Below are 42,648 nucleotides of genomic sequence, written 5' to 3' on the forward strand. Positions count from 1 at the left end.
GGACACCGCTTGGCTGTGCCGCACCGCTGGATTTCACATCCAGTCCATCCCAATGCCCACTGCACATTCGTCGCATGATGGTTCTGAGGTTCCGCCTCTGGAAAGCGCATCGCGGGGGCGATTGGATGTGATGCAAAAGTGGGCAAGCGGGCTGTCATTCCATGGCGCCTCTTTGCGGCGCGTGGCGGGCGGCGGGGCCCGATCGGCGGGCATATATGCTTCTTCGGTTTTGTGTGATGCGCGACACACTGGGGCGGTACCGATCTCTGATAGAGTTCAGCCATTGTGATTGAGTGGGCTATTCAACGTCCTCAAAGACGAAATCGGGTGTAGCCCCCAGGAAACAACAAACGCTGCTTGTGACCCGCTGTTTGGCAGCATAAGGCTGCTGACTTGCATACGCTGCGAGGAGCCTGTGTGCCACGGTCCAGGGTGCTGGCAGGAAAGGAAGCCCTGAACTGTGCCAGAATGCGGCACAACTGGAATCGTGTCTGCCGTTTTTAGATACAGCAGCATCGTGATCGCGATCATGCTCATGGCAAGCGTCCCGGCCGGCGCCCAGCTTTCTCCCGGTGTGCTGTCGCAGGCCCACAGCTCCCTCGACGGCGCGGCCCACTGCATCGACTGCCACGAAATAGGCCAGCGGTCTCTGGTGTTCAAATGCCTGGACTGCCACCGCGAAATCCGGCAGCGACTAGACGAGGGGCGAGGGCTGCACTCCACTCTGGTCGGCCAGGAGAGAAGCGGTCTGGCTTGCATCAAATGCCATTCCGAGCACAACGGCAGGAATTTTGGCGTGATTCACTGGGATCCCCCTCAGCGGAACTTCGATCATCGAAAAACCGGGTACATCCTGGCAGAGCGGCATGCCGCTCTCCCGTGCCGGGACTGTCACCAATCCTCCCACATTCCTGCCCAGGCTGCTTCGGATATCCTGGTAAAGGATCGGAGCCGCACTCTACTTGGCCTGAGCCGGGAATGCACATCATGCCACCTCGACCAGCACCACGGCCAACTTTCCGCAAAGTGCAACACCTGCCACAATTTCTCCCGTTGGCGCGACGCCCTCAGCTTCGACCATCAAAAGTCCCGCTTTCCGCTCGAAGGGCCTCATGAGAAGGTCGAATGCCAGAAGTGCCACCAGCAAGTGGCCGACGTGAAACCTTATCTCAAGTACCAAGGCCTGGTGTTTGAAGATTGCACCCCCTGTCACAGCGATCCTCATCGGGGTGCGTTTCAAGCCACCTGCAAGACGTGCCATTCCCAGCCAAGCTGGAAGCCCGTTGTCGTTTCCAGCGTGTTCGACCACGCACGCACCAAATATCCGCTACAGGGAAAGCACGCCGCGCTGCCTTGCAAGTCTTGCCACAAGAAGAGCGATTTCAAACAACCAGTCGCCCATGACCGGTGCGCGGATTGCCACCGGCCGAGTCCGCATAAGGATCAGTTCGCCAACCGAGCTGACGGCGGCGAGTGCTCTGCGTGCCACAGGGTCGAAGGATTCAAACCGTCCACCTTCAACGCCGCGCAGCATCGCAAGAGCCGATATCCGTTGGACGGCCGACACGCCGCGGTGCGTTGCGATCAGTGTCACAAGCCACAGGCCGCAGCAACGGTCTACCGGATCACGGACACCCGCTGCGCCGCTTGCCATACGGACACCCATGCCGGCCAGTTCTACCAACCTCCTTACGCCGGCCAGTGCGAGTCATGCCACACCGTCAAGGCGTTTTCTCCCTCCACATTCGCACTCGCGCGGCATCAGTCGACGCGATTTCCTCTCACCAACGCTCACGGAGCCGTTGTTTGCAGCGAGTGCCACAGGAAAGCGCAGGGTAAGGATGCCCTCCCGGCCAAGTATCATTTTGAAAACCGGGCCTGTTCAGCGTGCCATGCGGATATCCATCGGGGTCAGTTCTCGGAACGCATGGCGCAGCCTGGACCGGATGGCGCAGCCGGGGACTGCGCAACCTGCCACAGCACTGCCACATGGCAGAAACTGCCGGATTTCAACCACAGTAAGACAGATTACGCGCTGGTGGGCGCGCACGAACGGGTTCCTTGCGACCGATGCCACCAGCGCGGCGAACCGAAGCCCGACATAGACCGGGTCATTTTCAAGGCGACTCCAAGACAGTGTGCTGCCTGTCATGAGGATCGGCATGGGGGGCAGTTCGCTGCAGAGGGCTCCACCGAATGCTCTCGCTGCCACACGCCGCGGGCGTGGAAGCCATCCACCTTCAATCACGACACCGGTTCAAGCTACGCGCTCAAGGGGGCGCACAGTTCGACGCCATGTGCGGGTTGCCACACCGCAACCACGTCAGCAGACGGCAAAAAGGTGATCTCCTACCGGGGCCTGCCGCACGCCTGTTCCGCATGTCATCGCAGCAAGGAACCCACAAATGCCCGTGATTCAGAAGCCGGGCCGCGCCGGCAGGGAGAGTCGGGATCGGAAATGCCATCCGGAGCCGCCACCGTTCTGCGCGGCGCCGGGGTAGCGACCCCGCCGGTCGTGCGCGGCTTCGAACGCGGCGCCGAGGGGCGAAATCCACTTCATGCCCTGCTGGCGTTTGACTACCCGTCTGGAAAACATGGAGTCTTAACAACACGAATGGGAGCGGCCCAGTGATGTCAAACGGCCATGGAGAAAAGAACTTTATCAGGATCGGGGGCCTGGGGATGTTGACGTCGCTAGTCCTGCTTTGGATTTGGTGCGGGACATCGCCGGGCGCAGCTCAGTCACCCCAGCGAGGACCGGCGCGCAGCCCGCATGGTCCCCTTCAGCTCGCTTGCGAAAACTGTCATACATCCACAAACTGGGCGCCCCTCCGCCCTGCTCCCGACTTCGATCACCAGCAGACTGGATATCCGTTGCGTGGTCTGCATCAGCGTGTGAACTGCCGCAACTGCCACACCACCCTGGTCTTCAAGGATGCCGGCGCAAACTGTGCCGATTGTCACGCCGATATCCACATGCGCAGCCTTGGGACGGGATGCGAAACATGCCACTCGCCGCGCGGATGGCGCGTCCAGGTGCAAGCCGTTAAGGATCACCAGAACAGGTTTCCGCTCATGGGTGCGCACTCAGCTACCGAGTGCGAGTCCTGCCATCTCGGCGCTGCGGTCGGGCGTTATAAGGGCTTGGACACCCAGTGCGACTCTTGCCACCTCAAGGATTATCAGTCCAACAAGACGTTTGATCATGTAGCCGCAAAGATTCCCACGACCTGCGAGAGCTGCCATCAGATGAACTCCTGGACCGGGGCGAGATTCGACCATAGCAGCGCCAGGTTCCCACTCACCGGAGCACATGCGACGGTGGCTTGTGAACTCTGCCACACGAACAGGGATTACGCGAGCACATCTACGGCCTGTGCTTCATGCCATGTGGCTGACTTCAACAAGACGAGCAATCCGAATCACAATGCCGCCGGTTTCCCACAGGATTGCGCCGCATGTCACGTGACCGCCGAGTGGAAGGGCGCCAAATACGACCATAACATGACCAGATTCCCACTCACTGGAGGGCATGCGGCGGCGGAGTGCCGCGCCTGCCACGCTAACGGCAACTATGCGAACACCTCCACGGCCTGCGCCTCGTGCCATATGACGGACTTCAATGGCACGAACAATCCCAATCATGTCGCGGCCGGTTTCAGTCAGGATTGCTCCCTCTGTCACACATTCGCCCAGTGGACAGGCGCTAAGTTCGACCACAACACAACCAAATTCCCCCTTACTGGAGGGCACGTGTCTCTGGGGTGCTCGACTTGCCACACCACCGGCAGCTACGCTAGCACTTCCACAGCCTGCGCCTCATGCCACAGGGCGGATTTCAATAGCACGAGCAATCCCAATCACACCGCCGCCGGCTTCAGTCAGGATTGCACAAGCTGTCATGTGACCGCCCAGTGGAAGGGCGCTAAATTCGACCATAACACAACCAAATTCCCCCTCACAGGAGGGCATGTCCTGGCCGACTGCTCGCGATGCCACACCAGCGCCAATTATGCGACTACGTCCACGGTTTGCGCTTCCTGTCACATGACCGACTATAACAACACTAGCAACCCCAACCACACGGCTGCCGGATTCGTGCAGGATTGCACGATGTGTCACACGACTGTTCAATGGAAGGGCGGCAAGTTCGACCACAACGCCACCAGGTTTTCACTGACGGGCGCGCACGTTTCAGTCACATGTCAGACCTGCCATACCACACCGAATTATGCGAGCACCTCCACTGCCTGCGCTTCGTGCCACTTGGCGGACTTTAACAAGACAACCAATCCCAACCATACCACCGCCGGATTCCCGCAGGATTGCACGGCCTGTCACACGACTGTCCAGTGGCTGGGGGCCACGTTCAACCACGGCAACACCAAGTTCCCCCTCACCGGCGCCCACGTTCCGGTCGCATGCCAGACCTGTCATACCACGCCGAATTATGCGAGCATGTCCACTGCCTGCGCTTCGTGCCACCTCGCGGACTTCAACAAGACAGCCAATCCCAACCACACCGCGGCCGGATTCCCGCAGGATTGCACCGTCTGTCACACGACCGTCCAGTGGCTGGGGGCCACGTTCAACCACGGCGACACCAAGTTCCCTCTCACCGGCGCCCACGTTCCGGTCGCATGCCAGACCTGTCATACCACGCCGAATTACGCGAGCACGTCCACTGCCTGCGCTTCGTGCCACCTCGCGGACTTCAACAAGACAGCCAATCCCAACCACACCGCGGCCGGATTCCCGCAGGATTGCACGGCCTGTCACACGACCGTCCAGTGGCTGGGGGCCACGTTCAACCACGGCAACACCAAGTTCCCCCTCACCGGCGCCCACGTTCCGGTCGCATGCCAGACCTGTCATACCACGCCGAATTACGCGAGCACGTCCACTGCCTGCGCTTCGTGCCACCTGACGAACTTTAACAGTACGACCAATCCCAACCACGTCCTGGCAGGCTTTGGTCAGGATTGTTCCCCTTGCCATACAACCGTCCAGTGGACAGGAGCTACGTTCAACCACGGCAACACCAAGTTCCCCCTCACCGGCACACATGTTACGGTCACATGCCAGACCTGCCATACCAGCGGCAGCTATGCGAGCACTCCCACTACCTGTGTTTCTTGTCATCTGACTGACTTCAACGGTGCGAACAGTCCTAATCACACTACAGCCGGCTTTCCACAGGATTGCTCGACCTGTCATACTACCGTCCAGTGGATGGGAGCCGTATTCGATCACAGCAAGACCGGCTTCGTTCTCACAGGGGTTCATCTACAAACAGCCTGCGCACTTTGTCATCCAAATGGCCGATTTGTCGGAACTCCCACAACTTGCTCCTCCTGTCATCTGGCCGACTTCCAAGGGACAAACAATCCCAATCATACAGCGGCTGGATTCCCGCAGGACTGCTCGCTGTGCCATTCCGCAGCCGGCTGGCCGGGAGCCCAATACACTCACCCGAGCGCCAAGTTCACACTCACGGGGTTTCATATCACTCTGAACTGCAGCGCTTGTCATGCAAACGGCCAATATGCCACGCTGAGCACCACGTGCGTCACCTGCCATTTGAGCGACTACAACGGCACGACGAGTCCCACACATGCAACATACGGTTTTCCTCAGGATTGTACCGTGTGCCATGCAACCACTGCCTGGACTCCGGCCTCCTTCAGTCATGCCACGACCAACTTCGCCCTCACCGGAGCGCACGTGAGTGTCACGTGTGTGAGCTGTCACATCGGGGGTGTCTTCAAAGGCACGCCGACAACCTGTTACGCTTGCCACAAGACGGACTACACCGGCATCACCAACCCAAACCATGTGGCGGCGGGGTTTCCTACGACCTGTTCCACTTGTCACACAACCACCGTCTGGACCGGTGCGACCTTCACGCACAGCCAGTTCCCCATTAATTCCGGACACCACGCCAGAGCATGGACCTCCTGCGCCGACTGCCACACCAACGCGAACGATTACAAGGTCTTCTCCTGCACCGGCTGCCATCAGCACGACAAAGCCAGCGTGGATTCGCATCACAGGTCGGTGCGCAACTATGTCTACAACAGCGCGAATTGCTATTCGTGTCATCCGAATGGAAGTGCGGGATAGTCTTATGTCACGAGTGCGGGTACTACTGGTTTTTGCAAGCCTGTTGGCGGCGTCTCTGGTTGCCTTCGGGCAGCAACAGACTGAAGTTCGTACGCGTTTTACAGTGAAATACGTCGTTGAAGGCGCGGTCTATCTGGAAGGGGGCCGTACCGCGGGTCTGGCTGAGGGACAGAAATTGACGGTCAGGAGAATCGATCCCGCCCACCCTGAGGGCCGAACCATCGCGCAGATCGAGGTCGCTTCGGTTGCTTCGACATCGGCCGCCTGTTCGGTCGGGTCCGCCGATGAGGAGATCCGAGTCGGGGATGAGGTCTGGATGTCTCAAGAGGACGCGGAAGCGCTGCGCAAGAGTCGAGCGGCCGATGAGTCGGCGAAATACCCGCAGGTCGTGAGTTTCACTGCCGGCGATCCGATTGAGGACGAAGCGCGTGCGGCGGTACCGCGTCCTCCGCTGACCGAAATCAACCGCATGCGCGGACGCATCGGATTCGATTACAGCTCGATCAGGGATCTCACCACATCTAACAGTACCTCAGCGCTGGGTTTTGTGGTCAGAGCGGATGCCACCCGTCTGGGAGGCACCCATTGGAACCTGAGCGGCTATTACCGAGGCCGCTTTACGCGTCAAAAGCAGAGCGCTGTGCAGGAGACTCTCACCGACTTGATCCAGCGGACCTATCACCTGAGCCTCACTTACAGCAATCCTGAATCACCTTGGGTCGCGGGCATGGGGCGGTTTTACCTCCCCTGGGCCACCAGCCTGGGCACAATAGACGGGGGTTATTTCGGTTACCGCACTGGCAAGAGGGTCACTCTCGGCCTGTTTGCAGGCAGTTCGCCCGATCCGACTTCGTGGCGCTACGATCGCAACCGGCAGCTGGTCGGGGCTTCGGTAAATCTCGAGGGCGGCAGCTATGAATCGTTCCGTTACACGAGCACTTTTGGAGCGTCGGTGACCAGGATAAGCTGGAAGCCGGACCGCCAGTTCGGGTTCGTCGAAACCAGCCTGCAATACAAGCGGGCCCTGTCCCTTTATTACAACCTCGAAGCGGATCTATTGCGAGCCACAGGCACAAACCAACAGCGGGAGATCGCCATGAGCCGGAGCTATCTCACGGTTCGCCTGCAGCCTCATCGGTTCATCTCCTTCGACCTCAGCCACAATTTCTTGAGAGAGATGCCCACGTTCGATCCCAGGCTGGTGGCTACAGGATTGGTCGACAAGCTCCTGTTCCATGGCCTCAGCGCCGGCGTGCGCCTGGAACTCCCGCTTCACATCAGCCCGTATGCCAGTTTCGGCCGCAGTTCCAAGACGGGCGACACTCAAAGTTCCTGGAACCAGATGTACGGCCTCGCAATCGGCAACATCGCCCATACGGGGATTCGTGGAGATGCGCGATACTCGAAGTTTGACAGCTCGTTCGGTCGTGGAATCTATCGCTCGGTCTCAATTTCACGCTCGGCAGGTGAAAGCCTCAGGTTCGAGTTGCAGGCCGGTCAGCAAAACTATGTCTCATCCTTCTCGTTGCAGAATCGGGCCCGCTGGGTAAACGCAAACGCAGATTGGATCATGCTCAGACACTATTTTGTCGGGGTAGGCTGTACGCTCTATCGCAGCCCCGGCCAAGGCTATAACCAATGGTATCTGAACGTGGGCTACGGCTTTTAGCATTTCAGATGAAAAATATATATCGGCGCAGGTATGGCGGGCGGTTCAGGGTGCTGCCGCTCTGCATCCTGATGGGGTTCATATTTCCGGCCATCATTCAGGCACAGTCAAGTTCGCCGCCGCTTGCCACGCTGCTCGAAAAACTGGGGAAACAGGTCGAGTCCTTCCGGCAGCAGTATCCGGCAGTAACCTGCAGTGAAGCGGTATCGCAGGTAAAGCTCGCCAAGGGGGGAGGGGTTGTTCGACGGCTGGAGTCCCAGTTTGACTACCTGATCCTGATAAGCCCTGGCGAGAACTATCTTGCGGTGGAAGAATCACGCCTTATAAAGAAACCGTCAGCCAAGCGCAACGACGTGCCCCTCCTGGTCACAGGAGGCTTTTCCACCATGATTCTGGTTTTCCATCCCCTGTACCAAAACTGTTTCGAGTACCTGCAATTGCCGGAGGAATCCATCGGCGGCAAAAGGGTTGTGTGCATTCAGTTCCAGCATGTCCCGGGAACACGATCTACCGCATGTCTGCGCCTGAATGGCAGAGATGTCCCCCTGGAGCTGAAAGGAAAAGCATGGATCGATCCCGAAACAATGGCTTTCATCAGAATCACCGCTGAGCTGGCGAGTCCCCTCACCGATCTGGGGCTGCAGACCCTTACCGCCGATGTGCAGTATGCCCCGGTGCGCTTTGACGGCGCCGAGAGCGCGTATTGGCTGCCCACGTCGGCCTTGATCGAAGTCGCCACTGCCCAGCAGCACTGGCGCAACATCCACCGGTTCACCGACTACCGCCGTTTCTCGGTCACCACTCAGAGCAGCGTGAAACGATGAGCACTGCAATTCCGCAAGTCCAGGTCCGGGCTATCGGGCGCTTAGACGCCAAGCCACGACTTCATCGCAATCTGGTGGCGTTTTTAATACTTGTGCTCCTCAGCCTTGCTGTCATTCTCTGCCTGTACGGCCGCGACTACTACCTGCTCGACCAGGCGCACCGCCCCTTCTCGCCCATGCATCCCTACCTCAAGCCAAGCGGCGTGATCGGGCTGCGGCTGGGCATGCTGGGATTCTTCCTGTTCGTGCTTGTCTATCTCTATCCGTTGCGAAAACACTGGGGATGGCTGGGGCGGCGGGGAAAGACGGCACACTGGATTGACTTCCATATCTTGATGGGAGTGGGAGCTCCGGTCCTTATCAGTTTCCACTCCTGCTTCAAGACCCATGGCTTTGCTGGGATCGCCTATTGGACCATGGCCGCCCTGGTCGTCAGCGGGATCACCGGACGCTACCTCTACGCGCAGATCCCGCGCAGCCTGGACGCTGCCATGATGTCACTGCGCGAGATGGAGGATCTCCAGAACCAACTGGCAATGCAGTTGGCCGCACAGAGTATCCTGCCGCCTGAAGAACTCGAGCGCTGCCTGCGCCTGCCGAATGTGCAGGAGGTGGAACTCATGCCGGTTCTGTATGCCACATTCCGGATGTTAAAGGCCGACCTGGTTCGCCCACCCAGGATCTGGAGGCTGCGGCGCAGAGCCTCAGGAAAACGGGCGGCCTTGTTCTCTTTCGGGGGCGTGCTGCCCACGAACAACATCAATCTTGAAAAAGCTGTTGCCACGGCGCGCAGGCAGGCGGCACTCTCGAAGAAGATACTGTTCCTATCCAAAACCCAACGTGTCTTCTATTTCTGGCACGTGGTCCACCGCCCTTTCAGCTACACCTTCGCCGTCCTCGTCCTCATTCACGTTACCGTCGCACTGCTTCTCGGCTATTTCTAAAAATGGCAGGGCGAGGCCCAGGAAATTGCTAATGGACACACTGTTCTCTTTTCTGATCGCGGCGGTGCTCACATTCTATTTTGTCCGCCGCTATCTCAAGCGCATAGCCGGGGAGGCTGCAAAAACGAAGAGCAGCGGCTCCGCGCAGATTTCCGGCAGTCCCTGCCCCCGCTGCGGAGCACCCTTGCTGAGCGGCTCTTCCTTCTGCTCTCGCTGCGGCGCGGCCCTTGCGTTGTGGAATGTCCATCGCGCGCAGGTAAAGGTGACGACCGGAGACGGGGCCCGGCAGGAAAAGCCCAGGCCGGTGATTGACGCCGCCGTCTGTATGGGCTGCCACAGCTGCGTCGACAGCTGCCCGGAAAAGGGTGCCCTGGAGCTGGTGGGCGGCAAGTCCAATCTGGTTCATCCCGAGTTATGCACCGGGCAGGCCCTCTGCGCGAAAGCATGTCCGACGGGCGCGCTCTCGCTCGCCTTCGGCGGCCTGGTAACTCAGACGCTCAAAGTGCCGCTTGTAAATGAGAATTTTGAGACCAACGTGTCGGGAGTCTACATCGTGGGTGAGTTGGGCGGCATGGGCATGATCAAGACGGCGATCAACGAAGGGAAACTGGTCATCGATCACGTGAGGCAGCGGTTGGCAGAAGAAAAACAGGCCGCGCCTGCACCACCCGCGGCGTCGGACGGGAATGCAGTCTATGACGTGCTCATCGTGGGTTCGGGGCCAGCCGGCCTGAGCGCTTCCCTCACCGCGCATCAGCACGGCCTGCAATACCTGACCCTCGAACAAGGAGAAATCGCTTCCACAATCCGGCAATACCCGCGCCACAAGTTCCTCATGGCTGAACCGATCCAGATGCCGCTGTACGGAACGCTTTATATCGCCGACGGTGCCAAGGAGTCGCTGCTGACGGTATGGGAGACCATCATCACCAATACAGGAGTCCACATCCAGACCAACGAGCGCGTGACCAGGGTCAAGATGAACGGCGGAAACTTCGAGGTGGAGACCAATAAGAGCCGGTACCACGCCCGACGCGTGGTGCTGGCCATGGGGAAAAGAGGCACCCCGCGGCGTCTGGGAGTGCCGGGTGAGGAACTCGGCAAAGTCGCCTACCGATTGATCGAGGCTGCGAGCTATCAGGACCGCAACATCCTGGTGGTCGGTGGCGGTGACTCCGCGCTCGAAGCAGCCATGGCCCTGGCTGCCCAGGACAGGAACCGGGTGACACTCTCCTATCGTGGCGACAACTTCCCCCGGACGCGCGAGCGCAATCGGACTCGCTTGGAAGCAGAAGAAAAGGAAGGCAAACTGCGTGTGTTGCGCAGCTCCCAGGTCTGCAAGATCACCGAGGACTCCGTAGTCCTCAGCGTTCAGGGAGAGCAGATCGAAATCCCCAACGATTTCGTTTTCATCCTCATCGGAGGTGATTCCCCTGAGGAGTTCCTGGAAAAAACCGGAATCCGGATAGTGGAGAAATTGCTCGCAGCCTCGGCCGGTCCCCAGTAACCGGGCCGGCACGCCGGTGAGTCTTCGCGTCCAGGGGCCGGCAATCAACAAGACTCGACGCCAAGACGCGAGGACGCCTGCGCGAACCCATCCCGCTAAGATTGGGCCAGCAGTTGACGCAGCACATAGGGGAGGATGCCGCCATGCGCGTAATAGTCGACCTCCACGGGCGTATCGAGCCGCAACGTCACCGGAACGGATTCGGTCTTTCCACCAGGCCTGTGAACCACCAGGGTAGCTTCCTGGCGCGGCTTGATGCCATCGGTGAGCCCGAGGATGTCAAACGACTCGGAGCCGTCGAGGCCGAGCGTCATGACGGAAATGCCCTCCTTGAATTGGCAGGGGAGCACGCCCATGCCGACAAGGTTGCTGCGGTGGATGCGCTCGAAGCTCCGGGCAATGACCGCGCGCACCCCGAGCAGGGCCGTCCCTTTTGCCGCCCAGTCGCGCGAACTGCCCGTGCCATACTCCTGGCCGGCGATCACAACGAGCGGAACCCGGGCGCTCTGGTAACGCATGGCGGCATCATAGATGCTCATCTTTTCGCGTTCCGGCTGATAAAGGGTCACACCCCCCTCGATTCCGGGGACCATCAGATTCTTGATGCGCACGTTGGCGAAGGTTCCTCGCATCATCACCTGGTGGTTGCCACGGCGCGCGCCATAGCTGTTGAAGTCCTCCACCGTCACACCCCGGTCCTGTAGGTAAAGCCCCGCCGGGGAGCTGGCTTTGATGGACGCGGCCGGGCTGATGTGATCCGTGGTCACCGAATCCCCGAGAATCGCAAGCGGCCGGGCACCATGAATTTCCTCGATGCGGCCCGGCTGCATGTCAAACTGCTGGAAGAAAGGCGGCTCCTGGATATAGGTCGATTCCTTGTCCCAATGGTAGACCTCGCCGGCAGGCGCGGGGATATCGTTCCACATGGGGCTCTGATCGGCGAAGCTGCGGTAGAGCCTGCGATAAGTGTCCGGATCAAGAGCGGCGTTCATCAAATCGCGCACCTCCGCAAGCGTCGGCCAGATGTCGCGGAGATACACGTCCGCACCGTCACTCCCCTTGCCGAGCGGCTCTCGCGTCATATCGATGTCGATGCGCCCGGCCAGGGCGAAAGCGACCACAAGAGGGGGGCTCATCAGGAAGTTCGCCTTGATCGACTGGTGAACCCGCGCCTCGAAGTTACGGTTGCCACTCAGAACGGCAGCCGTGATCAGATCGTTTCCACGCACCACATCTTCGAGCTGCGCATCAAGCGGGCCGGAATTGCCGATGCAAGTCATGCAGCCGTAGCCGACCAGGTTGAATCCCAACTGATCGAGAAAAGGCTGCAGCCGGGTCTTCTGGAGGTATTCACTTACGACACGGGATCCCGGCGCCAGCGAAGCCTTGACCGCCGGCGGCGTGGCCAGGCCGCGCTCGACGGCCTTCCTCGCCAGCAGGCCGGCCGCCAGCATCACACTGGGATTCGAGGTGTTCGTGCAGGATGTAATCGAGGCGATCAGCACATCGCCATGGCCTACTCCGGTTCCATTCCGGCCGGCAATCTTCACGGGAAATCGTTTGCCGATTTCCTGTGCGGGCTTGCCGTAGCCGTTTTCGGCGGCCGGCTTCCGCAGAATTTCCTGGAAGGTCCGCTTGAGCTCGCCGAGGTTGATTCGATCCTGAGGCCGTTTGGGTCCCGCCACCCCCGGCTGCACATGTGCAAGATCGAGTTCCAGTACGGAGCTGTAATCGCACTCGCCTCGCCGCGGAATTCCAAACATGCCCTGGGCGTTGAAATAGTTGCGTACCAGCGCTACCTGTTCCTCATTTCGCCCCGTGGCGCGCAGATACGCACAGGTCTCCTCGTCGACCGGGAAAAAGCCCATGGTGGCGCCGTATTCGGGGGCCATATTGGCGATCGTCGCCCGGTCGGTTACAGGAAGCGACGCAGCCCCCTCGCCGTGGTACTCGACGAACTTTCCGACCACCATGGCCTTGCGCAACATCTGGGTCACGTGCAATACCAGGTCGGTCGCTGTGACACCCTCGCCCAGACGTCCTGTCATGTGCACACCCACCACATCGGGGGTCAGGAAATAGACCGGCTGACCGAGCATTCCAGCCTCCGCCTCGATGCCTCCCACTCCCCAGGCGACGATGCCCAGCCCGTTGATCATGGTGGTGTGTGAATCGGTCCCCACTAATGTGTCTGGATAGCAGACGTCGTCATTCCGGAGCACAACCTTGCTCAGATACTCCAAATTCACTTGATGACATATTCCGATACCGGGAGGGACCACCTTGAACCCGTCAAACGCCTGCATGCCCCACTTCAGGAATTGATAGCGGGCGTGATTACGCTGAAACTCCACTTCCATGTTGCGCCGCAGCGCGTCGCCTGTGCCCGCGAAGTCAACCTGCACCGAATGGTCGATAACCAGGTCCACAGGGACCAGCGGTTCGATCATCTTTGCATCGCGCCCGAGCCGGGCAACCGCAGAGCGCATTGCCGCCAGATCGACCAGCAGCGGAACCCCCGTGAAATCCTGCAGCAGGATACGCGCGACTATGAATGGAATCTCCTGCGTCCGCTCTGCAGTTGGCCCCCAGTTTGCCAGACCACGGACATCTCTCTCGGTGATCTTCTTCCCGTCATAATTGCGCAGGACCGATTCGAGAACAATGCGAATGCTGACAGGCAGCCTGGAGATTGGTCCAACTCCTTCTCTTTCCAGTCGAGGCAGGGAATAGAACCGGCCCGAGCGGCCGGACCCGGTTTCAAACGATTGCAGTGAATGAAACAAGTTGTGCGCCATGGTTTTTCCATCCAATACTTATGATTTGCTAAAAGCAGGAAGATCGAGGGTTAAGTGTAAGTTCCCTGACCGAAAACGTCAAGCCTGGCGAACCACGAAACGCGCGAAAAAATCTTTTTTGTATTTCGCCTATTTCGTGGTTTTTAACCAAGCGATGCTACAAACTCGAGGGGGAGGAGCTGAGTGCCCGTGAAAGACCTGTTGCACGTTGCGCTGTTCAAGCCGGAGATCCACCCGAATACCGGCAACATCGCGCGGCTCTGCGCCGCCAATGGTTTGCCGCTGCACCTGGTGGGCACAATCGGCTTTCGCATCGACGACAGATCGGTCCGGCGGGCCGGCCTCGATTACTGGCCTTTCGTAGACTTGCGCCGCGAGGAAAGTCTCGAGGATTTGTATGCCGAGCTGACCGGCACACGCTTTTTCTACTTCAGCGCCCGCGCGCAACGTCTTTACACCGAGGTCGCCTATCGGGCGGGAGATTGCCTGCTCTTCGGACCCGAATCGACGGGCTTTCCGGAAGATCTGCTGCGCGGCCACTGGGACCAGGCCCTCAGGATTCCGATGCGTTCCGCCGATGTGCGCAGCCTGAATCTGTCGACCGCCGTTGGAATCGCGGTGTACGAAGCTCTGCGGCAGCTTCTGTAAAGCGGTGGGACGCGGATTCCCGCATGCGCAGCGTGTAGAGCGTAAATCCGCATCCCAGGGAGTCATTCGGCCCGGCTGCTTGCTTCCTTGCCGGCGGGGAAACTCCAGCAGGCGGCGTCGTATTCTTTCCACCAACTCACCAGGAAATTCATGTCCGTGGCGCGTGGCTCGTCACCTCCCCCGGCGATCCGCAAGTAGTCCCGCAGAAGCGGTTTGAAGTGCGGATGGGCGCACTTTTCGATAATGTCTTCGGCGCGGCGCCGGGCCGATCTAATCTCGGTGTTGATGGCGTAGCCTTGTTCCGTGCACAGGCACTTGATGTCGTGTTCGGTATGATCGATGTGGCGCACGTAAGGCATGACACAGCTGACGGTCCTGCCGTCCTTGAGGCGGCGGATCGACGGCGTGTGGGCGATGCTTATGTAGGCGTTGCGGAAAAAATCGCCGCTGCCGCCCAAGCCGTTGATTACTTTGGATCCGTCGACGTGAGTTGAGTTCACGTGGCCATAGATGTCGAACTCCAGGGGCGTGTTCATGGCAATCACAAACAGGCGCGTGATGATCTCGGCACTGTTGGAAAGCCACATCGGTCTGAGCACCAGCTTGTCGCGGCAGCGCGTGAAGAGGCGCTCAAAATCCTTCCTCGCCTGGGTCGAAAATGAAACAGCAGTTGCCGAAGCGCTGTCGAACTTCTCGTCGTCCTCGACGTAACGCATCATGCCGTCCTGAAAAACCTCGGTCCAGAAGCGGATCTTCTGAAATGGAGATTTGTAGAGCTCGCCGACAATGGCATTGGCGACATTCCCAACCCCTGACTGGATAGGGGGCAGGCGCTTCTGCCAAGACAGCCACTTGCGGCAATGCATCAGAAAATCAACGACATTTTCGGCGATCTTGGTTTCGATCTGCTGAGTTTGCTTGAACTCCACCGGATAATCCGACTGACGGGATTCGACAATCGCCACAACCTTGTGCTTGTCGATCTCCACGTACGGCGTGCCCACGCGATCTTTGACGTTGATGACGGGAATCGGCCAGCACACTCTTGGATGCACAGCCGGAAGCACAATGTCATGGAAACCGGTATAGTCGGGAATCGCGGTGTTGACCTCGAGAATGATCTTCTTGGCCATGGAGAGGGCTTCGGTCGAAATTCCGACCGATGACGACAGCACGACGCTGCCGTCGGGACGGATGCGCGAAGCTTCTACCACCGCCACATCCAGGCCCCCGTAAAAACCGTAAAGCAGGTTGCGGGCAAACATGGATAGATGCACATCGGTAAAGTCCATCTTTCCGGCATGAATGAGTTTACGCGATGCCGACGATGACATGTAGGGCCCACGCCTGCCAAGAAATGGGGCAATGGGATTCTCCACCTCGTCCGAAAGCGACGCTCCGCTGAAGAGGCCGATTTTGGCATGAGGCGCATGCTGCGCGAAGTGCCTGGCCAATGCAGGCATGAAAACCTTTGGTTCGCCCGACTTTGTGAATCCGCTGATTCCGATAGTGCCGTGAACTGAAACGTGTTTGACTGCCTCTTCGACGGGTACCACTTTGCTCAACAGTTCCTTACACTCAATCCGATCTTCTAAAGATGCCATATGAATTCCTTCCGCCCATCCTGGGAGGACGACGGGTAAGTAGTTAATTTTGCGCGTAAATAATGGTTGAGAGCAGGGGCGAAAGCAATCGAAATCTACGCTGTCCCACATGCCGCGTAACGGTCAAGATACGCATAGACTCATTTCGCGTATCTCATGTGTTTTGAAGTATTAACTGCAGTTTTCGAACAGGCCCGCAGCACCCTGGCCCCCACCAATGCACATCGTCACGACCCCGTAGCGGACCCGGCGCCGCAGCATCTCGTTTGCCATGGTTCCCACCAGGCGGGAGCCGGTCATGCCGTAGGGGTGTCCGATGGAAATCGAACCACCATTGACGTTCAACCGGTCCGGGTCGATGCCGAGCCGATCGCGGCAGTAGACGACCTGCACGGCGAAGGCCTCGTTCAGTTCCCAAAGATCGATGTCTGCAATCTTGAGTCCATGACGCTTCAGCAGCCTGGGCACCGCAAAAACCGGCCCGATGCCCATCTCGTCGGGCTCGCAGCCGACCACGGCAAAGCCGCGAAAGACCAACTTGGGTTTGATGCTGAGCGCCTCGGCACGCTGCCGGGACATTAGAAGAGTAGCGGAAGCGCCATCGGAAAGCTGGGAGGAGTTGCCGGCAGTGACCGTCCCCAGGCCGCTGTGGGGATCAAAGTAGGGCGGCAGGGCGGCAAGACCGTCGAGGGTGGTGTCAGGCCGGTTGCATTCGTCCTTTTGAAAGAGGTGTTCCTTCCGCTCCACGATCTCCCCCGTTTTTTTATCCAAGACTCCGTAGACCACATTCATGGGAGCGATCTCTTCATCAAAAAACCCCCTGGCCTGCGCGCGCGCCGTCCGCTGCTGGCTCAGTAGAGCATACGCGTCCTGCGACTCGCGCGAAATGCGATAGCGCTTGGCCACCACTTCGGCTGTCTCACCCATCACCATGTACGCGCCTGGCTTAGTTTGCTGAATCCGCGGATTCTGGTCGGTCCGCGAGTGCGCGGTCATCGTGATGCTCTCGACACCACCACCGATGGCGATTTCTACGCCTTCGTTGATGATGGAGTGCGCCGCCATGACGATTGCCTGCAGACCCGAGGAGCAAAAGCGGTTGACCGTAGTGCCGGGAACCGTGGCCGGCAAGCCCGCCAGGAGTGCTCCGATGCGGGCCACGTTGTACCCTTGCGGCCCCTGAGGGAATCCGCACCCCAGGGTGACATCCTCGATCTCTTCAGGCGCTACCTGCGGCACCTTGCCCAGCACGTCTCTAATGCAATGGGCGGCGAAATCATCGGGGCGTGTCAGGTTCAAGGATCCCCGGAACGATTTCGCAAGCGGCGTACGCGAACTCGCCACGACAACAGCTTCTCTCATCTCCTCCCCCTCAAGCCTTCCGGCACCGCGGAGCAGCGCCCAGCAGTGCAAATAAGTGGAGCTTGACAGCTCCACGGTCAGCATAGCCGTTATTCGTCATCGTCACTCCTGTGCCGGCCGGCCTCCCGGCCGTCGAAGTCGGCGAAACTCTTTCCCGCTTCCGCCAGCCTGCCCAACAGCGGAGCCGGAGCCCAGCGGGCGCCTTGAACCTGTTCGAACTCGCAGACGCGCCGATGGACCTTAGCGAGGCCGAGACGGTCGGCAAACCACATGGGCCCGCCCCGATGCGCGGGAAATCCGTATCCGTTGACATAAATGACGTCGATGTCTGCGGCACGCGCTGCGATTCCCTCTGCGAGAATGCGGGCGCCTTCATTGATGAGTGCGTACACGGTGCGTTCGACAATTTCCCCGGCAGCTATCGTTCGTCTTGTGATTCCTGCCGCACATGCGCAAGCTTCGATGATTTTCTCGACTTCCGGATCGGGAACCGGCGTGCGATCCCCCGGCTGGTATTGATACCAACCCGCTCCCGTCTTTTGCCCGAAACGGCCCAACTCGCATAGGCGGTCGGCAACGAGAGATTGATTCGGCCAGTCTCCCTCCTGCGGATGTGCGCGCCTGATTTTCCAGCCCACGTCCAATCCGGACAGGTCCGCCGTGGCCAGCGGACCCATGGCCATGCCGAAATCGTATAAGGCCCGGTCCACTTCCGGCACCGCGGCACCTTCTTCGAGGAGCAACTGGGCTTCTCGCTGGTACTGGTGATACATGCGATTGCCGACAAATCCCCGGCAATTCCCCACCACCACTCCGACTTTTCCCAGCTTGCGGGCGAGCGCCAGGGAAGCATCAATGACATCGGCAGAGCTGGCTCTGCCGCGCGCGATTTCGAGCAGCCGCATGATGTGAGCCGGTGCGAAAAAATGATGGCCGACGACACGGTCCGGGCGGGAAGTGGCGCGGGCGATCTCGTCAATGTCGAGCGTGGAGGTATTGCTTGCAAGAATCACCCCAGGACGGCATATGCGGTCGAGCTCGGCCATTATCCGTTTCTTGAGCTCGATCTCTTCGAAGACCGCCTCGATCGCGATATCGACGTTGGAGAACGCTTCGTAGGTCTGTGTCGGCTGGATTCGACGGAAGCAGGCATCCGCGGCTTCCCGGCTCAGACGCCCCCCCTGGACGGATTTGTCGTAGTTGCGCAGGATGGCAGTCATGCTCCTCTCGATCACTTCCGAGGAGATTTCCTTGAGCAATACCGGAATACCTGCGCCGGCATAGGCCATGGCAATGCCGCTCCCCATCGTTCCCCCACCGATGACGGCTGCGCGGCGCACCTCGGGGGCGGGTGTCCTTCCTGCAGCGTTGGGGATTCTGCCCGGCCGCTCGCTGAGAAACATGTGGATCAGGGACCCGGCCTGGCTGGAGAGCAGGCATTCCTGGAAAAGCTGGTGCTCCTTTCGGCAGCCTTCCTCGAATGGCAGGATCGTGGCTGCTTCCACGGCCTCGATCGCCTTGAGAGGCGCCAGGCGCCCGCGCATTCTTGTGTTCGCCCGGGCGCGCGCCGAGGCAAGCACGGAGGCGCGGATGTCCGGTGTCTCCGGTTTCCGCCAGCATTCCCGCGTCCGGCGCGGCCCCAATCCTTGCACAACGAGTTCATGCGCATAGGCCAGCGCGCCCTTCAGCAGATCGCCGGCGACGATGCGGTCCAGGATCCCAGAGGCGAGCGCCTCGGCCGCTGGGATCGGCTCGCCCCGAGCGCACATGTCGACTGCTTTGGCGACGCCGGCCAGCCGCGGAAGTCGCTGCGTGCCTCCGGCGTTCGGAATCAGCCCCAGCTTGACTTCGGGCTCGCCGACCCGCGCCTCAGGGACGGCAATCCGATAGTGGCAGGCCAGAGCGATCTGCAGGCCGCCACCGAGGGCTTCCCCGTGGATGGCACACACGATCGGCTTCGGGCAATCTTCCAGTGTCCGAAGCAGCGGATGGAAGTCGATGCCCGCTTGACAACGACCCGACGCCATGCGGTCGATGAGCCCGATGTCTCCGCCAGCGCTGAAGATCCGGCCGTTGCCAATCAGCACCAGTGCTTTGATGTCGTCGTCATTCTCTGCGCCATGGATGCACGCAATCAGGCTCTCGAGCAAGTCGGGGCGGAGGGCGTTCACGGGAGGATTATTGATCGTGACAATGCCGATATCGCCGCTTTTGCCAAGCGTTACGAGTTCGCCCATTCTCTTCCCTTCCGTGAGTGTTGCCTGTCGGAGGGCGCCGAGTCGGGCCCTCTGCTCCCTCTTGGTGCTGCGCGCTGAAGATAGCCTTCGGCAGCATGGCATGTACCCCTTCGTTCGTCTAACAGCCGGGGGACATCGACTTCGGCGGCAATGATGGAGAGCATGCAAGCATCTTCCCGGGTCAGATGTGGTTCCAGATTTGCACAGCCTGAGGCCGTATCACCGCGCAGAGCTCGGTTCATTGCCCGGCTTCCACTTGATATTGCAGCCGAGGCTAGGCTTCTGATCTGCAGGCACCGCCTTCCCGGCCAGGACTGCGTCGAGCGCGCTGCGCAGATCGCGACCGTTCACGGGGGTTTCGTTGCCGGGCCGGCTGCCATCCAGCTGCCCACGATACACAAGCTTGCGCCTGGCGTCGAACAGGAAAAAATCGGGCGTACAGGCAGCCGAGTAGGCGCGGGCCGTCGCCTGACTCTCGTCATAGCAGAACGGGAAATTGAAACCTGTCTGCTCCGCCATCTCCCTGAGACGTTCCGGCGCGTCGTCAGGGTAGCCGGAAACATCATTGGCAGAAATGGCGGCGATTCCTATGCCTTTTCCGCCATAGTCTCGGCCTATGCGTGCAAGCTCTTCCTTGACATGTTGAACGTAGGGGCAATGCCGGGAAAGGAACATGACCAGCAATCCCTTTTTCCCCGCAAACGTAGAAAGGGAAATCGTCTTCCCCGAAATCACGTCGGACAGATGGAATTCCGGCGCGGGCGTACCCAGTGCCAGCATTGTCGATGGTGTCGCTACCATGGAACTGCCTCCTTTTGTGATACCGTGCTCGTTGGGCGAACCCCCTCCTCAAGAATACCACCATGGATCCCACGAATAGATGGTCTGCTGATTTTGCTCATCGAATGCCCCGATGGAAAGCGCCTGCGGGACAGGTCTGTTTTCCGCTTGCGGGAAGCAGGGCCGAACTCCTATCCTCTGCCCATGGATGCGGCGAATTCCGAGAAATTGATCCTGGCGGTATTGTTTGATTTCGACGGCACACTTACCGAGCCCGGCTCGCTGGACTTCGGCGTCATCAGAGATGCCATCGGCTGTCCACGGGGACGTCCGGTGCTCGAGTTCATCAATGGCCTGCGGTCACAGGTAGAACGCGCGGAGGCCTTGAAAATCCTCGATGAATTCGAAGGCGTAGCCGCGCGCCAATCGCGCCCCAATGCAGGTGCGGAAGAGGTGCTCGAATTCCTGCGGGCGCGGGGCCTGAAGGTCGGAATCATCAGCCGCAACAGCCTGACCTCGATCCAGACTGCTTTGGCAAATTTCAAGCGCATCCACCCCTCTGATTTCGCAGTGATCCTCTCGCGGGACGACCCTTACAGTCCCAAACCGAGCCCGGAAGGAATTCTGGCGGCAGCCCGAGCCCTGGGGGTCCCCGCCGCTCAGGTTCTGGTCGTCGGCGATTTTGTCTTCGATGTCGAGGCGGGACAAAAGGCGGGGGCGGCCACAGCCTTTCTGACCAATCGCGGTTCCTCGCATCCTTGTGCTTGTCCGGCGGACTTCACCTTGGAACACCTGGGAGAGTTGAAGGTGATCATCAACCTCCATGCGCCGTTGCCGCCCGGCAAATTGCCCAACGATCTCCTCCGACAGTTCCTGGCGGAGCTCGGCGCAGGCGATCCTTCCATGCTGTTGCCGCCAGGCGTGGGGGAGGATGTCGCCGCCCTCCTTCTCGCGGGAGAGGAAGTCCTGGTTCTCAAGTCCGATCCGATTACATTCGCCACTGATGACGCCGGCTACTACGCGGCCGCCGTCAACGTCAACGACATCGTTACCTCGGGCGCCACGCCCCGCTGGCTTCTCGCCTCGCTGCTGTTTCCCCTCGGGACCAACGCAGCCCGGATTCGCGGCACCATGCAGGAACTTGAGCACGCGGCGCGCGCGCAGGGCCTGATCCTGTGCGGCGGCCACACGGAGATCACCGATGCGGTCACGCGCCCGCTGATTGCGGCCCAGGCTGCGGGAACAGCTGCCAGGCGGGATCTGATCGACAAGAAAAAGATGGCCGAAGGAGATGGAATCATCCTGACCAAAAGGCTGGCTGTCGAAGGTACATGTATTATCGCCCGCGAATTCCCGGACCGGTTGCGGGAATTCGGAATGGATGAGGACGAGATACAGCGATGCCGCCAGTTCCTCTTCGATCCGGGCATCAGCGTGACGAAAGAAGCTCAGATAGCGGCCGGCACCGGCAGGGTTTCTGCCATGCACGACATCACCGAAGGGGGCTTGGCAACCGCCCTTCAAGAGCTGAGCATTGCCGGAGGCCATCGCCTCCGCGTCAACCTTGACCGCATTCCGGTCTACCAGGAGACAAGCAAGATCTGTCGCCTCCTGGGTCTCTCGCCGCTCGGATTGATCGGTTCCGGCAGTCTGCTGATCACATGCGAGCCCGCGGCAGTGGAGGGTTTGGTCGAGACACTGCGCGCGGCACGAATCGATGCCGCCCGCCTGGGAGAGGTGCTCGAACAAGGCATTGGGGTCGAGGCTGTGGATGCCAAGGGCAGTCCTCAATCCTGGCCCCAGTTCGATATCGACGAAATCGCCCGACTCAGCTCAAACCTCCGGTCAAAATCAAGCAGTGGAGATCGTGCGGGATGCCGTGAGAGCGACTGAAATCAGACGCGCGCGGCCGGACGCAGACAAACGCGGAGAAGCGCCCGGCGGCATCGGCCGTTTCACAATGGAAAGAGCTTTCGGATCTGTCCCGGCAGCCGGGCAGGGCGGAATTCTCGGTCGGTCACCACATGCTTGCTCTCGCCCGTCGCGAGCAATTGTCCCGTCCGCGCGTTCCGGATCTCATAAACGAAGCGCACCACTTTGTCGGTAGCGGAGCCGGCCGCCGTTCGGATCAGGATGTCGTCGTCAAAGCGCGCCGGAGCCTTGTAGCGGCAGCTCGCCTCCGCGACCACCATCATGCGGCCATGCACAGCCTCCAGGTCGCGATAATGGAAGCCACGGGCGCGACACCACGCCACCCTGCCGACCTCGAACCAGACCAGGTAATTCGCGTAGTAGACGACGCCCATTTGATCGGTTTCGGCATAGCGCACATTGACAACGGAATCCACGAAATCCGGCTCATTTGAGTTTTTGCGCATCCCTAGACTCTAGCGGCAATTCCATCCGGAAGCAAACGCTCACAAGCCGGAGCAGCCACAAGTGGCACTAACTTCACGAATGCTCCATGCATGAAACTCGTGTCATCTGTGGCTGCCTTGGTCTTTTTATTCTATTTCCTTTTGTTTCGAATCGTGTGCAACTCGAGGAGGTGCGAGGGCATGTACTGCTGTTTGGACCACTCATAGCCGGGATCGAACTTGACACCTAGGAAGTAGCCCGTGTGCTGGAAAACGCAATACCGGATGCGCCCATGATATCGGCCGTCCGGATAGAGAATGGAGATAGGGGTATCCACGGGTATGGGACGCTCGACCTGGAGGCAGGCACCACCGGGCGAAATGTCTTCCAGCGCAGCCAGCGCCTTCTGTTTGCTGCCTGACTCATCGGTCCAGACGATCTTGATCAGATCGGCGCAAAGGCTGCGGTCATTGTTTCGCTGCGTTTTTCCGCTCACGGCTATCCTATCGACATTTCCGGCGCGCAGGTTTAACCCGATGAGCGTGACACGGATCACACGGCCGGCCACTACGACTTGGTGTAATCCAGCTCTGAACCCAGCACGCTGTGAGGAATCATGTAAACCAAGAACAGAATTATCGAAGCGGCAACCGCCCACCAGGTCGCATCCGGCCGCTTGCGGATGCGCCAGAGTGCCAGCGCCCAGAACACGAAAGCCGCGACCGTTTTGTTGTCTGTCAGGTCTTTGCCCACGGGCCAGCCAGTCCAGTAAGCGCCGAACGCGAGTTTCTGAACTACCGGGCCGAGGGCCAGCCCTCCGATTGCCAGGATCACGGTGGTCCAGAGGGCCAGCATGGGTACCTGCGGGCGTTTCAGCAAAGCCTCGAATCCCGCGCGGGTCGAAAACAGCATGGCGAGAAACATCATGATAATATGAGGAACCATGATGACCGCCGGAACATCGCCCTTGAAACGAAGGACTACCGGCTCAGAGGTTATCCAGTTAGGGGCGGCGCCGCCGTAAAGGTAGATTCGGTACGCCATCTTTCCCGCAGGCGGCTGATGAGGAACATATCCCACCAGATCGTCCCCTTGCCGCACAAGGTCGCGGCGCACCCAGCTTTCGCTAGTGGGAAACCGGCGTGTCTCTATGATCCCACCGATTCTGACATCCGGAGCCGCCAACCGAACCTCGGCATCACTCTCTCCACCCGAGCTGCGGGGCAGACTGAAACGGATCATATCCTCCCCGATCTTGATGCTTCCGTGCACGGGGTAGGTGGGACCGGTTACCCTCTGATAGATTGCCGCTAGCGCCACCAGTAGGAAAGCCAGAACCCACAGATATCTGGATTGCATTCTCATGCTGTTGTTTGTGCTCCCGAATTGTAACGCTGGTGACTTGTCCTCACGGCTTGTTGCTGCTCAGCCGCACACCCGATACGAGGGCAAAGTATACTGCAGAGTGTCTGCAGCCGCCAGTCGAAGTGGTCACTATGTGCGCCAACCTGAACCGTGAAGCGCCCCTGCCGGCGCCTAGTGGAACCCGACCTTGGCCCGGGCGGGAGTGGGGAAAACGGAGGCTTCGGAAATTCGGTAGTTGCATCCCTCAGGCGAGAAGGGGGCACCTCCCTCCGCCTGGGCCGGTTGTCCGGCAGCCGTTTCCTGGCCTGCGGATTCCCCGGCGCGGCCGCGCCAGCTGGCGTATAATTGAGGGTTTACGGGAAAGACTTTTATGCACGAGCTGTCGATTGCCCAGGGAATCGTGGATATCATCGGGCAGTATGTGCCCGAAGACCAGGCGCCGGAAGTCAGGCTCGTGAAAGTCAGAGTCGGCCGGCTGGCAGGGGTTGTCCCGGACTCTCTCGATTTCTGCTTCGGCGCGATCGTAAGCGGCACCTCGCTGGGTCTGGCGCGCCTGGCGATCGAGGAGACGCCGATCCAATCTCGGTGTACCGGCTGCGGTGAGATTTTCGCCGTGGAGGGGGCTGCCTTTCTGTGTCCCGGTTGTGGCAGCGCCGAGATCAAGATAATCTCAGGGACGGAGTTGCAGGTCGTCGAGATCGAGTTGTTGGACCGGCAGGCGGAAACGGTATGAGAGTCATTACGATTGAACGCAAGGTGCTGGAAAAGAACGATGAAATTGCGGGCCAGAACCGGCTGCTTCTCGGGCAACACGGCATTCTGGTTCTGAACCTTGTCAGCTCCCCTGGGGCCGGAAAAACCAGCATCGTCGAGCGTACCCTGGAGCATCTAGGGAGGGACCTTAAGGTCGGCGTAATTGAAGGCGATGTTCAAACGGACCTGGACGCCCAGCGTGTGGCCCGCTATCAGGTGCCGGTGATCCAGATCGTCACCAACGGAGGTTGTCATCTGGAGGCACGGCTGGTCCAGGAGGCGCTTGCACAGATGGATCTACGCGGCCTGGAGATCCTCATCATCGAGAATGTAGGCAATCTGGTCTGTCCGGCGAACTACGATCTCGGTGAGACCATGAAGGTGGTCGTCCTGAGTACCACCGAAGGGGATGACAAACCCCTCAAGTACCCCGGCATGGTCCGCAATGCCTCCGTCCTGCTCATCAACAAAGTCGACCTGATCCCCTATGTAAACTGCAATCTGGCCGCCTTGAAAAACAACGCACTTCAGATCAATCCCCATTTGCAGGTCTTCGAAACCTCCTGCACCACGGGCGCAGGAATCGCCGAGTGGTGCCGCTGGCTCAAGGAGAGGGGCGCGCGCAGATTGTGATTCAAAGAGCTCACATTGCCATCCGGGGAGCCGTACAGGGAGTCGGCTTCCGGCCATTCGTCTATCGCCTTGCAGTCGAACTGAACCTGCAGGGCTGGGTATTGAACTCCGGCGAAGGCGTATTCATTGAAGTGCAGGGCGAGAGGGGATTGCTGGAGACCTTCCTGCTCCGGCTGGAAACCGAAAAGCCTGCACGCTCCTTCATCCAAAGCCTCGAGTTTTCCTACCTTGATCCTGCGGTGTTCGACGGCTTCGAGATCCGTCGCAGCAGCTCTGACGGCGCCCGGAATGCACTTGTGATGCCGGATATCGCTACGTGCCCGGACTGCCTTGCCGACATCCTCGATCCGACAAACCGCCGCTACCGCTACCCTTTTACCAACTGCACCCACTGCGGCCCGCGCTTCACTATCATCGAGTCGCTCCCCTACGATCGCGGCAACACTTCGATGAAGTGCTTCGAAATGTGCCCGGCATGCCGGCGGGAGTACGAGGACCCGTTGGATCGTCGTTTTCACGCCCAACCGACCGCCTGTCCTGGCTGCGGGCCGAGACTCGAGCTATGGGATGCATCGGGACAAGTCCTGGCAGAGAGCGACGAGGCTCTCCTCCAGGCAGCGGCGGCGCTGCGGTCGGGCCGGATTGCAGCCGTCAAAGGCTTGGGCGGTTTCCACCTGGTCGTTGACGCCCGCAACGACGAGGCGGTACTGTGTTTGCGCACCCGCAAGCGGCGGGAGGAAAAGCCGCTGGCGCTGATGTACCCTGCAGTCAGTACTGTCCGTAGTCACTGCGAGGTATCGCGCCTGGAAGAACGCCTGCTGCTCTCGGCGGAATCTCCCATCGTCCTGCTCCGACGCGTGCGCACTGCCGCGCCACCAGCCGATGCTATTGCACCCGCGGTTGCTCCGGATAACCCCTATCTGGGCGTGATGCTTCCTTACACCCCCTTGCACCATCTCTTGATGCGCGAACTGGCTTTCCCTGTGGTCGCAACCAGCGGCAACCTGGCGGATGAGCCCATTTGCATCGATGAGCGCGAGGCCCTCGAGAGGCTGAGCGGCATCGCGGATGTTTTCCTGGTACACGATCGCCCCATCGTGCGTCATGTGGACGACTCGATCGTGCGGGTCATGCTCGGCCGGGAACTCGTGCTGCGCCGGGCGCGCGGCTATGCACCCCTGCCGCTGAACCTGAAGCTGCGCGCACCCACGATGCTGGCTGTCGGGGGGCACCTGAAGAACACCATCGCCCTCTCCCTGGGGAACAATGTCTTCATCAGCCAGCACATTGGGGACCTCGAGACTCCGGAAGCAGCGGAGGCACTTCGCAAGGTGATCGTCAGTTTCGAGGGGCTTTATGAGGCCCGGCCAGAAAGAGTGGTCGCAGACATGCATCCTGACTACCTCTCGACCCGGTTTGCCCGATCTTGCGGCCGGCCGCTGACGGTTGTGCAGCACCACTACGCGCACATCGCAGCCTGCATGGCAGAGAATGAGCTGGACGGTCCGGTGCTAGGTGTATCCTGGGACGGCACAGGCTACGGGCTCGACGGCACCATCTGGGGCGGGGAGTTTCTGGCGGTTGGAGGGGAATCCTCGTTCCGTCGTGTCGCTTCCCTGCGCAGTTTCCGGCTGCCCGGCGGTGCCAGCGCAATCAAGGAGCCAAGGCGGGCGGCGCTTGGGGTATTATATGAGATCTTCGGCAATGCCCTCTTCGAGCGTAGCGACCTGATGCCGGTGCGCGCGTTCAGCCACGCAGAGGCGCCGGTCCTGGCCCGGATGCTGGAAAGGGCGGTGAACTCGCCGCTGACGTCGAGCGCAGGCCGGCTCTTCGATGCCGTGGCGGCTATCGCCGGATTGCGGCAGCGGGTCAGCTTCGAAGGTCAGGCGGCGATGGAGCTCGAATTTGCGGCCACGGGAAATGATGCCGACGGTGAATATCCGTTCAAGCTGAGCAATCGGCGCACGGAAACCGGAAATCCGGAGCTGATCGTCGCAGACTGGGAGCCGGCAATTCTCGCGATGATCCAGGATCTGAAAAGAGATGTGCCGGTCGGGACCGTAGCTGCCCGGTTTCACCGGACACTTGTGGAGGTTATTGTCGCAGTCGCTCGACGCGTCGCGCTGGAGCGCGTCGCTTTGTCGGGCGGCTGTTTTCAAAACAGGATTTTGACTGAACGCGCGGTCCGGAGGCTCGAAACGGAGGGCTTCCGGCCTTACTGGCACCAGCGCATTCCCCCGAACGACGGTGGAATCGCGCTGGGGCAGATCGTGGCGGTCCTGCGTTCCCGGCAAGGGGGTGAGTAAAATGTGCCTGGCGGTTCCCGGAAAAATCATAAGCATCGAAGGCGACGACCCCTTACTTCGGAGCGGTCGCGTCGATTTCAGCGGGGTGATCAAGCAAGTCAACCTCGCCTATGTCCCGGAAGCCAAGGTTGGTGATTACGTGCTGGTTCATGTGGGCTTCGCCATCAACATCATCGACGAAGCCGAAGCCAATCAGGTTTTCGAATATCTGCGCGAGATGGGTGAGTTGGCCGAACTGGAAGGCCACGAGGCAAAATGAAGTTCATCGACGAGTATCGAGACCCCAGGGCAGCCGAAGGCTACGCTCGCGCCATCCGGCATATTACCACCAAGCCTTGGACCATCATGGAGGTTTGCGGCGGCCAGACCCATGCCATAGTGAGATTCGGAGTTGATGAGTTGTTGCCCGGAGAAGTGACGCTCGTGCACGGTCCCGGTTGCCCCGTGTGCGTCACGCCCGTGGAACTGATCGAGAAGGCGATCGAGATCGCCGCCACTCCCGGTGTGGTGTTCTGTTCCTTCGGCGACATGCTGCGCGTGCCGGGCACGTCCAAGGATCTGCTCTCGGTCAAGGCGCAAGGTGGCGACGTCCGCATCGTCTATTCCCCACTCGATGCTTTGAAGATTGCGCGCGAGAACCCCACGTGCCAGGTGGTCTTTTTTGCGGTAGGCTTCGAGACGACCGCTCCGGCCAACGCTATGGCGGTATACCAGGCATCCCGACAGGAAATACCGAACTTCTCCCTTCTGGTATCGCACGTGCTTGTTCCGCCCGCCATCGAAGCCATACTCTCATCACCCTCAAACCTCGTGCGGGGATTCCTGGCAGCCGGACATGTGTGCACAGTCATGGGCTATGCAGAGTACGAACCGATCGCGCGCAAATACCATGTTCCGATCGTGGTGACCGGATTTGAACCTCTTGACATCCTGCAGGGCATCTACATGACCATCCGACAGCTCGAGGAAGGACGCGCGGAGGTGGAGAACCAATACACGCGCGCGGTCGCAAGGGATGGGAACCGGCCGGCAATGGAGCTGATCCGGGATGTGTTCGAGGTGGTGCCGCGCAAGTGGCGGGGTGTGGGAGAGATCCCTGCCAGCGGGCTGGGACTGAAGCCGAAGTATGCAGCTTTCGATGCGGAGAAACGCTTCGGACTGGCCCATCGTGTCGTTGAAGAATCGTCGGTGTGCATCAGCGGTTCCGTGTTGCAGGGGGTCAAGAAACCCCACGAGTGCCCGGCATTCGGTGTCGCATGCACACCCGAACACCCTCTGGGAGCGACGATGGTCTCGACCGAGGGAACCTGCGCCGCCTACTACCGGTATCGCAGGGTCCGGCTGCAGGGTCTTCCGTTGCCCCGTCTGGAGACTGGATCATGAAGCCTGAGGACGCGCCTGAGTTCTATTGCCCGATGCCGATCGACGCTTACTCTGATGTGATGCTGGCCCATGGGGGCGGGGGCAAACTGACGCAGCAACTGATTGAGCGCCTGTTCCTCCCGCTCTTCGACAATCCGTCGCTCGCATCGCGTCACGACGGAGCCGTGATCGAGTTCGGCGCGCGCAAGCTCGCCTTCTCCACCGACTCTTATGTGGTGCGCCCGATCTTCTTCCCCGGAGGCGACATCGGCTCACTTGCCGTCAACGGCACCATTAATGATCTCGCGATGTGCGGGGCCCGGCCGCTCTACCTGAGCGCCGGGTTCATCCTGGAGGAGGGATTCCCGATGGAATCGTTGCGGCGCGTGGCGCAGTCCATGAGCCAGGCGGCGAAGGAGGGCGGCGTCCAGCTGGTAACCGGAGACACCAAGGTCGTGGACCGCGGCAAGGGCGACGGAGTGTACATCAACACTGCCGGCATCGGCATCGTCCAGGCCGACCGCCCCATCGCACCGGCCAGCGTCAAGCCCGGCGACGCCGTGCTTCTGAGCGGCGACATCGGCCGGCACGGCATTGCGATCATGGCCGTGCGCGAGGGGCTGGCATTCGAAAGCACCATAGAAAGCGACTGTGCTTCCGTTGCAGGTCTGGTGCTGGCGCTGATGGAGAGCGGCATCGAGATTCACTGCCTGCGCGACCTGACGCGAGGCGGCCTGGCGAGTGCGCTGGTGGAGATTGCTGAGGCGGCCCGGCTGCATGTGGGCATCCATGAAACGGCCATTCCGGTGCGGGAGGATGTCAGAGGAGCCTGTGAGATTCTCGGTTTCGATCCTCTGTATGTGGCCAATGAAGGTCGCTTTGTTGCTTTCATCGCGCCCCGCGATGCTGAGCGCGCGCTGGCACTGATGCGCTCCCATCCATTGGGATTGGGCGCAAGCTTGATCGGCACCGTCACCAGCGTCCCTGCAGGACTCGTCACCATGCGGAGCAGCATCGGCGCCGGCCGCATCGTGGATATGCTCAGCGGCGAGCAGTTGCCCCGCATCTGCTGAATCGCGGATGCAAATCTCAACGCAGAGGGTGCTGAGAACAGGTCATTCTCTGTGTTCTCTGCGCCCTCTGGGTTGGGATTTGTCGTTGCTGGTTACTGTTCCCCGCCCGGGACGGGCAGGAAAGCGGCGGCTGTGAAGCATGCAAGCGGCATGAGCGCTGCAATCCACAGAACAACCAGCAGCCCGCAGTGGTCGGCGATCCAGCCGAGCAAGGTCACTGCCAGCCCGCCGGTTCCGATGGCGAAACCCACGATCAGCCCGGAGGCCAGACCTGCGTTGCCGGGAAGGTAGTACTGGCCGAGCACGACCGAAATAGTGAAGGTCGAAATCAGCACCCCGCCGAAGAGCCCAAGCAATACCAGAGCCAATGCTCCTCTGGTGACCAGGAACAGCGCGCCCAACGGTGCTGCCGCCAGGAAGCCCCAGAGCATGAAGCGCCGCGCGCCCCAGCGGTCCGCCAGCGGCCCGCCGATCACCGTTCCCAGAGCGCCCACCCCGAGGAAGACGAACAAGGGGATTCCCACGCTGTGCGGGTCGGCCTTCAGGTAGTCGACATAATAGAACGGAATGAAGGTAGTGAAGCCGAGCTGTGCCCAGGAACGCAGCGCCACAACCAGGATCAGCAGGGCGATCGCACCCGGCATGTTCCGGCGCGGCGAGTGCGCTGCCACTTGCGCTGCCACCCTGACGGGTGGAACGGAGAGGTGGGGCAAAACCAGCAAGAGCAATCCCGACACCACCAGGGCGGGAATCAGCAGCCCCAGGCTTCCTCTCAACCCATAGCCGGCGATCAAGGCGATGAGGATGGGCGGTCCGAACGAAGTTCCCGCATTGCCCCCGACCGAAAACCACGATATGGCGGTCGCCCGCTTCTCGCCCGCAACACTCGCAGCCGTCCGATACCCTTCAGGGTGAAACGAGGCTACGCCGAGGCCCATAATGACCAGAAGCCCGAGCAGTACCCCGTAGGAGGGCGCAATACCCGCCAGTGACAATCCCAACCCGGCCACCAGCACCGACAGCGGAAGCATCCATCTCCGCGCCTGCCGGTCCGACAAATAGCCGAAAATCGGCTGGATTACCGAAGAGGTCAGATTGGTTACGAGCACCAGGACCCCGACCGCAGTGTAAGACAGCCCGTGTGCCGTCTTCAGAAAAGGCAGAAGCGCAGGGAGCCCCCCCTGATTAATGTCGACCACCATGTGACCGAGGCTCAGAAACGCGAGCAGCCGGATGTCGGGCCGGTCGGCGATTCGCGCGAGTCTGGCTCCTGCTTCAGGCATGCTCATCCTTTAAAAATGAAACCACGGAACACACGAGATGCACGAAACCGGATTCGTGTATTTCGCATGTTTCGTGGTTTATGAACTACAGCAGGGATTGCAGGTATCGGCGGCTGTCCTCATTCGCCTGCCAACTTCAGCAACTCGTCCTCCGTAAGCTGCGCCACACCCAATTCCTTGGCTTTCGCCAGCTTTGAACCCGGATCGGCCCCAACAACCAGATAGCTGGTTTTTGAGGAGATGGATGTTACGACCTTGCCGCCGTGCTTTCCAATGATTTCGGCCGCTTCCTTCCGGCTCAGGGACGGCAGGGTACCGGTAAGGACGAAAGTCATGCCAACGAGCGGCCCGCCGTGCGGGGCTTCATCGCCAGTGCGCACAAACTGCAGACCCGCATTCTTAAGCCTTTGGATCAGATCCCGATTCTCTTCCACGTCGAAGTAACTGCGGACGCTGCGTGCGATTTCCGGACCGATCCCTTGAACCGATGAAACCTGCTCCTCCGCTGCCGCGACGATCGCGTCTATGCTGCCGAACGACGAGGCCAGCAGATCGGCAATACTTTCACCCACATGGCGGATTCCCAGGGAGAACAGGACGCGGCTGAAAGGCCGGGATTTGCTCCGCTGGATGCTTGCCAGAAGATTGGCGATCGATTTCTCTTTGAAATTCGGCAGGCGCGCGATCTGTTCGCCCTTCAGGGAGTACAGATCCGCGGCGTCGGAGATCAGGTTGAGGTCGAGCAACTTCTCGATGGTCTGTGGACCGAGGCCTCGGATATCCATAGCCCCCTGACTGACAAAGTGAATGAGAGACTCCAAACGCTGGGCAGGACAGCGCCGGTTCCTGCAGTAAGCCATCGCCTCGCCTTCCCCGCGCGTGACGGGCTGGTGACAGGCGGGGCACCTGTCCGGGTAATGGAACTCCCGCTCCGCTCCCATCCGCTTCTCGCGCACCGGCCCGACGACCTGAGGTATGACGTCCCCCGCACGCTTGACGATGACGACGTCACCTTCGCGGATGTCTTTGCGGCGGATGTCATCCTCGTTGTGCAACGTCGCGGTGTGGATCGTCACCCCGGCCAGCTGCACCGGCTCGAGGATCGCATAAGGATTCAAGGCGCCGGTGCGCCCGACGTTTATGTCGATCTTGAGCAGGCGCGTGGTCGCGAGTTTCCCCGGGAATTTGTAGGCTACGGCCCAGCGCGGGTCGCGGCTGACGACACCCAGACGCTCCTGATACTCGAGGCTGTTTACTTTCACCACGACACCGTCGATTTCGTAATCGAGCGTGTCGCGTTTTTCCTGCCATTCGCGGCAGAATCGGATTACGTCTTCGATCGCGGCGTGGTGCCGGTAGTTCGCGTTGACCGGGAAACCCCATGAGCGTAACTGTTCTAGAACTTCCAGCTGACCGTGGAGCCCGATCCCCTCGATGTATCCGATGGCATAGGCAAAAAAAGCCAGCGGGCGCGAAGCCGTGATGCGCGGATCGAGCTGACGCAGCGCGCCGGCCGCGGCGTTGCGCGGATTGGCAAAGATGTTCTCGCCCGCGGCCTCCCGCTCCTCGTTGATTCGATTGAACGCGGAAATGGGCAAATAGGCCTCTCCTCGGATTTCCAACCGCGCCGGGCGCGGACCTGGCGCGCGCAGCCGGAGAGGGACAGCGCGGATGGTCTTGAGGTTGGCGGTTACGTCCTCCCCCACCAGGCCGTTGCCGCGGGTGGCGCCGCGCACCAACACGCCATCCTCGTAGGTCAGCGCCACGGCATTCCCATCGATTTTCAGCTCACTCACGAAGTCGACCGCATCCGTTTGGAGGAGATTGCGAATGCGCCGCCCAAAGGCATGCAACTCCTCCTCATCGAAGGCATTGGCAAGGCTCAGCATCGGTCTGAGATGCTCGACTTTCTGGAAACGCTCTTGCGGTTCCGCGCCTACGCGCTGGGTCGGAGAGTCGGGCGAAGACAGTTCGGGATGCTCCCGCTCCAGTTCACGGAGTTCGCGGAACAACCGGTCATACTCCTCATCGCTGATGATCGGATCGTTCTCGACGTAGTAGCGATAGTTGTGGTACTCGACGTCTTTTCGCAATTCGGCGATTCGCGCAGCCACCTGGTCAATGTCTGTCTTCACGATACCAACTTTGCCCCTCAGCGCGGCGGTGGGGATTATTTTTTCGTGGCCTTTCTCTCAACGTCACGCCAGACGCGCAGCAGGTTGCCGCCCCAGATTTTGTCGATGTCTCTTTCCGAGTAGCCGCGCTTCACCAGCTCCAGCGTCACGTTCGGCGCATCGGTGTCGTCGTTGAAACCGGGAACCCCGCCGCCGCCGTCGAAGTCGGTACCGATGCCGACATGATCGACTCCGACGATTTTCACTGCATGATCGATGTGGTTCACGAAGTCCGTGATATTGGTCGGTGGATACCTGGCATCGACCTCCTTCAGGCGTTCCTGATAAATCTGGTTGAGCTTGGTGTACTCGGCGCGCTGGGCCTCAGTCATATTCTGCCTGTTGAACTGGGTCAGCCCGACATCGGCGCGCAGCTTCACAATCGCCTGCGTGCGCTCGGGAGAATCCGTTTTGAGATAGCTGCCGAGCGCGACGATCTGGATGACTCCGCCGTTTTTCTTGAGGGCCTGCAGTTGTGCATCGCTGAGATTCCGCGGACTATCGCACAGGGCGCGGCAGCCGCTGTGCGACGCGATAATGGGCGCCTTGGTAGCTTGGATCACGTCCCAGAACGATTTCTCGGCAATGTGCGAAACGTCGACCATGATCCCGAGCCGGTTCATCTCGGCGACAACCTGTTTGCCCAAAGGGGAGAGTCCGTTGTTCAGCGCCCTGCTGTTGGTCGCCGAATCGCAGATCTGGTTATCGCCGCTGTGGCTCAGGGTAATGTAACGCGCGCCGAGGTCGTAGTATTTCTTGATCAGCGACAGATCTGTGCCGATCACAAAACCGTTCTCGATGCCGATCATGAGAACGCGTTTCCCGGTCTTGGCGATGCGTTCCACATCGGCGGGTGAGGTTGCCAGTGCGCACCGGTCCGGATACATCTTCTCCGCTACTCTGTGGGCCGCAGTAAACTTCCCCATGGCCTGGTCATATGCAGTCTTGTAACTCTGTTCGTTGAGCTGAGCGCTCTGTCCGACGTAAACAGCCAGGAACACTCCCTTCAGGCCCCCCTTTTCCATCTTCGGCAGGTTGCATTTCGTTCGCGGGTTATCCACGCCCGGATCGTAATTGGAGCCGGGGATGTCGACATGGGTATCGATGGTGATTGCCCGCTCGTGGATAGCCTTGGCCTTCCTTGCCAGCTGCTCGTCGGCGGCACTCGGCGCCTGCTGCGAAAAGGCAACTAACGCGAGCAGCAGCGCAACGGCGAGAGCGGCACATGCGGTTCGAAACTTCATCGTGGACTCCTTCCTGGGATCGGTGACGCGACGGGGCTCGATTATAAACCCAGTCAACAAATATCGACAAACATTCTGAACCGCCGACTGCGATTCAAACGGTGGGGCGAGAACTCAGCTGCGAAGAATACGGCGCGGCAGGGCTGCATTCGGAAAATCTCAACGCGGAGTGCGCTGAGGTCGCAGAGCATGGATGGGTCTTCACGCGTCGAATTTCAGGAGTCGACCAGGCATTTCACCAACAACCGCGCCGTCCCGCAGGACCAATGGTCGCGCATCCCGAAGAGGTGAACTTGGTGTTGAGGGCACTCCGCCGAATATTGAAAACTTCTTAAGGAGGATGAAAGGAGCTGACGATGAAGGATTTGGGAGATGCGGAGTGCCGGGAAACCGGCGGGAGGCAGCTGGTGAGGGGGTATTCAGCCTCGCCCGCATCTCCCTCTGGTGCTTTCTCCGATGCGGGATGGTTTTGCCCCGGGCGGCTCTGTTTGCCGCCCGGGATTGCGCACAACCTACACGAGACTGAGCCACCCAATCCAGGCACCCAGCCGACCGCCGATATCGGCGCCAAAACCTACTTCTGGTTCTTGATCGCGGCCATTCCCTGACCCTGTGCTTCGCCCGCCGCCAAGCCTTTGCTGGTCAGAATCTTCACTTCAACCCGCCGGTTTTCCTGACGTCCCACGCGGGTCGCGTTGTCGGCCACGGGCATTTTGATGCCGAAGCCAAATGGCGTGACAATGCGCCGCAGGGGAATCATGCTGTCGGCAAGGTACTGCACAACGGCATCAGCGCGATGCTGGCTCAGAGTCCTGTTGTAGGCGGCGTCGCCTTCCGCCGAGGCAAAGCCGGTCACCTCGACGACATATCCCCTCTGTGCCTGCGCTTCCTTCACCAGTTGGTCCAATTGCGTTTTGGCCTCGGGAGAGAGAACTGCACTGCCCACCTTGAAATGAACATCGACGGTGTTCTTGACCTCGAAATCATCGACCGCCGTGATACGCGCATTGGTGGTCTGGTCCACGGTCGTGATTCGCTCCTGGGCCGCTTTCACGCCCTCGACCGCTGAATCCGCAGTCTCCTGCGCTGCCTTGGCACCGCCGCGCGCGGCATTGGAAACCTCTCTCAACTCATCGACCTGGCCCGACAGATGCTGGGCATTTTCCTCGCTGCGTGTCAGCCTGGTTTCAGTCTGACTCAGTCGGCCTTCTACTGGGGTGACGCGCGTCTCCACTGAGTTCGCCACCATGTACTCGGTCTGTGTGAACTTTATATCGCGTGCCGCAAGTGCTCCGTCGGCGTCACCCAATCCCTCGACATCCACGTCCAAACCGCGCACCAGGTTCGACGGCGCATAGCTCTTGGCGCCGCGGAACGGGTTGCTCTTCTTTTCTTTGATGGCAGTCGCGCCACTCAACTTTACCACCACATCATTCCCGCGCATGTCGCGCAGCACAAAGCTGTCCGCATCGCGCTGGACAATCACACCGGAAACTTTCGTCTTCTGTCCGGTCGCAAGCTTTATAGTATTCGAGTTGGCCTTTTCCTGTGCAAAGGATGCCGCACCCAACATGAGCATCCCGGCCATCACCCACAGCGAAATTCGTTGCATTGTTTTTCTCATTGACGTCCTCCCCAGCCGGATTAGTTCCGGCTTCGATCCACTCGTCCAAAATGTCGCAATACCCGTGCCAATGCAGGTTGGACAATAACTCTTATTTTATCAATGATTTATCTCATAGCGACCAAAAGAGCGCGGGACGCATATCGGGGAATTTTTCCCGTATCAGAGGGGGCAGAACCACCAACCGTACGAAATCGGGGGAGGTTCATCAATTATTCGCAGACTTTGTGTCAGTTCCCTGGTGCATTCGGAGTCGGCAAAGCAACTGACGCACTCCCGGGCTGCGTTATGCGGATTTCTGAAACTACCTGGAATCCACAGGATCTTGAATTTTGAGATCAGGCTGGAGTATTGTACGCAGTCCGGCTCGGGGCACGGATCCGAGATGCGGCAGCAAGCGCATGCCGTTGTGCCTTCGGGACGGGCAGGGTAAGGCACAGCCTTAGATACAACAAAGGTGTTAAGGGTTGCTGTCGCAGCACGCTGCTTGATGTGCTGTTCCGGCATTTACTAACATCCCGATGTTTGTCGGATCTTTCAACTAGCATCCTTCTTAGGAGTGAGCCATGAAAAAAGCGGTTTCGTTGATGGTAGCAGTGGGGCTGGTTATGACTTGTTGCCTGGTGGCTTTTGCGGCGCCGGCAGCAGACGCCAAAAAAGGCGAGGCGGTGTACGCGAAGAACAATTGCAAGGTGTGCCACTCGATCGCGGGCGTCGGAAGTCCGAAGAGTAAACTCGACGGTGTCGGTGCGAAGCTGACTGAGGATGCCATAACGAAGTGGATCAGGACCCCCAAGGAAATGAACCCCAAGACCACGATGATGGCCTATCCAGTTGCCAAGATCTCGGATGCCGATCTGGCCGACCTGGTCGCCTACATGATGACACTGAAGAAGTAGCTATCATCATTCCACGAGTCCGGCCCTTCGGACCCTCTGCGGCCTGAAGGGCCACTCTCGCGGTGCAGGCATCGCGGGAGAAAGACACCCGCCCAGTTCCCTGAATCTCTCCCGAACCGGCCCACTTCTGGATCAGAATCGGGGCCTGGAGATGACCATGAACATCCTCGTAACGGGCGCTTCAGGTCTGGTAGGCTCTGCGCTGGTGCCGTTTTTGAGCTCCCATGCCCATCGTGTGATTCGTCTTGTGCGCACAGGACCGAAGCCGGGCGCTGAGGAGATCCTTTGGGACCCGGAGGCCGGCTGGCTCGACCCCGTTTCCCTGGACGGGCTCGATGCAGTGGTGCACCTCGCAGGCGAAAGCATAGCATCGGGAAGATGGACCCTTGCCAGGAAGGGGCGCATCCTCGACAGTCGTGCCAACGGCACCCGGCTGCTCGCGCGCACGCTGGCTGCCGTAAAGCGAGCTCCCAAGGTTCTCGTCAGCACCTCCGCAGTCGGCTATTATGGCGACCGCGGCGCGGAGATTCTGCGCGAGGAAAGCGGCCCCGGCTCCGGATTCCTCACCGAAGTCTGCCGCCAATGGGAGCAGGCTGCTCGTGAGGTGACTGAAAGAGGAATCCGCCTGGTCGTGCTTCGTCTTGGAATGATTCTGAGCTCGGCGGGTGGCGCTCTTCCGCGCATGCTGCCGCCATTCCGGCTCGGCGCCGGCGGGCCACTCGGCAGCGGAAACCAGTATGTCAGCTGGATCGCTCTCGGTGATCTGTTGGCAATCGTCCTCTTCGCGCTTGCGGACCCGTCACTCCAGGGAGTCGTCAACGCGGTCGCACCCAACCCGGCCACCAATCGCGAATTCGCACGGACCTTGGGACGAGTCTTAAAACGCCCCGCTATGATCCCGGTTCCCGCATTTGCCATACGGCTGCTGTTCGGCGAGATGGGAGAGCAAGTGTTATTGGCAAGTTCCCGAGTGGAGCCCACCCGCCTCATCGCAGCCGGTTTCCAATTTCGCTATCCCGATCTGGAGACTGCACTCCGACACGAACTTGCACGGTGATGGCGATTCGAAAACACTTCCGAGCGAAGAAATGCGGATTAATTTTCCTGATCCGCGTGTTTCCGGGCTGCGGCGCGGTTCTGGCGGCCAGTGTCTCGGGTATAATGCCCCCGATGTCCAATAGTGTGCCTGATCCCCGCTTGCACTTCGATCCCGACGCACTCGGCCTGCGAGAACTGCCGCGCTTATTCTATCTCCGAAAAACAGACATCGTCGCGCGGGAACTCATTGGCAAATGGTTTGCCCGGCGCTATCAGGGACGCTGGTACGGGGGGCGCGTCGTGGAGACGGAGGCCTACCTGGGCAGGCGAGATGCCGCCGCACATTCCTGGCGCGGCCGGCGCACGCCACGCGTGGAGCCGATGTACCTGGAGGGCGGCCACGTCTATGTCTTTTTCGTATACGGCATGCACCATTGCGCCAATGTAGTCACCCGGCCGGCCGGCATCGCGGAAGCGGTGCTCTTGCGTGCCGCGGAAGGGCCGCAGGGCACCCCCGCCAGACTCATGTCCGGACCTGGCCGCCTGTGCTCCGCGCTGGGCGTCACCGTCGCCTTGAGTGGAGCGGATCTGCTCGCGGGTGGAGACTTGCGTATGTTCGGAAAGCCGCGAGAGAAAAAAACGCGGATTCAAGTCTCACCACGCATTGGCGTGGATTACGCGGGCGATGCCAGGCATTGGCCTCTCCGATACTTCGAGAGCAACTCTCCGGCGGTCTCCGGCCCGGCAGGGCTGCGCGGACCTGCGAAGTGAGAACCGACAACGGATGGCCCGAAAGTGACCTGCCTGTTCCTCAAGCACAATCTCAACGCGCGGGCGATCTCGTCCCTTCAGCAGAACGCCAACCAGATTCAGGGCGATGTGACGGATCTACTGGGCGAAATGGAGGCGTCGATCGCGGAAGCGAATTCGTTCACTGAGAAGATGCTGGCGTCGAAGTGATTCATGTTGGTACGTCAGATCTTCGGCATTGGGGTGTCTTCAGGCAAGGGATCAGGCCTGGAGATAATATCTTGGGGAATCCAGGCTATGCCGCAGAACGATATCTGAAAAAGCAAAGGTTCCAGGCCTGATCCAGCTGTCGTATGCCTCTACTTGCCGATCTTCGTTCCAATCACTTCTCCTGAAACGATAATCTCCACACGACGGTTCTTTTGCCGTCCCTCTGCTGTGCTGTTGTCCGCGACAGGCAGGGTTTTGCCAAGTCCCTTGGCAGTGATGCTGCCTGCAGCCAAACCCTGTTGGATCAGATAATCGCGAGTTGTGCCTGCCCGCTGCTCCGAGAGTTTCTGGTTCAATTCGTCACTGCCGGTACTGTCTGTATGCCCCTCCACTTGAAGCATCAATCCAGGGTGAGCCAACACGATGCCGGAAAGCCGGGCCAGTTTTTCGCGAGTCGCGGGGCGAAGATCGTATTTGCCGGTATCGAACAAAACATCCGCCATCGTAACCACCAGCCCTCGCGGCGTATCGCGCGTTTCCAGGATGCGATTGAACTGCTCCAGCAGGCTGGCGCGGAGTTGCTGTCTCTCCCGTTCGGCTCTCTCGGCCTCCTGGCGGGCTCGTTCCGCCTCGGCATTGGCGGCCTCTTCCTTGGCCCTGAGAGCGTCCTGCTCGGCCTTGGCTTTAGCCGCTGCCGCGTCTGCCTCGGCTTTGGCTTTGGCAGATGCAGCATCCGCCTCGGCCTTGGCTCTTAGAGCGGCCGCCTCTGCTTCTGCTTTCATCTGCGCTTCCCGCGCTGCGGCCAGCTCAGCCTGGCGACGGGCCTCTGCGTCGGCGTTCCTCTTGGCTTCAGCCGCTTCAACTGCCGCCTTGGCTTCTGCCGCGGCTTTGGCTTTGGCAGCTGCCGCCTCTCGCTCCTGCGCTATCCGCTCCGCCTCCTGTCGTTCGACTGCCAGCGCCCGGGCATCTTCCGAGAATTGAATTGCCTCGCGGGCCCTGGAAATGACCTCCTTTTTGTTAGCTTTTTTGGCCAGAGCATTTTCTGCCATTTTCAGGCTGGCTTCGGCCTTGCCAAAAATCTCAGTGGCGTATTGCTGAACGTGTCGTGTCTTTGCGATTTCCACCGCATTGCGAGCTTCATACATCTCCAAGGGCACGTTTTTCAGATCCAGTGACAGCGCCAGAGGATTCCCCATCTGCTCATACTGGCTTCGCTTCATCAGCTTGTAGTCGTTGACCTCGAAGATCTTCCCTTTCGTCTCCTTCCGGACCTCATTCTCCAGCACTACCAGTTCACTGGGCTGGCGTACCGCGAAGTAGGGCTCAGCCGTGACTATCAATGAGAATGTCTGCAGTTGGGTGGTGGCTTGCAGATTGCCCTGTCCATTTCTGTCGATCAGCAGTTCTCCGATATTGCCGGTGCGTCCATCCGGAGATACGACCCAGAGCACGTAGGTCAGGAATTCCGTGCCCAGCCTTGAGGGCTGGCCCAAGCCCATGACCTTGATCTCGATGTTCGTGATGCCCTTTCGCGCCTCGACTTTGGATTCCCCCATGGCTTGAGGCATCAGGTTTGTACCCTTCAGGTCGATCTTGGTTGAGCCGCCCCCGACCTGATAGCCGATCGCCTTTGTGGACTTGCTGATGAGGCTCGAAGCCGGCGCGCCCGTCTGCGATTGGGCCGCAGCGATACCTAGTGAGCTGCATAACGCCACACAGGTCAGCACTGCTGTGCCAACACGTTTCATGGTCTGCTCCTTTCAGCCGAGAATTGAATGATTTCACACTTGGAGAACTGCCGGCTGGGATGAGAACGATGAGCTTCAGTTTGAATCAGGCCCAAATTCCGAGGCCGCTCGTGCTTCGGATAAATCTATATGATATCAACTCATTCGCCTGCTGCAGTAATCCCATCCCGGCCACGCTCTCACATTTTATAGCGGTTCTTAGCCGTGAGGGGGCAATTTTTGCGCATTAACGCTTCGGCGCTCGCCGAGAAGGAACGCCTCACGGGCAACGAACTCCAGAAAATGTTGCCGGGAAAGAACGGCGCAAACTCATAGCATGACAACTTAGCTCGCTTCGCTCGCGAACTCCAGGGGCGGAGAAATGCCGTGACAGGCTACACATTCACACGGCAGCAATGGCCTGCCACCAGCAGGGTCCGAATCAAATTCCGCACCTTCACGACTCCTCGAGTGCTATCCTAACATCAGCCGCTGTCCAGTCAGGGGCAACCGGCTGCAAGACTGATGAGTACCGCAAGCCCGTGCGGTGCGGAATTTATCCGAGGAGAAGAGCTTTGGCTGAGATTCAGCTTCAGCTGCAGGTTTGTTAAAGCAGCTTCTCCGGTGGAGCCGTCCTATGGACCCGATCGTTCCCGAAGCCGAAGAGTACCACGTCCGCGACATTATGACGCGCGCTGTCATCAAGGTGGGCCCCGAAACGAGCGTAAGCGAGATCGCCCGGCTCATGGCTGAACACCACGCGAGCGGATTGCCGGTCGTGGATGAGGAGGACCGGGTGCTTGGCGTCGTCACGGACCTCGATTTGGTCGTTCGCAACACGCGGTTTAAACTACCGGCTTTCTTCACGCTGCTTAACGCAACGATTTACTTTGAGAGTGCCGGACACATCCGCGAGCGCCTGCATCACATGCTTGGGACGACGGCTCGGGAGATAATGTCCGAGCCACCCATCACCATTACGGCGGATGCGACAATCGAGGAACTCGCCGAGATCATGCTGGGGCGGCATGTTAACCCGATTCCCGTAATCGAGGAGGGCCGCCTCATCGGCATCGTCAGCCGCTACGATATCATCCGTTCCATGGCCAAAGGCGCAATGGAAGACATAGATCAAGGATAGGGTCGCATGCCGGTCTGTTAGTTTGCAGCCGGGGGTGCGGGCGGTACCAGAACATCCGGGCACGGCCCCGCCCGCACGTAGATGCCGAGGACGGTGAGGATCACTGCGATTGTGCCGAGGGCGCCCAGCACGAACACGCCAAACTGCTGTGGACGCATCTGCTGCCCCAGCCGCTCATCGATCGTGAGCATCGGCCGTGGCGCTACCGCCAT

At 59.9% G+C, this 42,648-nt stretch carries 33 protein-coding genes; 19 read left to right on the plus strand and 14 right to left on the minus strand.

Features of this window, described 5'->3' with window-relative positions; translation table 11 throughout:
* Positions 1-460: 460 nt before the first annotated feature.
* The 6 genes from LAP85_10065 (at position 461) to LAP85_10090 (ending at position 11,067) form a co-directional block, all read left to right on the plus strand.
* Positions 461-2,632 (plus strand): hypothetical protein, encoded by a 2,172-nt coding sequence (locus tag LAP85_10065; protein MBZ5496738.1) that lies wholly within the window; start codon positions 461-463, stop codon positions 2,630-2,632.
* A 242-nt stretch (positions 2,633-2,874) separates the two neighbouring features.
* The gene (locus LAP85_10070; protein MBZ5496739.1) at positions 2,875-6,123 is read left to right on the plus strand and encodes a cytochrome c3 family protein; all 3,249 of its coding nucleotides are present in this window, start codon (positions 2,875-2,877) and stop codon (positions 6,121-6,123) included.
* Between the two features lie 4 nt (positions 6,124-6,127).
* Positions 6,128-7,792, plus strand: a complete 1,665-nt coding sequence (locus LAP85_10075) for a hypothetical protein (GenBank protein ID MBZ5496740.1) — start codon at positions 6,128-6,130, stop codon at positions 7,790-7,792.
* 8 nt (positions 7,793-7,800) lie between these two features.
* Positions 7,801-8,616: a hypothetical protein gene (locus LAP85_10080; protein MBZ5496741.1), complete on the plus strand. Its 816-nt coding sequence runs from the start codon at positions 7,801-7,803 to the stop codon at positions 8,614-8,616.
* Positions 8,613-9,560, plus strand: a complete 948-nt coding sequence (locus LAP85_10085) for a hypothetical protein (protein MBZ5496742.1) — start codon at positions 8,613-8,615, stop codon at positions 9,558-9,560. The genes LAP85_10080 and LAP85_10085 overlap by 4 nt, the downstream gene beginning before the upstream one ends.
* 31 nt (positions 9,561-9,591) lie before the next feature.
* The gene (locus LAP85_10090; GenBank protein ID MBZ5496743.1) at positions 9,592-11,067 is read left to right on the plus strand and encodes an NAD(P)-binding domain-containing protein; all 1,476 of its coding nucleotides are present in this window, start codon (positions 9,592-9,594) and stop codon (positions 11,065-11,067) included.
* A gap of 95 nt (positions 11,068-11,162) precedes the next feature.
* On the opposite strand, the gene acnA is transcribed toward LAP85_10090, so the two are convergent.
* Positions 11,163-13,865 carry an aconitate hydratase AcnA gene (gene acnA, locus LAP85_10095; GenBank protein MBZ5496744.1) on the minus strand — a complete coding sequence of 901 codons (2,703 nt, stop codon included), beginning with the start codon at positions 13,863-13,865 and terminating at the stop codon, positions 11,163-11,165.
* Between the two features lie 201 nt (positions 13,866-14,066).
* Here acnA and LAP85_10100 point away from each other — a divergent pair, with 201 nt between their 5' ends.
* Positions 14,067-14,513 carry a tRNA (cytidine(34)-2'-O)-methyltransferase gene (locus LAP85_10100; GenBank protein ID MBZ5496745.1) on the plus strand — a complete coding sequence of 149 codons (447 nt, stop codon included), beginning with the start codon at positions 14,067-14,069 and terminating at the stop codon, positions 14,511-14,513.
* A gap of 62 nt (positions 14,514-14,575) precedes the next feature.
* Here the strand turns inward: LAP85_10100 and LAP85_10105 are convergent, their stop codons facing one another.
* The 4 genes from LAP85_10105 to LAP85_10120 all read right to left on the minus strand — a co-directional run bounded on the left by LAP85_10105 (position 14,576) and on the right by LAP85_10120 (position 20,517).
* A complete protein-coding gene (locus tag LAP85_10105; protein ID MBZ5496746.1) occupies positions 14,576-16,117 on the minus strand; it encodes an acetyl-CoA hydrolase in 1,542 nt (513 codons plus the stop codon).
* A 171-nt stretch (positions 16,118-16,288) separates the two neighbouring features.
* Entirely contained in the window at positions 16,289-17,479 is a 1,191-nt protein-coding gene (locus tag LAP85_10110) for a thiolase family protein (GenBank protein MBZ5496747.1), read from the minus strand.
* Positions 17,480-17,568: 89 nt separating this feature from the next.
* Positions 17,569-19,716, minus strand: coding sequence for an enoyl-CoA hydratase/isomerase family protein (locus LAP85_10115; GenBank protein MBZ5496748.1), 2,148 nt, complete (start codon positions 19,714-19,716; stop codon positions 17,569-17,571).
* A 219-nt stretch (positions 19,717-19,935) separates the two neighbouring features.
* Positions 19,936-20,517, minus strand: a complete 582-nt coding sequence (locus LAP85_10120; GenBank protein MBZ5496749.1) for a thioredoxin family protein — start codon at positions 20,515-20,517, stop codon at positions 19,936-19,938.
* 93 nt (positions 20,518-20,610) lie between these two features.
* Between LAP85_10120 and LAP85_10125 the strand changes: the two genes are divergently transcribed.
* Complete coding sequence (locus tag LAP85_10125; protein MBZ5496750.1) at positions 20,611-22,389, plus strand: HAD-IA family hydrolase; 1,779 nt, start codon at positions 20,611-20,613, stop codon at positions 22,387-22,389.
* A 62-nt stretch (positions 22,390-22,451) separates the two neighbouring features.
* On the opposite strand, the gene LAP85_10130 is transcribed toward LAP85_10125, so the two are convergent.
* The 3 genes from LAP85_10130 to LAP85_10140 all read right to left on the minus strand — a co-directional run bounded on the left by LAP85_10130 (position 22,452) and on the right by LAP85_10140 (position 24,219).
* Complete coding sequence (locus tag LAP85_10130) at positions 22,452-22,874, minus strand: acyl-CoA thioesterase (protein MBZ5496751.1); 423 nt, start codon at positions 22,872-22,874, stop codon at positions 22,452-22,454.
* Positions 22,875-23,005: 131 nt separating this feature from the next.
* Positions 23,006-23,350, minus strand: coding sequence for a PilZ domain-containing protein (locus LAP85_10135; GenBank protein MBZ5496752.1), 345 nt, complete (start codon positions 23,348-23,350; stop codon positions 23,006-23,008).
* Positions 23,351-23,421: 71 nt separating this feature from the next.
* A complete protein-coding gene (locus LAP85_10140; GenBank protein ID MBZ5496753.1) occupies positions 23,422-24,219 on the minus strand; it encodes a hypothetical protein in 798 nt (265 codons plus the stop codon).
* A gap of 370 nt (positions 24,220-24,589) precedes the next feature.
* On the opposite strand from LAP85_10140, the gene LAP85_10145 reads away from it, so the two are divergent.
* From LAP85_10145 to hypE, 6 genes are read left to right on the plus strand one after another with little or no spacing between them, the layout of a single operon-like run.
* Positions 24,590-24,952 carry a hydrogenase maturation nickel metallochaperone HypA gene (locus LAP85_10145; protein ID MBZ5496754.1) on the plus strand — a complete coding sequence of 121 codons (363 nt, stop codon included), beginning with the start codon at positions 24,590-24,592 and terminating at the stop codon, positions 24,950-24,952.
* Positions 24,949-25,605 carry a hydrogenase nickel incorporation protein HypB gene (gene hypB / locus LAP85_10150; protein ID MBZ5496755.1) on the plus strand — a complete coding sequence of 219 codons (657 nt, stop codon included), beginning with the start codon at positions 24,949-24,951 and terminating at the stop codon, positions 25,603-25,605. The genes LAP85_10145 and hypB overlap by 4 nt, the downstream gene beginning before the upstream one ends.
* The gene (hypF, locus tag LAP85_10155) at positions 25,599-27,911 is read left to right on the plus strand and encodes a carbamoyltransferase HypF (protein ID MBZ5496756.1); all 2,313 of its coding nucleotides are present in this window, start codon (positions 25,599-25,601) and stop codon (positions 27,909-27,911) included. The genes hypB and hypF overlap by 7 nt, the downstream gene beginning before the upstream one ends.
* A 1-nt stretch (position 27,912) precedes the next feature.
* The gene (locus tag LAP85_10160) at positions 27,913-28,170 is read left to right on the plus strand and encodes a HypC/HybG/HupF family hydrogenase formation chaperone (GenBank protein ID MBZ5496757.1); all 258 of its coding nucleotides are present in this window, start codon (positions 27,913-27,915) and stop codon (positions 28,168-28,170) included.
* The gene (gene hypD, locus LAP85_10165) at positions 28,167-29,294 is read left to right on the plus strand and encodes a hydrogenase formation protein HypD (GenBank protein MBZ5496758.1); all 1,128 of its coding nucleotides are present in this window, start codon (positions 28,167-28,169) and stop codon (positions 29,292-29,294) included. Before LAP85_10160 ends, hypD begins: the two co-directional genes overlap by 4 nt.
* Positions 29,291-30,346 (plus strand): hydrogenase expression/formation protein HypE, encoded by a 1,056-nt coding sequence (gene hypE, locus LAP85_10170; protein MBZ5496759.1) that lies wholly within the window; start codon positions 29,291-29,293, stop codon positions 30,344-30,346. The genes hypD and hypE overlap by 4 nt, the downstream gene beginning before the upstream one ends.
* A 92-nt stretch (positions 30,347-30,438) precedes the next feature.
* Here the strand turns inward: hypE and LAP85_10175 are convergent, their stop codons facing one another.
* From LAP85_10175 to LAP85_10190, 4 genes are all read right to left on the minus strand, one after another.
* The gene (locus LAP85_10175; GenBank protein ID MBZ5496760.1) at positions 30,439-31,629 is read right to left on the minus strand and encodes an MFS transporter; all 1,191 of its coding nucleotides are present in this window, start codon (positions 31,627-31,629) and stop codon (positions 30,439-30,441) included.
* 119 nt (positions 31,630-31,748) lie between these two features.
* Positions 31,749-33,764, minus strand: coding sequence for an NAD-dependent DNA ligase LigA (ligA, locus tag LAP85_10180; protein ID MBZ5496761.1), 2,016 nt, complete (start codon positions 33,762-33,764; stop codon positions 31,749-31,751).
* Positions 33,765-33,799: 35 nt separating this feature from the next.
* Entirely contained in the window at positions 33,800-35,047 is a 1,248-nt protein-coding gene (locus LAP85_10185) for a dipeptidase (GenBank protein ID MBZ5496762.1), read from the minus strand.
* Positions 35,048-35,621: 574 nt separating this feature from the next.
* Positions 35,622-36,671: an OmpA family protein gene (locus LAP85_10190; protein MBZ5496763.1), complete on the minus strand. Its 1,050-nt coding sequence runs from the start codon at positions 36,669-36,671 to the stop codon at positions 35,622-35,624.
* Between the two features lie 566 nt (positions 36,672-37,237).
* On the opposite strand from LAP85_10190, the gene LAP85_10195 reads away from it, so the two are divergent.
* The 4 genes from LAP85_10195 (at position 37,238) to LAP85_10210 (ending at position 39,568) form a co-directional block, all read left to right on the plus strand.
* Positions 37,238-37,570: a cytochrome c gene (locus tag LAP85_10195; GenBank protein MBZ5496764.1), complete on the plus strand. Its 333-nt coding sequence runs from the start codon at positions 37,238-37,240 to the stop codon at positions 37,568-37,570.
* Positions 37,571-37,721: 151 nt separating this feature from the next.
* Positions 37,722-38,627, plus strand: a complete 906-nt coding sequence (locus LAP85_10200) for a TIGR01777 family oxidoreductase (protein MBZ5496765.1) — start codon at positions 37,722-37,724, stop codon at positions 38,625-38,627.
* Positions 38,628-38,740: 113 nt separating this feature from the next.
* Positions 38,741-39,379, plus strand: coding sequence for a DNA-3-methyladenine glycosylase (locus LAP85_10205; protein ID MBZ5496766.1), 639 nt, complete (start codon positions 38,741-38,743; stop codon positions 39,377-39,379).
* A 24-nt stretch (positions 39,380-39,403) separates the two neighbouring features.
* Complete coding sequence (locus LAP85_10210; protein MBZ5496767.1) at positions 39,404-39,568, plus strand: DUF2959 domain-containing protein; 165 nt, start codon at positions 39,404-39,406, stop codon at positions 39,566-39,568.
* Between the two features lie 149 nt (positions 39,569-39,717).
* Here LAP85_10210 and LAP85_10215 read toward each other — a convergent pair whose 3' ends face one another.
* Positions 39,718-40,764, minus strand: coding sequence for an OmpA family protein (locus LAP85_10215; protein MBZ5496768.1), 1,047 nt, complete (start codon positions 40,762-40,764; stop codon positions 39,718-39,720).
* Between the two features lie 1,168 nt (positions 40,765-41,932).
* On the opposite strand from LAP85_10215, the gene LAP85_10220 reads away from it, so the two are divergent.
* Positions 41,933-42,436 carry a CBS domain-containing protein gene (locus LAP85_10220; GenBank protein MBZ5496769.1) on the plus strand — a complete coding sequence of 168 codons (504 nt, stop codon included), beginning with the start codon at positions 41,933-41,935 and terminating at the stop codon, positions 42,434-42,436.
* A gap of 17 nt (positions 42,437-42,453) precedes the next feature.
* Here the strand turns inward: LAP85_10220 and LAP85_10225 are convergent.
* Positions 42,454-42,648 (minus strand): hypothetical protein (locus LAP85_10225; GenBank protein ID MBZ5496770.1); only part of this gene is annotated, 195 nt, incomplete at its 5' end.

The organism is Terriglobia bacterium, from assembly GCA_020072565.1.
In the GTDB taxonomy this organism is placed as follows: domain Bacteria; phylum Acidobacteriota; class UBA6911; order UBA6911; family UBA6911; genus JAFNAG01.

Coding starts and splice junctions, on each gene's coding strand:
- LAP85_10075 (MBZ5496740.1), top strand. CDS start 6,128: ATGTCACGAGTGCGGGTACTACTGGTTTTTGCAAGCCTGTTGGCGGCG.
- LAP85_10080 (MBZ5496741.1), top strand. CDS start 7,801: ATGAAAAATATATATCGGCGCAGGTATGGCGGGCGGTTCAGGGTGCTG.
- LAP85_10085 (MBZ5496742.1), top strand. CDS start 8,613: ATGAGCACTGCAATTCCGCAAGTCCAGGTCCGGGCTATCGGGCGCTTA.
- LAP85_10090 (MBZ5496743.1), top strand. CDS start 9,592: ATGGACACACTGTTCTCTTTTCTGATCGCGGCGGTGCTCACATTCTAT.
- acnA (MBZ5496744.1), bottom strand. CDS start 13,865: ATGGCGCACAACTTGTTTCATTCACTGCAATCGTTTGAAACCGGGTCC.
- LAP85_10105 (MBZ5496746.1), bottom strand. CDS start 16,117: ATGGCATCTTTAGAAGATCGGATTGAGTGTAAGGAACTGTTGAGCAAA.
- LAP85_10110 (MBZ5496747.1), bottom strand. CDS start 17,479: ATGAGAGAAGCTGTTGTCGTGGCGAGTTCGCGTACGCCGCTTGCGAAA.
- LAP85_10115 (MBZ5496748.1), bottom strand. CDS start 19,716: ATGGGCGAACTCGTAACGCTTGGCAAAAGCGGCGATATCGGCATTGTC.
- LAP85_10120 (MBZ5496749.1), bottom strand. CDS start 20,517: ATGGTAGCGACACCATCGACAATGCTGGCACTGGGTACGCCCGCGCCG.
- LAP85_10130 (MBZ5496751.1), bottom strand. CDS start 22,874: ATGCGCAAAAACTCAAATGAGCCGGATTTCGTGGATTCCGTTGTCAAT.
- LAP85_10140 (MBZ5496753.1), bottom strand. CDS start 24,219: ATGAGAATGCAATCCAGATATCTGTGGGTTCTGGCTTTCCTACTGGTG.
- LAP85_10145 (MBZ5496754.1), top strand. CDS start 24,590: ATGCACGAGCTGTCGATTGCCCAGGGAATCGTGGATATCATCGGGCAG.
- hypB (MBZ5496755.1), top strand. CDS start 24,949: ATGAGAGTCATTACGATTGAACGCAAGGTGCTGGAAAAGAACGATGAA.
- LAP85_10160 (MBZ5496757.1), top strand. CDS start 27,913: ATGTGCCTGGCGGTTCCCGGAAAAATCATAAGCATCGAAGGCGACGAC.
- hypD (MBZ5496758.1), top strand. CDS start 28,167: ATGAAGTTCATCGACGAGTATCGAGACCCCAGGGCAGCCGAAGGCTAC.
- hypE (MBZ5496759.1), top strand. CDS start 29,291: ATGAAGCCTGAGGACGCGCCTGAGTTCTATTGCCCGATGCCGATCGAC.
- LAP85_10175 (MBZ5496760.1), bottom strand. CDS start 31,629: ATGCCTGAAGCAGGAGCCAGACTCGCGCGAATCGCCGACCGGCCCGAC.
- LAP85_10185 (MBZ5496762.1), bottom strand. CDS start 35,047: ATGAAGTTTCGAACCGCATGTGCCGCTCTCGCCGTTGCGCTGCTGCTC.
- LAP85_10190 (MBZ5496763.1), bottom strand. CDS start 36,671: ATGAGAAAAACAATGCAACGAATTTCGCTGTGGGTGATGGCCGGGATG.
- LAP85_10195 (MBZ5496764.1), top strand. CDS start 37,238: ATGAAAAAAGCGGTTTCGTTGATGGTAGCAGTGGGGCTGGTTATGACT.
- LAP85_10200 (MBZ5496765.1), top strand. CDS start 37,722: ATGACCATGAACATCCTCGTAACGGGCGCTTCAGGTCTGGTAGGCTCT.
- LAP85_10205 (MBZ5496766.1), top strand. CDS start 38,741: ATGTCCAATAGTGTGCCTGATCCCCGCTTGCACTTCGATCCCGACGCA.
- LAP85_10215 (MBZ5496768.1), bottom strand. CDS start 40,764: ATGGGGAATCCTCTGGCGCTGTCACTGGATCTGAAAAACGTGCCCTTG.
- LAP85_10220 (MBZ5496769.1), top strand. CDS start 41,933: ATGGACCCGATCGTTCCCGAAGCCGAAGAGTACCACGTCCGCGACATT.